The following is a 57,671-nucleotide window of genomic DNA, read 5'->3' on the forward strand; positions in this document are numbered from 1 at the left end:
AGATGTAACGGGGCTAAAATCATCCACCGAAGCTGCGGATGTGCGTAAGCACGTGGTAGGGGAGCGTTCTGTAAGCCGATGAAGGTTTGTTGAGAAGCAGGCTGGAGGTATCAGAAGTGCGAATGCTGACATGAGTAACGATAAAGCAGGTGAAAAACCTGCTCGCCGGAAGTCTAAGGTTTCCTGCACGACGTTAATCGGAGCAGGGTGAGTCGGCCCCTAAGGCGAGGCTGAAAAGCGTAGTCGATGGGAACCAGGTTAATAATCCTGGACTTTTTGTAAGTGGTGATGTGGGGACGAAGAAGGCTAGGTGAGCCGGGCGATGGTTGTCCCGGTCTGTGCAGGTAGGCGGTGTGTTTAGGCAAATCCGGACACACATTAACGCTAAGGTGCAACAGGGTTCTGACCCTACGGGGTGCAGAGAAGTCATTGACGCCACGCTTCCAGGAAAAGCTGCTAGCCATAACTTATAAAAAACCGTACCGTAAACCGACACAGGTGGACAAGTAGAGCATACTAAGGCGCATGAGAGAACTCGGGTGAAGGAACTAGGCAAAATGGTACCGTAACTTCGGGAGAAGGTACGCCCTTGACGGTGAGTCATCTTGCATGACAAAGCCGTTAGGGGCCGCAGAGACCAGGTGGCTGCGACTGTTTATTAAAAACACAGCACTCTGCAAATTCGTAAGAAGACGTATAGGGTGTGACGCCTGCCCGGTGCCGGAAGGTTAATTGATGGGGTTATCCCTTTGGGGAGAAGCTCTTGATCGAAGCCCCGGTAAACGGCGGCCGTAACTATAACGGTCCTAAGGTAGCGAAATTCCTTGTCGGGTAAGTTCCGACCTGCACGAATGGCGTAACGATGGCCACACTGTCTCCACCCGAGACTCAGTGAAATTGAAATCGCTGTGAAGATGCAGTGTACCCGCGGCTAGACGGAAAGACCCCGTGAACCTTTACTACAGTTTTGCACTGGACTTTGATGATGACTGTGTAGGATAGGTGGGAGGCTAAGAAGTGGCAACGCCAGTTGCCATGGAGCCGACCTTGAAATACCACCCTGTTATCATTGAGGTTCTAACTTAAGCCAGTCATCCTGGCTGAGGACCGTGTATGATGGGTAGTTTGACTGGGGCGGTCTCCTCCCAAAGAGTAACGGAGGAGCACAAAGGTACCCTCGGTACGGTCGGACATCGTACCAAGAGTGTAAAGGCAAAAGGGTGCTTGACTGCGAGACCGACGGGTCGAGCAGGTACGAAAGTAGGTCTTAGTGATCCGGTGGTTCTGTATGGAAGGGCCATCGCTCAACGGATAAAAGGTACTCCGGGGATAACAGGCTGATACCGCCCAAGAGTTCATATCGACGGCGGTGTTTGGCACCTCGATGTCGGCTCATCACATCCTGGGGCTGAAGCAGGTCCCAAGGGTATGGCTGTTCGCCATTTAAAGTGGTACGCGAGCTGGGTTTAGAACGTCGTGAGACAGTTCGGTCCCTATCTGCCGTGGGCGTAGGAAAATTGAGAGGAGCTGCTCCTAGTACGAGAGGACCGGAGTGGACGAACCTCTGGTGTACCGGTTGTGACGCCAGTTGCATCGCCGGGTAGCTAAGTTCGGACGGGATAACCGCTGAAAGCATCTAAGCGGGAAGCCTCCCTCAAGATGAGTTTTCCCATGAAGCCCGTTGAAGACGACGACGTTGATAGGCAAGGTGTGGAAGCACAGTAATGTGTGAAGCTAACTTGTACTAATTGGCTGATTGTCTTGACCATATAACCTGAAGTGCTGTAAGTGCTTAAGGTGAGCGCTTGTAACCATTTAATCTTTACCCACCGGCTAACTTACATGTAAGTTAACCGGTACCCAGTTTTCCTGGCGACCATAGCCGTTTGGAACCACCTGATCCATCTCGAACTCAGAAGTGAAACAGACGTACGCCGATGATAGTGTGGGGCTTCCCCATGTGAAAGTAGGTCATCGCCAGGGCTTTATTCCTAAAGCGGCTTTAAGCCGCTTTTTTTTTGGCATTAGTAAGTCAAATGTCATGCTATCTTCTAGCCTATACGGCCCTTATCCAGGGTAAATGCATCTCAAAGTTTAATAAGTTCAATGCGATATTTATCCACCTACATCTCTACCTCGCTTTATTAGTTGACGCTTCAATGGCAATCGCGTATATATTAGTTTTTGAAAAGCCAATATGTTTGTATTTTAGATTTATGATTATAGAAATAGAGGGTTTTCAAGTTGAATTGACACGAAAACCGGTTAAATATATTAATCTTCGTATTACTTCCCAGGGAAGTATTAAAGTTAGTGCGCCTAAGCGTTCTTCGCTGACAAATATTTCAAAATTTGTAAAAGATAAATCATCTTGGATTAAGAGCCATCAAGAGCGTTTAAAGGATCAAGAAATTCTTTTAAACATGCATGCCCGGGCCGATGAGAATCACTTTTTTCTTGGCGATCGCTACAAATTAATCATTAAAGAAAGTGACATCAAGAAAGGAATTACCCTCAATAAGTCCTTTATGCATTGTTTTGCTCCAGCTAATGCGTCGTTGCATGAAACACAGGCTATTTTACATCACTGGTATCGTAAGCAAATGGAAACCTTACTACCTGCTTTAATTAAAAAATGGGAACCTATTATTGGGGTGCGTGTTTTAGAATATGGTATAAAAACGATGAAAACCCGTTGGGGTTCTTGTAATACTGTAGCTAAACGAATTTGGATTAATTTACATCTAATTCAAAAACCCCTTATTTGTCTTGAATACGTTTTAGTGCATGAAATGGTTCATTTGCTTGAACCTAGCCACAATAAACGTTTTCATAGTTTAATGACTAAGTTTATGCCTAAGTGGCCTGAGTATCGACTATTACTTAATACAAAATTAGTTTAATAGTGAATTCGATATAAAAGCTGTGTTAAGCGTTTGTATCATTACTAAGCGTACCTTATAGACTGAGCCGCATTTATATGAAGGCAGGATTAAAAGATACGCTTAACTACCTCATCGTCCTTTAAGAAGGACTTAGATATGGATAATCATGAATATTTTGATTGCTGGTGCCTCAGGATTTATTGGCCGCCATTTAGTGACTGCTCTCCATGCTAAATATAACATTACAGTTTTAGGCCGTGATAAGTTTAAGCTAAAACAGGCTTTTCCAAAAACTTTGACCTATTTAACTTGGGATGAGTTATCACAAACCTCAGCGCAGCAATACGATATTATTATCAATTTATGTGGTCATAATATTGCTGCTTCTCGGTGGACTAATCAGGTCAAACAAAAAATTATAAGTTCAAGAGTACGTACAACTACAGCGTTAATAGATTGGATTTTAGCAACTAACGCTAAGCCACGCCTTTTTGTAGCCAATGCGGTAGGAATTTATGGTACACAAAATAATGATGATGCAACGGCTTTTGATGAAGATAGTTTCATTGATATGAAACATCCGCGTGATTTTCTAAGTGAGGTTGGTATAGCGTGGCAGCAAGCGCTACAAGCGGCAATTACACATGAACTTAAACCAGTTATCATGCGTTTTGGTGTTGTTTTGCAAAAAGGTGAAGGTATTTTAAAGAAACTAGATTTAAGTTTTAAGCTGGGTTTAGGAGGTATTATTGGTAGCGGACAACAAGTGATCTCATGGGTGCATATTGATGATGTTATCGCTGCTTTTTTATTTTTAATTGAGCATCCTACGTTACAAGGCGCTTTTAATATAACATCGCCCAACCCAGTTAAGCAAAAAGAATTTGCCAAAGCTTTGGCCAAATCAATGCATCGACCTTTATTATTGACAATGCCAGCATTTATGATTAAAGCACTCTTTGGTGAAATGGGAGAATACTTATTGCTACGTGGCCAACGGGTTTTACCGAAACGTTTATTAGCAGCGGGCTTTAACTTTAGTCACCCCTATATTGATGAGGCTTTGCAAGCTGATTAATCGCTTTACTGTTTAACAAATATTTATCTTTTAAACGAATATAATGAGCTGCTGAGTACTCCAGATGGGCTAATTCACTTTCAGTTAATTCTCTAATAGGCTTTGCAGGATTACCTAAATATAAATAGCCACTTCGTAAGTGTTTGCCTGGTGGCACAAGGGTGCCAGCGCCTATTATTACTCTTTCCTCAACATGTACATCGTCTAATAATAAGGCTCCCATGCCAATAAGACAATGATCGTCTATCGTACAAGCATGCAATACAGCTCGATGGCCAATCGTAATACCTTTTCCAAGAACTAAGGCGCGGCCGCCAGGAGTAAAAGGCCCATTATGGGTAACATGCAAAATTGCAGCATCCTGAATATTAGTACCTTCACCTACTGTAATTGTATTAACATCACCGCGAATAACCGCCATTGGCCAAACGGAAACATCATTGGCAAGATGCACATCACCAATGACTGTTGCACTAGGATCAATATAAACCCCCTTACCAATCAGCGGGGATTTATTTTCAAAAGAACGTATCATAATAGCCTCAAATTAAGGTAACCAGCTCTTCAGCGCTAGTAGGATGAATAGCGACGGTATTATCAAAGTCGCGCTTACAAGCTCCCATTTTGACGGCGACACCAAATCCTTGCAACATTTCATCCGCACCATAACCAATTACATGCAGACCAACAATTTTTTCATCTGGACCAACTGTAACTAATTTCATAGCAGTCGGTAATTTTTGTTCACTTAAAGCATCAAACATAGGTATAAAACGCGTTTTATAAATTTTAAGTTGTTCTGCGCCGAATTTTGCTGCTGCCTCTTCTTCGCTATACCCTACACTGCCAATAGGCGGATGAGTAAATACAACTGAGCAAATATTTTCATAATCCAAATGAGCATCCTTTTGCCCACCAAACAGACGATCACATAGTCTTCGGCCAGCGGCAATAGCGACAGGTGTTAGGGCAGGTGCATCTATAACGTCGCCAATAGCATAAATACCCGGAATATTAGTATTTTGATAATTATCCACCTTAATTAACCCGCGAGAATCTTTTGCAACACCTATGGCATCTAGATTTAAATTAAATGTTCTTGGCGAGCGGCCAACAGCTGCAATAACAACATCAATATCAGCTAAAATTGAACCACTTTGGCAATGAATAGATTTTTTACCATCGGGTTGTAAAGTAATGGCTTGCGCGCAGTGATTCAGATGAACATCTAAACCTTGGAGCTGCATAATTTCAAGAAGTGTATCTCCTAACATGGTATCAAAGCGAGAAAGAGGTCTACTGCCGCGAATTAGTAAATGTGTTTTTATATCTAGCCCATGAAGTACACAAGCTAATTCTACACCAATATAGCCGCTCCCGATAATAGCAACGCTCTTAGGCTTTTCAGTTAAATAAAAAAAGCCATCAGATGTAATGGCATGCTCAATACCATCTAAATCATCAGGAAGGGTAGGCTCGCCGCCAGTAGCTATAATAATATGAGGTGCTTTATAGTGTTTGCCATCAACAGAAACAGTTTGATTATCAATAAAAGAACCTTCCCCTTTTAGGTAAGTCATGTTGTATTGGTTAAATCGGCTTTCATAAATATCACGTAGTCTGGCAATATAAGCTTGCCGCTTGGTTATTAGCGTGTTCCAATCTAGATGAACATAAACAGGATCAAAGCCGTAATCAGGTGCTTTATGTAGGTGTTCTGCAATTAAAGAAGCATTAAACATGACTTTTTTAGGAACACAACCTAAATTAACACAAGTACCGCCTAAATACTGCTTTTCAACCACAGCAACTCTTGCACCATACTTTGCTGCACGAACTGCACTTGCAATTCCGCCGCTGCCACCACCTAAGACGATTAAATCAAAATCCATTGGGCACCTTTTTAGATTAAAAGCTAATTAATAAGTACTTTAACGAGCATGGCGAATTTATTCAATATACATTAAGATTTGCTCAAAACTTAAATTAGGGTCACTATAATGATGAATCGTCTATTTTTAAATTTTGATGAAACTTAAATTACTGACACTAATTTTACTTATATTAGCTTCGTTAAGCTGCAGGCACGAGGAAAAGGTTGCTTTTCAAGGTTATGTTGAAGGTGAGAATATTTATCTAGCATCTCCATACTCAGGCCTATTAGTAAAATTAGCTGTTCAACGTGGTCAGCTAGTTAAAAAAGGGCAATTTTTATTTGAATTAGATCCTAACCCGCAGGCATTATTTATTAAACAATATCAGGCGGATATTAAGCAAGCCGAGCATACGCTTAGAGATTTACAAAATCCACGTCGTACAGAAGAAATTGCCGCTATTGAGTCGCAAATTGAGCAAGTTAACGCACAGCTAAAGTTAGCTGAGCTGCGTGTCAAGCGCTATCGTGAGCTTTATGAAAAGCGAGTAGTGTCAAAAGATGTCTATGATTCTGTTATTGCTCGTTATGATGAATTAGTAAACCGTAGAGAACAATATAAATCGAATTTAAACTTATCAAAGCAAGGTAGTCGCAATGAGCAAATTAGTGCTCAACAAGCACAAGTAGAGGCATTACAAGCGAAACTTAAAGAAGCCACATGGCAGCTTGAACAAAAGAAAATTGTGGCGCCTGCGGCTGGAATTATATTTGATACTTATTATCGGCAAGGAGAGTTTGTTGGCAGTCAGCAAGCGGTGCTGTCTTTATTAACGCCTGAGAATGTGCATATTGAATTTTTTATTCCCGTAGAAAAATTAGCAATCATTAAAGTTGGGCAAAGAATACGATTTACATGCACTGGCTGCGCTCAAACCGGACAGGCAATTATTAATTATATTTCGCCTGAGGCTGAATATTTACCACCCTTAGTTTATAGTCGTGAAAACGATGATAAATTAGTATTCCGAATTAAAGCGACTCTGTTAACATTTAATCAATACAAACCAGGCCAACCTGTAACGGTTTATTTACCATGACAGCAGATACCATTATCGATGTGTATAATCTATGTAAAAGTTTTGACAATAAAGTTGTGGTCGATAATGTTGATCTGCATGTAAAAAAAGGTGAGGTTTTCGGGTTCCTAGGCCCAAATGGTAGCGGTAAGACCACGACTATCCGCATGTTATGTGGGCTTTTAACGCCTGATGCTGGCAGCGGTACTTGCTTAGGCTATGACATTATCCGCCAGTCAAAAGAAATTAAACAGCATGTAGGCTACATGACCCAAAAATTTAGTTTTTATACTGACTTAAGTGTTGAGGAAAATCTTTATTTTGTGGCACGTGTCTATGGTATGAAGAATCGTAAACAGCGTGTTGAACAGACGCTAGAAGAGCTTAACTTAAGTTCGCGACGCAAGCAGTTAACGGGGTTATTATCCGGCGGTTGGAAACAGCGAGTGGCACTTGCAGCTTGTCTTTTGCATAATCCTGACCTATTACTTCTAGATGAACCAACAGCAGGTGTTGATCCAATCGCTAGGCGAGAATTTTGGGATAAAATTCATTGGCTTAGTGAGCAAGGTATTACGACGTTAGTGTCTACGCATTATATGGACGAGGCTGAGCGTTGTACGCGGTTAGCTTATTTAGCTTATGGCGAGTTATTAATTACAGGCACGGTTGATGATGTGATTACTTCTACCGCCTTATTTACCTGGGAAATTACAGGTCATGTCACGACTGCTTTATTACAGAAAACCAAACAACTGCAAGGCGTTATGCAGGCAGCATTATTTGGCAATTTGATCCATATCAGTGGTTATGATAAACAAATTATTGAAGCAAGTTTAAGAGAATTAGCCCAAACGGAAGCCATTCAGTGGCAACCAATTCAATCAACGCTTGAAGATGCCTTTATTAGTTTGGTTAAAAAAACACAAGGAGAATAACGTGATCGGCGGGATTCAGCGACTAATGGCTATCATCGCTAAAGAATTTATTGAAATGCGTCGTGATAGAGCTACATTTGGCATGATTCTGATGATTCCGTTGATGCAGTTAATTTTATTTGGTTATGCTATTAATAATAATCCTCGTTACTTACCAACAGCTATTGTCAATGATGATGAAACTAATTTTACCAGACGTATTTTAGTTAGTATGGAGAATTCAACCTATTTTCAATTTATTAGTCCTGCTGTTAGTGAAGAACAAGCACATGAGTTGTTAAAAAAAGGCAAAGTGCAATTTGTGGTTAATTTTCCGCCTAATTTTACTGATGATTTAGTAAAAGGGTTAAGTCCAACGTTACTATTAGAGGCAGATGCCAGTGATCCAGCCGCAACCAGCCGTGCAGTAGCTATTTTTAACGAGTTGCCTTATTTAGCTTTGAAGGAGGAGTTAGTTGGGCCTCTTAAGCGGTTAAATGCGGAGTCCATACCCTATAAACCTACTATACATACACTTTATAACCCTTTGGCTATTTCTGCTTATAATATTGTTCCGGGTTTGTTAGGCGTTGTCCTGACTATGACCATGGTGATTGTAACTGCCTTAGTTATAACAAGAGAGTACGAGCGTGGGACAATGGAAAATCTCTTAGCCACGCCACTTAGACCCCTTGAAATTATGGTGGGTAAAGTTCTTCCTTATATTATTGTAGGTTACTTACAAGCACTTCTTATTTTGTCATTTGCAAGGTTCTTATTTGGCGTACCTATGCAAGGTAGTATTTTATTATTGCTATTTTTGTGCCTACCTTTTATTGCTGCTAACTTAGTTATGGGTTTGACCTTCTCAACATTAGCCAAAAACCAACTGCAGGCAGCGCAAAGTGCTATGTTTTTCTTTTTGCCCTCTATGATTTTATCAGGATTTATGTTTCCTTTTCGAGGTATGCCAGAGTGGGCTCAATGGATTGGTAGTTTCTTACCATTAACCCATTTTTTAGTGATTGTGCGGGGAATCTTATTAAAAGGAAATACGTTCACTGATGTATGGTTTGAAATAGTTCCTATTATGGCGTTTACGGCGGTGGTTATGTTAATTGGTTTTAAGCGCTTTAAACAAACACTAGATTAGGCAGTTTAGAAAAATATTTTGTATATTAAATAAGAAAATTAAGAACCATGCGCTCAACACGCTCATCAATTAATACATTAACGTGATCTAGCTTAGCCAGTAAGGCTAAGGATGCATAAGGGTAGTGTCGACAGAATTCAATGGATTCCCGTGGCGGAATAGAATTATCTTCTTTACCGTGTATACATAAAATGGGGGTGGTGCCACGGCTAATAAAATGACGGAAATTAAGATGGGCAATATTGGTTTTAGAATTTTGGCGAATAGCTTCTCGTAAAAGCAAATACCCTTTACCATTAAGCTTAAAGCGTCTTGCATGCCTACCTACGGGTGTACGCATGTTAGTAGGTGAGGCAATAAGCACAGTTCGTTCTGGTAATGCTTCCAGCTGCCATTCTGGTAGTTGGCAAGCTAAATTTAACGTGTTTAATAGCATGGAGCCACCAAAAGAATGGCCGATAGTCGCATAAAAGGGGCCTAAATTATTAATCACAGTTCTAAGCGTATTTACGGCATCAATCCAGGTAAGCTGTAAGCCTTTTGCTTCGCCGTGGGCTGGAAAATCTAAAGCATAAACGTCATATCCTTGTTGATGGAGTGCTTGAATTAGGCGTGCCATATAAGCGGCTCTTGACATCCACCCATGGGTAATCAGTACTTTTTTAGCGTGAGGGTTATTTTCTTGTGCAAAACGATGAATAACATGGTGACGTGGTGATTTAGCGGTGAGTAAATTTGTCCGATGATTGACTAAAAATTTACAGGCTTTGTGGGCAAAATCACGATACTCCTTTTCTACTGGCAGAGGAAGTGGCGTGATAAATAGTTGATAGCAAAGTTGCGCATGAAAGAAATTCTTTAGTTCGGTCAATGCATTAGCTAGCATAGCATTATCCTTACTGCGGTATTTTTATATTAAGAATAGTCAATAAATTAGATAAAAACCAAGCTAAAAAATAACTCTATCCTTTTTTGGCTAGCTCTTATTAACGAAATTTACAGGTGATAGCTAATCTTATGCTAAAGTTTTGTTGTTAGAAAAAATAATCAAGAGTATATTGGCATAGTTAATGTGACAGACTAAGCTCTAAGAATAGATATATAATTAAAATGGGTTTAGTTTTAAATTACGGTAAAAGGATTAATATGCACACTTCAAATTATCTTTATCACGATGGTGAGCAGGAATTATATGGTTTCCTTGCTTATAATGATCGTAATGAGCAACCAAGGCCTGCGGTATTAGTCGCTCATGATTGGAGTGGGCGTAATGAATTTAGCTGCCAAAAAGCACAAATGTTGGCCAAAATGGGATATATTGGATTTGCATTAGACATGTATGGCCATGCTCGCATTGGTGAAACTCAAGATGAAAAAATGGCACTTATGCAACCTTTGGCTGCAGATAGAGGCATGTTACGAGCCCGTATTCGTGCGGCATTTGACGCGTTAATTGCTATGCCTGAAGTCGATAGTACTAAGGTAGCAGCCATAGGCTTTTGTTTTGGCGGTTTATGCGTATTGGATTTAGCTCGCAGTGGTGCTGAGCTTAATGGTGTGGTTAGCTTTCATGGTTTATTAAATAAACCAAATGATTTAGAAAATCAAACCATCCATGCCAAAATTCTAGCTTTACATGGCTATGATGATCCTATGGTAAAACCAGAGCAAGTGAATCAATTTTGTCAAGAAATGACTGCCGCCAACGTCGATTGGCAAATTCATGTGTATGGCCATACGCAACACTCATTTACCAACCCTAATGCCAATGATGCCAAACTTGGCACGGTTTATAATCCTGTAGCAGAGCGTCGCGCCCTACAAGCAATGACAAATTTTTTAAAAGAAGTTTTTGCTTAATTACAATGCTATTTTGGGGCTAGTGCATCTGGAATAATAGCAGGCCCTGCTATGGGAAGAATGAGCTGTTTAGCTTGTGGCGACCAATCTATTTTCTTCATATCAATTTTTTGTAATGTTGGGTTCGTATAAGATTTAAAATAAAAAATCCCATGAGTTAAGTCTTTAAAGACTGTCCACTGCGTTTTATCAAGATTATCTTCGGTGTTAGGTGTTCCCTTAGTACCTCTGATTAAACCAAAAGGAACGTCGACATTATTAAGTATATGTTCACTTAAAATAAGCGCACTTAAGGCATCCGGCACAGGCATGGCAGTTTGCTGTAACATCGCCATTTTAATAAAGCGTGATGGTGGAGTTGGATCGCCTGGTAATCCCACTAAGCCTGAGCCTTGCCCAGTACCTGAGTAAACAATCCCATCATGTTTAAAAGCTGTAGGTGCATAGGGTGAAAGGTTAGCATAATTTTGCAGGTTAGTGATATGCCAGCCAAATGTTGGTGCATTAGTTAATATACCTAAACGATTATTATAGGTTTTGACTTGGCCATTAATAAACTCAATTACTAAGCTTTTACCTGTTTTCTCAGTGACAATTGCATGCGCAGGTAAAACCGCAGCATTACCCGAGACGGTAATAGGGGTTGCAAAAATATAAATGGTTGGTAGTGCCTTTTTTACCTCGTCAACTGAGCTAAAATTACCTAAAATCCAATCACCAAGAAATGTATAGGGAATTGCTCTATTGTTATGCTCTGCGTTAACTGTTGGGTACGTAGTATACCCAGGGAGATATAAATAACCAAAGGATAACCCTTGGTCATTCATCCCATCTAATGCTTGACCGGTTGCAAAGAAATCAGCAAATAAATAACCATATTTAGCTGTCCAGCTCATGGTTGGACTGCCATCTTCACGTGTTGTTTTAAAGAGTTTAGTCGGTGGTGAACTCATAATACGCGATTTTAGATCAGGGCCAAATTCTAAGGTGCGACCAACAATAAGTGAATTATCTTGCGCCTTAATTTGAATATTTGTGCAAGCTTCTACAGCTTGAGTAAGTATTAAGCCAGAGAATAAAAGAGTTAGATAGTGTTTCAATTGCTTCATGATTTTCTTTAATTAAATTCCGTTTTACTAAAGTGAAATTTATACCTTTGCCAAATTAGTTTTATAAGTATTATTAACCCAATGAAATAAGAAAAACCATAAAAAGCTACTGATTAAAATTAAAATGCCTGCCATAAATAAGGCATAATTTGCATGATTTTTAAAAATGAAGTTATAAATAAAGGGTAAGATAAATCCGCCTAAAATTTGCGGTAACGTAATACTTATATTGAAAATACCTAGATAAGTTCCATTCCTGTTAGAGGGCAAATATTTAAGCACAATAACGTAAGGCAAAACAACTAAGCTACCCCAAAAAATACCAATACAAATACAACTAAATAATAAGCTCAATGGCGTTGTTTTAAAACATATTAATGAAATGCCTAGCCCACCTAATAACAAAGCAATACCATGTAATTTTTCACTTTTAATGTACTTTGATAAGTTATAAACAATTAAAGTAAAAACAAGGCTTACATATTGATAAAGAGAAAAATAGAAAGAAACATCTAAACTGACTTGATGCATTATCGTTTTATAATGTTCAGAGTTATGAATTAAAACATTTTTAGGTAAATGATAAACTTGCTGTGCTAAGCACAAACTAAAATAAAGCCAAAATGTAAATATACCTATCCAAGCAATACTATTAATCGTTAAAACACGTAAAAATATAGGATTTGTATCGCTTATTTCTTTTTTAAGCGATTTACATTTAGCTAAAAGTTCTTTGATGAGAAAAATTAATAAACTTTTGGTCATTGGCTTGTCTGAGGCAGGCTTTTCTTTAGTTTTTTTAAAAAAATAAACTAAAGTTGCTAGTAGCATAATGCCTGTAAACAGATAACTACCGACTAAATTAGCGGGTATACCGTATGAATTAGATAAGTTAATATTGTTATTAATTAATAGCTTCTCAACAGCATTAGGTAAGTAAGCGCCACAAACACCACCTAATCCTGAGAAAAAAGCAAATACGGAGAAGGCACGTGTACGTGTAACACTTTCTTGGAAGAAATCAGCTGTTAACGCGCGTAGCCCTTCAGCGCTACCGTTAATACTGCAATCAATTAAAAAAGTAAACCAAACCACATAAATAATTGAACTTGAAAGCGGCAACAGTAAAAAGGAGAGGGCTGCACAGACTCCCCAGCCAATAATATAAGGTTTTCTTTTACCGTAAATAGTAGAACTATTATCACTTAAATAGCCCACAATAGGTTGAATAAGCATGCCTGTTAGTGGCGGGATTAGCCAGATAAGAGGGATTAACGCATCCGTTGCGCCCACAAATTTTAATAGTACGGTTAAATTAGAAAGTTGAAAAGTGAAACAAAAATTAACAGCAAATGCCATTAACGCTAAGCCCGCATATTTCAACCTAAAAATTTTTTCCATGCAGCAATCCCTTGACTGTTTCAAATTTTAAGATAGGGTAATAAATAAAATTATTCAACCATTTAAATGAGCTAAGCTAGGAAATCTAAAGAAAAATTTTTTTTATGTCCGCTATTTTGACATTGTGCCTAAGGATAGATTAAATGTTAAAAATAAAAACGAATCAAACAATCGATATTAAGCAAAATAATTTGGATGTTTTAGGATTAAAAAGAATCTGGATTTCACATGTTTATCCAGAAATAGATGGTGGGCAATTTCCTGCTAAACGCATCATTAAAGATACAGTTATTATTGAGGCTGACATTTTTTGTGATGGTATCGATGAAATTAATGCGGTATTACTTTATAAACATGAAGCCGATAACGATTGGCAGCAAACTTACTTTTCACCGGCAAATAATGATCGTATGCAAGCGATTTTTAAGGCAGCCAAACTTGGTTATTATACTTATACTATCAAGGCTTGGGTTGATGAATTTGGCACGTGGAAGAAACGATTTTTAAAAAAAGTAAAGTTAAAAGATGATATTAAAGTCGAAAAATTAATTGGGGCAGAATTACTTAAACGTTCATGTCATGAAAATACGTCACCTATTGTTGATTTAACTTTAGAAAAATTAGCCACATTAAATCAGCCAGCACAGTTAGAAAAATTACTGAATAATAAAAAATTAATAAGTTGGATTCAGAGCCAGTTAAAACCCACTTTTGTGACAGTTTATCCTAAAGAATTAACGATAATAGTTGAGCGCGAAAAAGCACGTTTTAGCACTTGGTATGAATTATTTCCACGCTCTGTTACCACAGATCCCACAAAGCATGGCACCTTTAAAAATGTAATTAATCACTTACCAATAGTAAAAAAAATGGGGTTTGATGTCATCTATATGCCCCCTATTCATCCCATTGGTGAAACCAATAGAAAAGGAAAAAATAATAGTTTAGTTGCCACAGAAAATGATCCAGGTAGTCCCTGGGGAATAGGTTCTTCTAAGGGCGGACATAAAAGTGTTCATCCTGAGTTAGGCACCTTAGAAGATTTTCGCCAAGTTGTAAAAAAGGCAAAAGAATTAGACATGGAAATTGCGCTTGATTTTGCTTTGCAATGCAGCCCAGATCACCCTTATTTGAAAAAAAACTCAAACTGGTTTAAGCATCGGCCAGATGGCACATTACAGTATGCAGAAAATCCACCTAAAAAATATCAAGATATTTATCCAATAGATTTTGCCTCATCTGACTGGCCGGCTATGTGGGATGAATTTAAATCAATTATATTATTTTGGATAAAGCAAGGCGTTAAAATCTTTCGGGTTGATAATCCGCATACCAAACCATTTATTTTCTGGCAATGGTTGATTAAGGAAGTTAAAGCGCTGCACCCAGATGTGCTCATGCTGTCTGAGGCATTTACGCGTCCTAAAATTATGTATCATTTAGCCAAATGTGGTTTTTCACAGTCGTATACTTATTTTGCTTGGCGAAATACGAAAGAGGAGCTAACGCAATACTTAAATGAGTTAAATTCGCCACCGGTTGTTGATTTTTTTCGCCCACATTTTTGGCCTAATACACCTGATATTTTAACTGAGCTTTTACAAAAAGGAGGAAGACCTGCGTTTATTATTCGTTTTATGTTAGCTGCAACGTTAAGCAGTAATTATGGCATCTATGGGCCTGCTTACGAAAATTGCATTAATGAACCTTTGCATAAGGGGTCGGAGGAATACGCAAACTCGGAGAAATATGCCATTTATCACTGGCAAAAAACAAAAGATAATATCAGCGATATTATCACTCAAGTAAATGCAATTCGTCATCAACATGAAGCACTACAAAATACTGATTCACTGCAGTTTTATTGGACCGATAACCCACAGCTAATTTGCTTTAGTAAACACAATGCGAGCCAAAGCAATATTATTCTAGTTATTGTTAACTTAGATTATCAATATAAACAATCAGGTTTTATTGACATTAAGTTCGAAAAATTTAGGATAGAACACGAGCCTTTTGAGATACATGATTTATTAACAGATGATGTGTATACCTGGCGTAATGGAAGGTGTTATGTCGAACTTAATCCAACTAAAGACCAATATGCGCATATTTTCCAGGTAAGGATGCAATAATAATATGACTGAAGTAAAACAAGCAGAATGGTATAAAGACGCCATCATTTATCAAATACATGTACGTAGTTTTTATGATAGTAATGATGATGGAATAGGTGATTTTAAAGGACTGATTCAAAAATTAGATTATATCGAATTTCTTGGCGTAAACACCATTTGGTTATTGCCTTTTTATCCTTCCCCTTTAAAAGATGAAGGCTATGATATCGCTGATTACATGAGTATTAATCCTATTTACGGCACCCTTAGAGACTTTAAGAAATTTTTAAAAGAAGCGCATGCTAGAAATATTCGCGTCATTACTGAATTAGTAATAAATCATACTTCAAGTCAACATGAATGGTTTATCAAATCACGCTCAGCTAAACCTGGGTCATATTGGCGTAACTTTTATGTTTGGAGCGATACAGCAGAAGAATATGCTGATGCGCGTATTATTTTTAGAGATTTTGAACCATCAAATTGGACATGGGATCATGTTGCTAATGCATATTATTGGCATCGATTTTACTCTCATCAGCCGGATTTAAATTATGATAATCCTGCGGTACAAAAAGAAATTTTTAAAATTGTCGATTTTTGGTTAGGGCTTGGTGTAGATGGATTGCGCTTAGATGCAATTCCGTATTTATTTCAACGCGAAGGAACAAATTGCGAAAATCTACCTGAAACCCATCAATTTTTAAAGAAACTAAGTCGCCACATTACATCAAAATTTGAAAATCGCTTTTTATTAGCCGAAGCCAATCAATGGCCAGAAGATGCGGTTAATTATTTTGGTAAAGGGGATGAATGTCAGATGGCTTTTCATTTTCCACTCATGCCTAGAATGTACATGGCTGTACAAATGGAAGATCGATTCCCAATTATTGATATCATTGAACAAACACCATCTATTCCTGACAATTGCCAATGGGCCATTTTTTTACGTAATCATGATGAATTGACTTTAGAAATGGTCACCGATGAAGAACGTGATTATATGTATCGTATGTATGGTCAAGATCAGCAAATGCGTATTAATTTGGGTATTCGCCGACGCTTAGCACCATTAATGGGAGGTGATAGAAGAAAAATAGAATTGCTAAATGCGTTATTATTTTCTATGCCAGGAACACCAGTGATGTACTACGGTGACGAAATAGGTATGGGTGATAATATTTATCTTGGTGATCGCAATGGTGTAAGAACACCTATGCAATGGTCTAATGATAACAATGCGGGGTTTTCTAATGCCACGCCGCAAAAATTATACTTACCCGTTATTATTGATCCTGAATACAATTACCAAGCTGTTAATGTCACGCTACAGCAACAAAATTCCCAATCGTTATTGTGGTGGATGAAACGGCTGATTGAAGTGCGCAATTCATATACTGCCTTTAGCCAAGGCCGTATCGAATTTTTATACCCTGATAATAATAAAATTATTGCCTTTTATCGCATGCATCAGGAGCAGCTGATCTTAGTTTTGATTAATTTATCGCGTTTTACTCAGAGCTTTAAATTAGATTTATCAAACTATGTGAACCATTCGATTACTGAAGTGTTTGGTAGAACGTCTTTTCCTATTATTACCGAAGCACCTTATTTCTTTGTGCTTTGCCCTTATGGTTTTTTATGGTTAGAGATCAATAAACCGGATATACAGCATAGTACAGCAACGGCACATAGGCATGAAACGCTGACCATAAAAGATAAATGGTGTGAACTGCTTGCCTCACCTGAGAAGAAAAAATTAGAAAAAATACTGGCGCATTACATTGTAGATTGTCGCTGGTTTCGCTCTAAGAATTATGCTATTTCCAAGATTGTTATTGCAGATTCTATTTTAATTAAAAATTCAGCAACGCCCGTTTATTTACTTTTAATCGCTGTGGAATTTAATGACAAGGAAACTGAGCAATACTTTATGTTTGTTACAGCTGAGACAGAAGAAGAAAATCTCTATGCGTCTGACCAGCCGGCTAAAATTATTTGCTCGCTTATTAGTAAAAATAAAAAACAATCCTATCTGATTGATGCCATGTATACTTCAAGTGCCTGGCAAGATGTTTTCCATATTTTTAGTGCGCATAAAATTTTATCTGGAACCCATGGTAAGCTTGAAGTTAATGTAAATAGTCTTTATAAAAAAATAGTTAACCATCATGATGAAACGGTAGAAATTAAAGCATTAGCAGTTGAGCAATCTAATACGTCTATTCTCTATGGTAAATCAGCTTTATTAAAAATCTATCGTCGCTGTGAATTTGAAGAAAACCCCGAAGTAGAGATAAGTGAATTCTTAACCGATAACAGTGAGTTTAAGTCACCAAGAATTGCTTGTAATTTAAAGTATCATTATAAAAACAAGAGTATGACAGTTGGTATTGTCCAAGAGTACATTCCTAACGCCGGTAATGCTTGGGAGCATACCGTTAATGCCATCTCTAATTTAATTGAGCAGATGGATCTCTCAGTGCCAGCTAAAGGCTCAAGCGCTTTAAATTACCCTTGGCAAAAACTTATTCACACCTTACCTAAAGACATTACTGAGTCATTAGGATTATACGCTCATTCAGTGATTATTCTGGCAGAACGTACGGCGCAAATGCACATTGCCTTAGCAGAGGAAACAACGAATAAATTTTTTGCTGCGGAACATTTCACCTTATTTGATCAACGTAGTTTATATCAATCGTTAAGGAATGCCTTTATTAAAACATCGGCTTTATTTAAATCTATGGCGGTTAAACTCGATGATCAACTACAAGAAAAAATCAATAAGCACCTAGCTGATAAAGATGGCTTATTGGATCATGTTAAGCCTATTTTGAATCAAAAAATAGGAGGTAAAAAAATCCGCTGTCATGGCGATTATCATTTAGGACAAATTTTATATACAGGTAATGATTTCATTATTATCGATTATGAGGGTGAGCCAAATCGGCCTTTATCAGAAAGGAAAATAAAGCGCCCACCTTTAAAAGATATAGCAGGAATTTTACGTTCATTTCACTATGCACTTTATACGGTGTTAAACAATAAAACAGTGTTCACTACAGCCCATCATTTTGACGCAGAAGAATGGTATTGCTGGATCTGTCATTTATTTATTAATACGTACTTAGAATACCCAGGAATAAAGAACTTAATGCCTAAGGACAACAATTGTTTTTCTCTACTGCTTAAAGCATTAATGTTTGAAAAAGTGTTACATGAAATTGAATATGAAATAAATAATCGACCTGATTGGCTGCATGTTCCATGCAAGGGATTAATTCAACTTCTGGAGTAAACAATTGAGCCAAGATAAGACACAGCAAGCATTATTAGAATTAGCACAAGATGCGGGTATTTTAATTTCTTATGAAAGTGCTTGGAAAGAGAAAGTAGTAGCAACTGAGCCGGTTATTTTATGCCTGTTAAATCGTTTAGGTATTCCTATAAAAAAGGTTGAACAAGCGCCTGATTTTTTAAAAAAATCATTAGAAAATAAAATCAGTGCTAAGATTGAAAAAAATATTGTTATATGGGATGGCCAGGCTAGAAAAATACCTGTTCTGCTTACAGAGCAAGAAAGTAAGGAAGCGGTAATTTACTCTATTAAGCTTGAAGATGGTTCAATCATCGATGGGGAAATTACTCTAAGCAAAATCAGAGCGAAACGCAAACAAGCTCATGGCATAGATTATATTGAGAAATTAATATCCTTGCCTAAATTGCCAATAGGTTATCATCAGTTACAAATTAAATTATTAAACCATGCTTACACAAGCCTATTAATTGTCGCGCCAACGAAATTTTACACAGCTAATATTGATAAAGATCCTTGCTATGGCATATTTGCACCCATTTATGCTTTGCATGATGAGCAAGTGACGCAATGCGGTGATTTAGCAACGTTTAGTCATTTTTCATCTTGGCTTGCTGAACAAGGTGCAAAAATTGTAGCGACAATGCCTTTTTTTGCTGGTTTTTCTGAAAGTCATTGTGAACCAAGTCCTTATTCACCAGTTAGTCGTTTATTTTGGAATGATTTATATCTTGATTTAAATCACTTAGATGATAAGGAAGATAAGCTTGCCCATGAACAAATAAACGTAAGTGGCTTAGTAGATTACCCTGCAGCTGCGAGAGCAAAAAGAGAGCGCTTTGAAAATCATATTGATCATTTTTTATCTGATGAAGAATTACAAAGCGAGTTAAAAACTTATATTGATACGCATCCTTTAGTAAAAAAATATGCGCTTTTTAGAGCTAAAAATGAAGTTGATAAACAAACTTGGCCTAATTGGGCTGATAGTGAAAAGAAAGGTAATCTTAAATTAGATAAAAATTTAGAGAATTATTATAACTATCATTTGCTCGCGCAATGGCAATTTGATAAGCAGTTAAAAGCGTTTAGAAAAGAGTTAAATAAACGCGGCCAGCTTCTCTATTTAGATTTACCGGTTGGTGTCCATAAAGATGGTTTTGATACGTGGCATTTTCAGGATAAGTTTTTAGAGGGCATGAGTATTGGCGCACCACCTGATCCGGTTTTTAAAGAGGGTCAAAATTGGGGCTCACCACCTTTAAGCCCTACAACTCTTAAAAATACACATTTTGATTATTTTATTTTAATGTTACGCCATATTTTTCAATATGTAGATATTTTGCGTATTGATCATGTGATGGGTTTAAATCGTCTCTTTTGGATTCCTGATAATTTTCCCATCTCAGAAGGAGTCTACGTACAATACCCTGCGGAAGAAATGTATGCCATTTTATCCCTCGAATCCAATCGCCATAAAGCAGCTATTATTGGTGAAAATTTAGGATGTGTTCCACCGATTACCAATAAAATGATGGCAGCGCATGACATGGTGCAAATGAATATTACCCAATATTTATTAGAATCAAAACTGCCGCTTGCGCCTGCTGCTGAATTAATGCTTACCAGTTTAAATACCCATGATATGCCAACTTTTTTTGCCTTTTGTCAAGGTTTAGATATTGAAAAGAGTAAGCAAGAAAAAAAATTAGCTACCAACGTTTTTCATGATGCCATTCAAAAGCGAAAAAAGCAGATTCAATTATTAAGAAAAACATTAGCAAAGCATCATTTAGATGAAGATAATTTATTAGAATCTAATTTAAAATTTTTAGCAGGCAGTAAAGCTAAAATTTTAATTTTAAATATTGAAGATTTATGGCAAGAAACAAAACCCCAAAATACCCCAGCCAGTGGAGTAGATGAACCAAATTGGCGCCGGAAATTTGCTTATTCGATTGAGCAAATTAAAACAATGTCTGTTGTTAATCACTTGTTACAAGTAGTTAGAAAGCTTAGGCCTGAAAAGCCTAATGTAGTTAAGCAGCCTAGTCACATATCACTTATTAACAACGAAGATCTTTATCTCTTTAACGAGGGCACTCATTATCAACTCTATAAGCATCTAGGCGCACATGATATAACTAGGAAAGGTGTCGAGGGTATTTATTTTGCTGTTTGGGCACCAAATGCTAGTTATGTTTCTGTGATAGGTGATTTTAATTGTTGGAATAGAAAAGAACATCCTATGACTACTGTTGATTCTTCTGGAATCTGGGAGGCATTTATTCCAACAGCAAAACCAGGTGATTTGTATAAATTTTATATTGAGTCCAGGCATCATCACCATAGTGTCGAGAAAGCAGATCCCTTTGCCTTTTTACAAGAGGTGCCACCGAATACTGCTTCTAAAGTATGGCGCTCAGCATACCAATGGCAGGATACAAAGTGGATGGCCAAACGTCGTCAGCATCAACAGTTAAATTCACCAATTTCAATTTATGAAGTTCACTTAGGCTCCTGGCGACGGGTGCCAGAAGAAGGTTGCCGTTTTCTAAGTTACCGTGAACTGGCGCCGTTATTAACTGAGTATGTTTTAAACATGAACTTTACTCATGTTGAGTTCTTACCCGTCATGGAACATCCCTTCTATGGCTCTTGGGGATATCAGACACTAGGTTATTTTGCACCCACAGCACGTTTCGGTAATCCAGATGATTTTAAATATTTAATTGATTATTTGCATCAGCACAATATTGGGGTCATTCTTGATTGGGTGCCTTCTCATTTCCCCAATGATGAGCATGGATTAGCTTATTTCGATGGCACACATCTATTCGAACATAGCGATCCGCGAAAAGGATTTCATCCCGATTGGAAAAGCGCTATTTTTAATTATAGCCGTCATGAAGTTAAATCTTTTTTAATTAGTAGTGCGTTGTATTGGTTAGATTACTACCACATTGATGGCTTACGAGTTGATGCTGTTGCTTCGATGTTGTATTTAAATTATTCGCGCTCTGAAGGAGAATGGATTCCCAATAGTCATGGTGGCAATGAGAACCTTGAAGCCATTGATTTCTTACAGTCCTTGAACAAAGCAATCTATCATTATTTTCCTGATGTGCAAACGTTTGCTGAAGAATCTACTGCCTGGCCAGGTGTGTCTAAGCCAACTTACATAGGCGGCCTAGGTTTTGGGTTTAAATGGGACATGGGGTGGATGCATGATACCTTATTCTACTTACACCTTGATCCTATTCATCGTCGTTATCATCAGCATCGATTGTCATTTCGAATGATTTATGCCTTTAATGAGAATTTTACGCTTTCTTTATCACATGATGAAGCTGTGCATGGCAAAGGTTCTTTATTGGCAAAAATGGCAGGTGATGAATGGCAGCAGTTTGCTAATTTGCGGCTACTGTATGGCTATATGTTTGGCTTACCGGGTAAAAAATTATTATTTATGGGTAATGAATTTGGCCAGAAGGGCGAATGGAATCATGAAACTAGTCTAGACTGGCATGTGCTTAAGTGGCCCTTGCATCGTGGGTTACAAGAGTGGGTCGCTACATTAAATAAGCTTTACAGACAAGAAAGCGCTTTACATGATTTTGATAATGAATCCGCAGGCTTTGAATGGGTTGATTGTGAAGACGCCTGTAACAGCGTTTATAGTTTTTTACGCAAATCAGCTAGCCATGAGCTAATATTAATAATATTAAATTGTACGCCCGTGACTCGGTTTTTTTACCGCGTGGGTGTACCAAAGCCGGGCCAATGGCAGCTTATTGCTTCAAGCGATGCAACACAATATGGCGGCGCAGGTAATCACGATACAAACTTAACTACTGAAAAACATCCGTTTCATTATCGTCATTACTCCGTTAATCTAACTTTACCGGGCTTAAGTGTGGGTTTTTATAAATGGATAGAAAAATAACTAGGACATTAGGTGCAAATTTAAACCCAGACGGCTCTTGTACCTTTCGCGTTTGGGCACCTTTTGCTGAACAGATGCAAATTAAGCTAGGCGTCATGCCAGAAGAAATGGCCTGCTTAAATATGCATAAAGGGAGCGATGATTACTATGAGCTTACTGTGCCTAATATCAAGGAAGGCACACGCTATTACTATTATTTTGCAAACAAATTATTACCAGATTTAGCGTCAGATTATCAACCTGAAGGCATTTTGGGGCCTACAGAAATTATTAGTAAAAGGAAGTTTGAGCCTTGGAAAGTCATTGCCTTAGCAGATTATATTATTTATGAGCTTCATGTTGGCACTTTTTCAGCAGAGGGCACTTTTGCGGGCATTATTCCTTACTTACCAGAGCTTAAAGCACTAGGTATAACAGCCATTGAGCTTATGCCTATAGCACAATTTCCAGGTGGTAGAAATTGGGGCTATGATGGTGTATTGCCGTTTGCTGTACAAAATACGTATGGTGGCCCGCAAGCTTTAAAACAGTTAGTAGACGCTTGTCATGAGCTTGAGTTGGCAGTCATTTTAGATGTCGTTTATAACCATCTGGGCCCTGAGGGTAATTTCTTTACCGAATTTGGTCCTTATCTCACTGATAAATACCTTACGCCTTGGGGAAAAACATTAAACTTTGATGATTACTATAGTCATCATGTGCGTCGTTATTTCATTGAAAATGCGCTGCATTGGTTTTCCGAATATGGTATTGATGCGCTGCGCCTAGATGCATTGCATGCTATTGTTGATACTTCTGCTTATCCTTTTTTAGAAGAACTTGCTGATAGAGTAAGCGAACTATCAGAAGCCTTAGGGCAGCAATTTTATTTAATTGCTGAGAGCAGTGCTAATGATCCAAGGCTTATTCGAACTAAAGACGACTATGGCTTTGGTTTACATGCACAATGGAATGATGATTTTCATCATGCCTTGCATACGCTACTAACTAAAGAGCAAGATACTTATTATCAAGATTATGGTGATATAAAGCACTTTTTAAAGGCTTATAAAGAAGGCTATGTTTATACTGGTGAGTATTCTCCCTTCCGTAAGCAGCCTCATGGTGTTAGCGCGCAGCTCATTCCTGCTGAGCGTTTTGTTGTATTTATGCAAAACCATGATCACATTGGTAATCGCCCTACAGGTGATCGATTAACACAGCTACTTTCGCCTGCTCAATTACGGTTTGGCGCAGCTTTACTATTTTTCGCACCCTACATCCCACTTATTTTTATGGGTGAAGAATATGGTGAAGTTGCGCCATTTCAATATTTTATTAGCCATACTGATGAGCAATTAATAGAGGCAGTGCGCCGGGGGCGACGTGACGAATTTTCGTTTCGAGAAGATGTTGTTGTTCCTGATCCTTATGATGAGCGCACTTACCAATCCAGTAAGCTAAATCACGCGCTTAAAAAGGAAAATGAACATCAATTAATGTGGCGTTATTACCAAAGCCTTATGCAAATACGGCGTAGTCATCCAGCACTTTGTGAATTGAATAAAAATAACTTGTCTTTTGACTTATTCAATAATGACAAGTTATGGCTAATTAAGCGTACTAACCGACAACATGAGCTATTACTGGTTGCGAATTTCTCGCCTGAAATGCTTGATTACAAGGAATATCTTAATACTCAGGATTTAACATTGTTATTAGATTCCTATGATTATGAGCCAGTGAAACAAGAAAATGAGCAGGTTCATGCCCATTTACAACCTTTTGGCGTTTTACTTTTTGAAAGGATAACCGAAAGTGACTAATAAATATCTTTGTATACATGGACATTTTTATCAACCACCTCGCGAAAATCCTTGGCTTGAGGCAGTGGAAAATCAAGAATCGGCAGCACCTTATCACGATTGGAATGAGCGAATTACAGAGGAATGTTACGCGCCCAATGCTGCCTCAAGAATTTTAAATCCTGAAGGCAAAATTACTGCTATTTCTAATAATTATGAAAAAATTAGCTTTAACTTTGGCCCAACATTGCTTGCCTGGATCAGTGAAAAAAATCCATTACTGCTGCAGTTATTGCGTGAAGCAGATAGTAAGAGCCAAGAAAGGTTAAATGGTCACGGTAATGCGCTTGCGCAATCTTATAACCACATCATTATGCCACTTGCGAATTCAGCTGATAAATATACCCAGCTTTATTGGGGTATTAAAGATTTTGAATACTATTTTGGCCGCGCTCCTGAGGGCTTATGGTTATCTGAAACAGCCGTTGATCTCGAAACCCTTGATATGATGAGTGACTTAGGTATTAAGTTTACGATTTTAGCGCCTAATCAATTAAAGCATGTTAGGCGTATTGGCAGTGAAGAATGGCATGAAGATGGAGACTTTACTATCGGCACACCCTATTTGCAACGCCTACCTTCAGGTCGAACAATAACACTTTTTTTCTATGATGGTGGTGTATCTAAAGCTGTGGCATTTGAAAAATTATTAACTCATGGTGAAGATTTTGCTAATCGCTTATTAGGCGCGTTCCCACAAGAATGGACTACCAATACGTTAATGCATATCGCAACAGATGGTGAAACCTATGGTCATCATCATCCGCATGGCGATATGGGTTTGGCTTACGCAATTCACCATATTGAACAAAACAGTGACGTTGAAATTGTTAACTATGGTTACTTTCTTGAAATCCAACCGCCTGAATTTGAAGTAGAAATTTGGGAACATTCCTCTTGGAGTTGCGCCCATGGTGTAGAACGTTGGAAGAGTAATTGTGGGTGTAATAATGGGCAAGGCTGGCACCAAGAATGGCGCGGCCCGCTACGATCAGCGCTTGATTGGTTACGCGATGCTTTAATTCCTGTATTTGAGGAAAAAGTAGGTGCTTTAGTTAATGATCCCTGGGCAGCTAGAAATGATTACATTGAAGTTATCCATGATAGGACCAAGCAAGATTCATTTTTAGAAAAGCATGCGCAAAAGAAACTTAAACAGCATGAAAAAGAAACTGTCTTAAAATGGATGGAGCTGCAACGAAGTGCTATGTTGATGTACACCAGCTGTGGTTGGTTCTTTGATGAGCTATCTGGCATTGAAACGGTGCAGGTTATGAAATATGCAGCGCGAGTTTTACAGCTATATAAAGAGTTAATGGATCATAGCCTAGAAGATGAATTTTTGGAAAAACTAGCTTTAGCACCCTCTAATTTCCCTCATTTCAAAGATGGGGCGCAGTTATATAATATGTTTGTTAAGCCCCTTTGTATTGATTTATTTAATGTATCCGCTCACTTAGCTGCTAGCTTACCGTTTACAACGTATGAAGATAAAGTAGAAATGTTTTGTTATCAATGTGAGTTAATTAATACCCGTAAAACGGTTGAAGGTAAATCACAATTAATTAGTGGTGAGCTATTAGTTACTTCTAACATAACCTCAGAATCATTACGTGCTTGGTATTGGCTATTTTACCAAGGTGATCATAATCTTATTTGTGCTATTAAACATCCCGATAAATCATTAGAAGGAATAGCTGATACACTACATGATACCTTTAGTACAGGCGATATTTTTCAGGTCATTAAATTATTTGAAAATTACTTTGGTGAAAATACCATTTCATTGCGTGACTTATTTTATGATACTAAATTAAGAATTACAGAAGAAATATTATCTTCCTCATTAGGTGATTTAGAATTGAATTATCGCCGCTTTTTTGATGACAATGCGCCGATGATTAATTTTATTTCTGATTTAAATATTGATTTACCTAGAACAATTAAGGGCGCCTTAAATTCATTAATTAATACCGATATTATTCACCTCTTTTTAGGCCCAAACCCAAGTATTGAGGATTTGCAATCTATATTTGATAAGGCTAAGCAATTACATGTGCGCTTGGATAACGAAACCATTGAGTTTCATGCAAATCATATGTTACATGATAATGCCATGCTTATTGAGCGTTATATCAATGATAAAGAGTTCTTAGACTATCTGATTAAATTAGTGAGTTTTGTTAAATCAATTCCTGTGAATATTACGTTATGGCATATGCAAAATGAGGTTTATAAATTATTAAAAGATAATGAGCAAAACCACCAAAATCAATTACTAACCGAGTTGGCTAGTCAACTTGATTTGGAGGTCTAATATGCATATTCCACTATCTACCTATCGAGTGCAGCTTAATAAAGAGTTGCCTTTTGCCAAAATTGAAGAAATTCTTGGTTATTTAAAAAAACTTGGCATCTCAGATGTTTATACCTCACCTATTATGCAAGCGCAGCCAGGGAGTAGTCATGGTTATGATGCGACAAATTATGAAAAAATTAATCCAGATTTAGGTGGCTATGATGGCTTTAAACGGTTTTGTTTAAAATTACAAGAAAATAGCTTAAATCTCTGTGTCGATATTGTACCTAATCACATGGCTTCTACCGAGCACAACCCCTATTGGCAAGACGTGGTTAAAAATAGAGAAAAATCAGAGCATGCCTTTCTTTTTGATATTAATTGGGCAGGTTCTACGGATGAAAAATTAAGTTATCGGCGTTTTTTTGATATTAATGAATTAGTGTGTATGCGAGTAGAAGACGACGAAGTCTTTAAAAAAACGCATCAATTATTATTTTCTTTAGTTAAAGAGAATTTAATTCAAGGGCTAAGGATCGATCACATTGATGGCTTGCGAAGCCCTGCGAAGTACTTAAAAAATTTAAAAGCACATACGCGCTCAGACTTTTATATCATTGTTGAAAAAATACTAGGTTTTGCTGAAACGCTTCCAGATGAGTGGCCCATTGATGGTACAACAGGCTATGATTTTTTGAATCGTTTAAACCAAGTGTTTGTAGAACCTGCTGGGTTAAAAAAAATTATTTCTCATTATCAAGAAGTAACGCATGCGCAAAAATCAGTTGAGCAAATTCGTCAAGACAGTATTATCTTAGTTATTGAAAAGTTATTCAGTGCTGAATTCACAAACTTAGTCAATCAACTCAAAGAATTTATAGACGAATACGATGATGAAGTAGGAATTATTCTATTACAAATGTCAGCTTTTATGCCTATCTATAGAATCTACGGTAATCAAGAACAGTTTTCTGACGATGAAAAAGACTTAATTAATAAGATTGCTGATAAAATTAACACCAAGCGACGCGATTTACTTGAGCGTATTAAACAAGTCATTTTATTGCAATTTCCTCCTGACTTAAGTGAACAACAAAAACAGCTTTGGGCTAGATGGTTAAGTAATTGGCAAGTATTAACCGGCCCGTTAATGGCTAAAGGATTTGAAGACACCACCTGTTATAACTTCAATGCGTTTTTATCTTTAAATGAAGTAGGCAGTGCGCCTGAGTATTACACGCGTGCAGGTCACCTTGATGATTTCCATGAGTATAATGAATTAAAGCAGCAAAAATGGCCCTATAGCTTAAATGCGACATCAACACATGATACAAAACGCAGTGAAGATGTACGGGCCAGATTAAATGTCTTAAGTGAATTAAAAGATGAGTGGGTATCGTTATCAACGCGCTGGATTAAGGAAAATCATTCTAAGAAAACATTACTAAATCAAGAGATGGCGCCTGATGTGATTGATGAGTTTATGATTTATCAAACACTACTAGGTATTTGGCCTATTCATGATGCTAACAGCGATTTACAGCAACGTATTCATAATTTTCTCACGAAGGCGTTGCGAGAGCGTAAATCCCATACTACTTGGTTTGCACCTAATGAGGCTTACGAAAAGGCAACGATGCAGTTTTTTGACACACTCATTGCCAGTCAAACCTTTTTAGAAAGCTTTACTGCCTTTCAAAAAAAAGTAGCCTTCTTTGGTATGTACAATTCATTAGCACAAATCGTTTTAAAAACCACAGCGCCTGGCGTACCTGATTTTTATCAAGGTTGTGAAAGCTGGTGTTTTAGTTTAGTTGATCCAGATAATAGGCATCCAATTGACTATCAATCCATTAAAGCTTTAGAAAGCCATGACTCTTTAGCACAGCTATTAAAGAATTGGGAAGATGGCCGCATTAAATTCAATACCACATGTAAGCTCTTAGAAATCAGAAACTCGTTTAAAGAAGTATTCCTGCATGGCAAATACATCCCTTTAAGTACACAAGGAGGGTTAGCAAAGCATGTCATTGCCTTTGCCAGAGAATTTGATAATTCTTATGTGATAGTTGTGGCCTTGCGCTTTGTAACGGACTTGCTTGCACCATTTGAGCATTGGTCCAATGCAGCTTTCAGTCAGGAAGATAAGATTATTTTACCCAAACTTTATAAGCGTGAATTTCATTCATTATTAACTGGTGAAAAGATTATCAGTACCGATGAGGCCATATTGGTAGCAGATGTGTTAAAAACGCTACCGTTTAATATTTTTTAATAAGCTTTAAATTAGATTACTTAAGCCTGTTAATTTAACTTTATGATAGCCTTATATAGCCTAAAATTAAATTAAGTGATAGGTAAAGATTGTCTTAACAGCTTATCCATCTTATGATCCTGCGATATTTTTATTGCAGCTGTTGTTTTAATTACTAAGGTTTTCATGAAAAAAATCATTTTAACAGGCGATCGTCCAACTGGAAAATTACATTTAGGTCACTACATTGGCTCTTTAGCTAATCGGGTTAAATTACAAGATGATTATAAGCAATTTGTAATGATTGCTGATATTCAAGCACTAACTGATAATTTTGAGACGCCTAATAAAATCATTGAAAATGTGTATGAAGTTGCCTTAGATTACCTGGCTGTTGGTATTGATCCTGCAAAAAGTACTATTTTTATTCAATCTCAAATCCCTGAACTTGCTGAACTGACTATTTATTATCTTAATTTAGTCACCCTGGGACGATTAGAAAGAAATCCTACCGTAAAGGCTGAAATCCAGCAAAAAAATTATGATTTATCAATTCCAGCTGGATTTTTTTGCTACCCTGTTAGCCAAGCTGCTGATATTACCGCGTTTAAAGCGGAAGCAGTTCCAGTAGGAGATGATCAAATACCTATGATTGAACAAACTAATGAAATTGTTAGAAAATTTAATCGTATTTACAATACTGATTGCCTTAAAGAAGCTAGGGCTATTTTAAGTACTACGCCACGGTTGGTGGGAATTGATGGCCAATCTAAAGCGAGTAAATCACTTGGTAATGCTATTTTTCTTGCTGACAGTGCGGAAGAGGTAAAGCGAAAAGTGTATATGATGTTTACCGATCCTAATCATTTACGTGTTAGCGATCCAGGGCAAGTCGAAGGAAATGTTGTTTTTGCTTACTTAGATGCTTTTCATACCGACAAAGAAGAAGTCGAAGCATTGAAAGCACATTATACGCGTGGTGGGCTAGGTGATTCAGTCATTAAAAAGCTATTAACCAATACCTTAGAGTCAATGCTTGAACCTATTCGCGAAAAAAGGGCGTCATTTAAGCGCAAAGAGCTAGAAGATATCTTAATTACCGGTACCCTCGCTGCCAGAGAAGTTGCTAAAGAAACCTTAAACGAAGTAAGGGATGCAATTGGAGTGCGCTATTTTAATTAATGATCGCTTGAACCCCTTAAATGCTTCACTATCTAGACCTGTACCTAGAAAATAAGTAGGCTGGGCTAAGACCCCCATGGCCGTCAGGCTAAGCGTCCAAGAGTCAAGATTGAGGCAGGCAGAGGTAAATTTGGCCCCTTTTTGGACGCGCCGAAACCATCTATGCGGCTCGATGTTGGGCATCCATGCACAACCACGTTCCAAAAAATGCCCAAACTTACCTCTGCTGCGAGACCGTAAATACTCTAAACATAGTATTTTCTATGGTGCTAAGAGAACTATTTGCTTAGCCTGACGGCCATGGGCTAAGACTTAGCGAATCGTTGTTGAATCAAAAACTTAAGTAAATTCACTATAGAACTAGCATGAACGATTGGGCTTGTTAATTCATTGCAAGAGATTATTTATTTAATGTATTTAATTTAATCATTAAGTAATTAAATTAACCAAAAAACTTGTTTTTTTTAGTCATTGTAGTTTATTATTGATCTCAAATTTAACTATTTGTGGAATATTAATGCATTCTAAAAGTGAGCCCCGGTCACTTCCTCGGGTTATGGAGCGTTTAGCAAATGACAATAATTTTACCAAATTAGCGTTAACTAGTATCACTGTAAACCCAGAACCAGATCCCCATAATACAGGAAGGTTTATCTATCATTACTACGATAATGATTTATTATTACTGGCAAAGGCCTTAGAAAGGAATAATTCATTAAAAGAGTTTGCGGTTATAGATCGTGGAAACTCTGCCCAGCTTGCATGGACAGCAGTTGGTGCTGTAGCAATTGGCAAGGCTTTAAAAAATATTCCTAGTTTAGAAACAGTTACGATTAATCTTAAATCTTCCTCCTTAAACGGGCCAGAGGTAATTGGCTTCCTAGAATGCTTAGCTGGAAACAGCAGAATCAAAAACCTCAATTTTTATTTTTATTGTGATGATATTGACTCGATGAATTATTTAGGCTCACTTTTAATGAGTAATAAAAGTCTAGAATCAATTTACCTACAAGGAAAAGGAGGTTCAGTAACTCTCGTACCTCCAGTTTTGATTGATGGATTAATGGAAGCTAAAACGCTTCAATCGCTTTCTATGCAAGACATCCACTTAGGTGATCAAGGTATTCAGCAACTTTCATCGTTATTAAATCAACATTCTTTAAAAACATTAACCCTTAACCAATGTGGGGTTACAGGAGAAGCGATGAAGTATTTATTGCCTTCCTTAGCTACGCATTGTGATGGCATTGAGGTATTAGATTTAAGCTACAATAATCTTAATCATGAAGGGATGCAGTGTTTAGTAAATGAACTACCCTTGTTAAAAAATCTAAAGGAACTTCTCCTTCGTTCAACAGGATTTAATCCACAAGCCTTAGCCTGCTTAGCTATCGGCTTGCGTAAAGCAAATTGTTGCATTAAAGAGTTAAACTTGGACAATAACCACTTTGAAGTAACAGATATGGCTTCTATTAAAACGATTATTAAAAATAACACAACACTCATGTTTTTAAGTATGAACTTTTGCAATTTAGGTGATAGGCATGTAGTTGCATTAAATGATTTATTATCCAATCCTGAGCAATGCTATCTGCACGGGTTTGAATTCACAGGTAATCTAACGCTTGCGCCGAAAACACAACAAATGATATTAGATTCTGTAAGAAGAAATCTCAATTTATGTTATTTTTCAACGCCGGGTGAATCGATACCTTTATTAAAAGAAGCAACAGAAATTAATCGACGTAAAAAAATTAGACAATCTCAAGCTCTCTTTATAAATGCCTGCATCGAACTTGCTAATATCTATTATCGGGCAGATTCTAATGAGCTTTCGGTCTTTTCTGCAGTTAACTTTTTCCCTATGGAATTAATTTTAAAAATTATACTGGAAGTTGGGAATGACACATTTGGTATGAATGAAACATCGCTGCAAGAATGTGCGAAATTGATTTTTGAAAACTTTAACTTGCGACGCCATTTAATAAATCAAGGGCAATATCGCCCGGAAATGCATGCCGATAATCCTTTTTATCCTATTTCTTCCTGGTGGAAAACAGCAACCACAATTCATGGTACGTCTAGAACGTTGTTTACTTCAGTAAAAAGCATTGAACATTCAAAAGAAAATATTGAAGAAGAGCAAGGTTTCTGCCGTGTCATGTAAGTTTTAGCAGCCCATAGGTAGTGAAGGAGGCTTTCAGTTATGCTGTTGACTGTATGTGGTGGCGACTAAATATTGAGGTCAAAGAAAAAGACGAATGACTGCGGCTTAACCGTGACCGCGGTACCCAAGTGCATAGCCGTCAGGCTAAGCGCCCAAGAGCCAAGATTGAGGCAGGCAGAAGTAAATGTGGTCCCTTTTTGGACGCGCTGAAACTATCCATGCGGCTCGATGTTGTGCACCCATGCACAACTTCGTTCCAAAAAGTGTCCAAACTTACCTCTGCTGCGAGAGCTTAAGTACTCTAAACATATTATTTTCTATGGTGCTAAGAGAACTATTTGCTTAGCCTGACGGCCATGGTATCCAAGTGCGGCACGTGGATATGGATACCGTGGTCAAGCCACGGTATTTCGGTGAAGTGAAAGAGATCAAAGAAAAAACAAATTACCGCAGCGTGACAGCGGCATCCAAGATCACGAGGATGGATACCATGGTCAAACTACATCCACCGAACTACCGCGGCGTGACCGCGGTATCCAAGGATGTGGCCACGAGGATGGTATTATGATCAAGCCACGGTATTGCAGTTATTTTGTAAGAATCAAGCTGTATACTCCGAATTACCGTGGCTTGACCGCGGTATCCAGAAAAGATAATTTATCTCTCTTTACAATACAGCAATTTTTTAGGAAAAGGATGTTCTTACGCTCAGTAATCTTTCTATCACTTTTAGGATTCGTCTCGTTAAATTGGGCTAGTTGTTCTTTTTTGGATTCTAACAAGGCAGAAGCGCCAGCTACTAATGATGCGTTGCGGTTAATTGTTTCTCAAAGTCCAGTTTGCCCGACCGATGTTTTTGCGTTTAGGGCCCTATTAAAAAATCATCATTTACTTTTAAAAACGTCGTTGGTTGCTAATCGTGGCTTTCATAATCCTAGCCAGGGTAGTTTTAGCCTATTTGAATGGGTTACAGGGCAAGCAAAAGGTTTTCCTACCATTGAGCCTGGGGAATTTTTCTTTGGGCATTTTACAGATGTTGATGAGCAAAATCGTTTAATTGCTAATCAATATCCTGAAAAAAATGCGCTTATGATTGAAGCATTTGCCTGGGATTATAAAAAGAACGTTTTTAATTTTTATGAATTGCGTGGCGATGGTGAGAAGGGACAGTGGTTTTATCGCGGCGACTCTTTAGATATTTTTGCCGACAATAGCATGTTGCATCGACAGCTTCATCCAACCTTTGGCGATCGATTGCGTTGTTCAGGATGCCATGGTCAAGGTGGGCCGATTATGAAAGAGCTTTTTTCACCTCATAATGATTGGTGGACAACTAAGCGGCCTTTAGATTTTGGGGGTAGAAAACCTGATGAAAGTTTAAGTTTGATTTTAACTGACTTAGTTTCGGCTGAAGAATTAGCTAGCGCGGTTCAGCATGGCCTTAAAAAACTAAATCAACATCAAGCTTATCAAAGCTCATCTCTACAAGAACAATTAAGGCCTTTATTTTGCCCTGTAGAAGTAAATTTTGTTGCAGATGAGTCAGCTAATGATGAATATCAAGCAAACATTTCAATACCCAGTGATTTTTTTATTGACTCAAGATTACTGCCGCATAAGCGCGTTATTACTATTTCTCGTACTGATTATCAAGCTGTATTAGTTTATGCTGAAAGTCGCTTTCCAGAAACAAGCTTATTGGATGCTGATCACGCTTGGCTTGCGCCAGTAAAGGCTTTATCTGATCAAATGGTAATTGACTCTTTAATAAAAAGGGGAGTGATTAGCGATAAATTTGTTGCTGATGTATTAGCAGTTGATATGGCCAATCCAGTTTTCTCTAGTAAGCGTTGTGAACTGTTAAGTTATCTTCCGTTGCAATCTTCTCCTCACTGGCTTGACACTTTTATATATAACCTTAAGCAATCCCCAAGCTTAGCTGCTAAAGACTTATTAGCTAACTTGACTGATCCTACTCATACTAAGGATTTTTATCAGCAAAAAGCAGAACAATTTTTACAACAGTGCCAGGAAAAATTAACTAAGCTAAGTCATGTCGAAAAAATGTATGCGTTACTAGCACAACGCCGACTTGAAATTCAGGCGTCTGAAATTTCAGCAAATCCGCGCGGGCAAATTTTAGAGCCAGGTTTTCGAGTGATTTTCCCAAGCAATAACTTAGCGTCAATACCCGGTTATTTAGAAATGAATGAGCAATGTGATGTGAAACCTAAAGCCCTAACCAACGGATAAATTGTTTGCTAGATTTAAGGCTAATAAATGAATTAGCATCAAAATAGATATGATAGCTTTTTGCATCTTCATTACTCCTTAACGCTGAGCTATCCAATCGTACATCTTTTGTTTTGCCTAAGACAATAATTTTCATTTCTGTTGCATAATAACCGCGGCGCATTTTGACTTCTGGAATAACAAAATAAACAGCATTTAAATCCTCTTTATTAGTATTAAAAAGAACACTATTGGTTGTAAGTAATGATTTAAACTCAGTTTCATTAAGAGCCACATACTCAGTATGATTAATTTGACGACGAAGCATGCGTGCTAAAGGTGCTTTCGTTTGAAATAGCCGTTCATAATTATCGGCACTAATGGCTAAAATGGGTTCATTTTCCTCACGTCTATTATTTTTATTTAAATCAGCAAAAATAATTTCTTCTTGCGGGATACTATCTTCATCGGGTTTGAATTCACTCATCAGCTTGGCGTTGTTGGTCGTTGTCGGCAGATGATTACAATTTAAAAATTTTGATGTTGCAAACCAGCTATCACTTGGGTAATAAATAACTAATAAAGACTTATCTTTGATTGTATTGATAATTGATTCACTTAAGTGTTTCGGAAGCGCAGGGCAGCCCCAGCTGCGTCCAGCTCTACCGTATTTTTTTATAAACTCTTCTTCAACATACCAGCCCGGATGCATTACAATTGCCCGATTAGCCGCATTATCATTAAAATGCTTATCCAAGCCATTTAACTGCAATGATAAACCTTCTCGGCCATAATAGGCTTTTTCTGTTTCATAGACCCCAATACTACTTGCCTTACTATTATATTTATTAGAAAAATAATTAGATAATAAGGTGCCTGAATTAATGCCATGCGAAACATACGTATTAAAAAGTAACTTTTTTTCTTTTAAATCAAAAATCCAAAGCCTTTTTTCACTTGATGGTAAGGAATAATCAATGATAGTTAAAATATTATTATGATCTACGTTGTATTCTGTTGCACACGTAAGCGTCGTTAATACCTTATTAATAACAGCATCGCTTAAAGCAGGGTTTTCTTTGTGCAGCATCTCTTTAATTGCATTTAACGTTGTTTCTTTATTGAGCTTATCTAGAAAAGGCGGACTTAAAAACGAAGATACTTTAACTAGGACATTAGGATAACTAGAATTTATCGTTTGCTGTAAATAATCTAAGGAAGGCATGGAAAAACAATTTGCTGAAACTGCTAAAAATAATAGCAGGCTGTTCCTCATGATATTTCCTTAATTAGTATAATAATTTTTATCCTTGTTATAAATTAATATAGCTTACCTTACAGACTTTAGTGTTGATTTAGGCTAATTTAGATAAAAATTTAGCAAAAATACAGTGGGCAACAGGAAATACCTATTAAGCAGGTCATTTTAAATTTTATTTTAAAAATCAAGGCAATAGGTGGATTATTTGTAATAAAGGTGCCACACCGCTGGATACCGCGGTCAAGCCGCGGTAATTCGCTCCTCTCTTTGGCTTCTTTCCATACTATCGAAATACCGTGGCTTGACCGCGGTATCCAGGCGATGGCCATATCTGATTATTGCGGTAAGTAGCTGTATATGGATACAGTAAATTTAAAATATTCTACCCATTTACAATAACACCGCCATTCGGATGCAATACCTGTCCTGTCATGTAAGATGAATCTTGCGACGCGAGGTAAACATAGGCTGGTGCCATTTCAGAGGGCTGACCTGCCCGCTGCATAGGAACTTGGCCACCAAATTCAGCGACTTCTTTTTCTGAAAACGTAGCAGGAATTAACGGTGTCCAAATTGGGCCTGGCGCAACCGCATTAACCCGAATTTCTTTTTTCACTAAATTTTGAGAAAGTGAACGAGTAAAGGCGATAATAGCACCCTTAGTAGAAGAGTAATCTATTAAATGATCACTGCCTTTATAGGCTGTAACTGAAGTTGTATTAATAATACAGCTTCCTTTTTTTAAATAAGGAAGGGCAGCTTTTACCATATAAAAATAAGAAAAAAAGTTAGTTTTAAATGTTTGTTCTAATTGCTCACAGCTAATATCTTCAAATGATTTTTGTGGGTGTTGCTCAGCACAATTATTTACTAAAATATCGAGTTTTTTATAATGGCTTATTGTCTCATTAACAACGTCTTCACAGACTTTATAGGTTTGTAAATTGCCTGCAATTAAATGACATTGGCCACCTAGCTCTTCAATAATTTTTTTTGTTTCTTTAGCATCCTTATCTTCATTAAGATAATGAACAACAACTTTTGCTCCTTCCAAAGCAAAGGCGCAAGCAACTGCTCTACCAATGCCACTGTCACCGCCGGTAATTAAGGCAACTTTATCTTTTAATTTATCACTGCCTTTGTAATTAGATGAGAGGTACTCAGGTTTTGGTGTCATTTCTGCTTCAATACCTGGTTGTTTGTCTTGATGTTGTGGTGGTTGTTTTTCTTCTGTCATACATCCCTCCGGTTTGCAAAAAAATACATAAGATGAAGTAGGTTACTTCATCTTATGAGTATGTACTATGATTTTTAAGTCTTTAGATTCGCTAATTTTTACTTACGGCGAAATAAAGAAGATAGCAAAAATCCTACTGCACTCGCCGCAATTAAATAAGGTAGGGGTCTATCTACTATTTTTTGTACCGCAGTATTAGAATAATTTTTAATAGCACTTTGCGTATCAGCAACTTTGTCGCGGCTGTCATGAAATAATTCTATAAACCTTTGCTTAGCTCGTTTAAACCAAGGTTTTTGGCTGTTATGAAAATCACCTGACTGATTGAAGTGGTTGTGATGATGGTGATTGTGATGATGTTCCTGATGTAAATCGTCTAGAGGTTGCTGATTGAAGTGATCTCGTTTTTGTTCTTGTTCTTGGTGTAAGTGCGCCATTGTTATCTCTCCCTAAATAATAGTTAACCTAATTATTAGCCATCTTATTAAGAATAGACACAAAATGAATTATAGCAAATTAACTAGCGATTTAAGAAAAAGACGTATTAGCGCCTACCTTCTATCGGGTCTCTAGGCAGCTAAATTATTTATTGACAAATCTCCATTAAGCAATTAAAATGTTTTTGCCTGCATTTTCCTTTAAAAATCAGGCACTTAAGTTTTTCGCAGTATTTAATCAATAGCAGTATTTAAATTAGTCAAGGAGAGATCTAATGAAATTACCGCCATACAATCGTATAGCTCCCATTTTTCTTTCAAGTTTATTAGCGTTAGCTACAGCAGATCCTATTTACGCATCCGATCAAGTTTTTACTGATGATGAAAACGTCAGTGGCTATGATATTAATGCTGTAGTAGGTTTAGGTCAAAGCTATGATTTTAAGCTGATGACTGAAGTAACCCTGCCAAATGGGGTTAATAAGCATAAATTTCTTCAATATTATCTTGGAGTGCCTGTCTGGGGTATGTCTTTATCAGCCACGAAGTTAGACAATGGTGAACTTAATCATATCACTGGTAAATACTTAGTTAATATAGAAGAAGATCTTGCTTCGGTTGTACCTACATTGAGTAAAGAACAAGCGTTTACTATTGCAGTAAATAGCAAAAATCTTTCTCCTAAAGCTAAGGCTTCGATTGTTAATCAAGAAAGTAATACCTATGTCATGCAAGACAATCAACAAAAAGCGCGTTTAATCTATGAAGTGTCATTCATGATTGAAGGTGATAAGCCTAGCAGACCTTTTTTTATAATTGATGCAAATTCAGGCGAAATTATTGATCAGTGGGAAGGTTTAACTACCTCCAAAAATGCAATTGGGCCAGGTGGAAATCAAAAAACAGGTCAATATAATTATGGAACAGATTATGGCTTTTTAATCGTTTCTGATACTTGCCAAATGTCTAGCCCAAATGTCGACACTTATGATATGAAAAATTTGACATCGGGTGGCGTACTTCATCAATTTAGCTGTACAGGTAATCCGCCAATCAATACTTATAAACTTACCAATGGCGCATTTTCACCTATTAATGATGCGCATTACTTTGGTAATGTTGTTTTTGATATGTATAAACAGTGGTTTAATAAATCGCCTTTAACGATGAAGTTAAAGTTACGAGTGCATTATGGCAATAATTATGAAAATGCATTCTGGGATGGCCAGCAAATGACTTTTGGTGATGGCTATACTCGTTTTTATCCACTCGTGTCTATGGATGTTGTCGCTCATGAAGTGAGCCATGGTTTTACTCAACAGAACTCTAACCTAGTTTATTCTGGCCAACCTGGTGGAATAAATGAAGCGTTTTCTGATATGGCTGGAGAAGCAACAGAATACTTTACCAATCCTAGTAAGCCTGAAGGGCAGCGTAATGATTGGTTAGTTGGCGGCACTATCATGAAAAATGGAGTAGCGCTACGCTATTTTGATGATCCTACCAAAGATGGTCGCTCTATTGGCCATGCTAAGGACTATCGTGATGGCTTAAACGTACACTACAGCTCTGGTGTATTTAACAAGGCTTACTATACAATCGCTAAAAAGCCTACTTGGAATACAGAAAAGGCATTTAGAATTTTTGTATTAGCAAACCAAATTTACTGGAACCGCAATTCTAATTTCGTCGATGCAGCGTGTGGTGTTAAGAAAGCAGGACAAGATCTTGGCTATAATACGCAAGACATTGTTGATGCATTTAATGTCGTTGGTGTTGATGCATCTTGTGATGGCACTAATCCCACTGAGACGGAATTAAAAAATGGCGTACCAGTCGCGAACTTATCTGGAACAAAAGGTGATGAGAAGCACTGGTATGTTAATGTTCCGGCTGGCAAGTCCGTCCTAACCGTAAAGATTTCAGGCGGTACGGGAGACGCGGATCTGTATGTTCAGTTTGGTGAAAAGCCTACTACAACTAAGTTTCAGTGCAGACCTTATAAAAGTGGTAATGCAGAAACCTGTACATTTAACTCTCCTCAAGCAGGAAAGTATTATGTCATGGTAAGAGCTTACGCCAATTATAGTGGTGTAACCTTAGCAACTACATACTAAACTTAGATGTTCTAACTACCGCATACCCCCTAATTTAATGAGTTAGGGGGTACTCCACAAGGCTCTTAAGTTGCGAGCCATAATTGCTCAAACCCAGAAAAAGATAAACTATGATGCTTTCTAATAGCAGGTAGGCATTTATCTAATTTTAGAGTTGGGTAGTTTTGCAATAATGTTTTAAAAATTAAATTCATTTCTATACGAGCCAGTTTTGCGCCTAGACAAAAGTGACCACCATAACCATAGCTAACATGCGCATTTGAGCGAGATGCAAGAGAGACTGTATCTGGATTAGGAAAGTAGGCTGGGTCACGATTAATAGCATGTGTAGAAATAAAAATAACGCTTCCTGCTTTAATAAACTGCTCCCCAAGATAAGTATCATTTTTTGTTACTCGAAAGATAAAGGTAACTGCAGGGTCAAGACGATTTGCTTCTTCTATGTAGCTGTCTAAATGCTCAGGTTGATTGGCTATCGTTTGCCAAAGGCCTGGTGTAGATAATAAAAGATAAAGATTATTGCATACTTGATCAGTTGTTGTAACCTGCCCTGCAACGAGCATCATGATTGCTTGTGAAATAATTTCATCGTCACTTAAATTAAAATGCGCTTGATGTTGTAGCAATATACTTAAAAAATCATCGCTAGGATTAGCACGTTTGCGATGAATCAAATCAGCAAAATAATTATACAAATTTTGTGCACTATTATTCACTTTAATGCCATCTTCATTAAAATAAGTGGTTGAACCACCAAAAAATTGCGTCATATTATTTGACCAATTATAAAAATCTAAGCGTTCTTGTTCAGGAATGGCAAAGAGTTCCGCGAGAGTTGTAGAGGGAATCACTTGCGCAACTTCTTTCACAAAGTCGAATGATTTATTTGGAGTAAATTTAGTTAAACAAGCTGACAATGTTTTTTGGATAAGGGGTTTAAGCTCAGTTAATTTTTGTACCGTAAAGCCATGATAACAAATACGACGCCTTGAGGTATGCTCAGGTGCATCACTCATGACCATCATTTTACTGACTACTTTAAAAAAATCTTGAATTAAAGATAAATCCATTTCTGGCATTCGAGAAATAAAAAAGGGACTGCGATCACAACTGAAGTCTTGGCTTAGCAAAACTTGTTTTGCTAAATCATATTGCGTGATAACCCAAAATTTGCCGGGCTCCCACCAAAACAAAGGCCCCATTTCACATAAGTGATGAGCAAATTCTTGTGGTGTGGTGGATTGTTTTAATTCCATTAACGTATAGGCTTTCATAAAATTTGAATCCTTCTTAAGTGACGCGGTGTAATTTGGCTAAATGCATTGCGGCCATGTAATAGAGAAAAATTATCGGCAATAAGGTAGTCGCCTGTTTGCCATTGATGTTGGTAACAGGCATGCGAATCATGCATTAACCGACTAATCTCTTTAATAATTGCTTTTGACTCGCTATCGCTTTTGTTGACAATATTAACTGTCACCGGATTTAAATAATCCTCACCTACAGGCTCTGCAAAACGCATAAGTGTTTGGCCTGTATCTGGGTGCTTAGCAATTAATTTTCGTTTAATCTGTCCGCCATAATGAGCAAGTTTCTCTGTTGAGAAAGACAGTTCATAATCTAACCATTGTCGTTGTTGTTCTGTTGTCGCTTGCTGCCAAACTTTTTCAGTATTAACAAACAAGGTTTCACCACCTGTATTTTCTGCAGGTGCTTGTAGGCAATGAAAGAATAAAAAACGTGGTTCTTGATGAAATGCACCATCCCAATGCAAAGGAACATCGCCATGCGTAAATAGATAATTTTTCGCATCTGGAGAAGGGCGCATTTCCATCACGGGACCAAAATCCCAATGCAAAAGCTTCGCTTGAGACGCGCAGTAATTTAGTAGCTCATCGCGGGTAAGTGCTGGAAAGCCACGTAATAGCACTATTTTATATTGCGTAGTTTGTGCTAAAAGAGAGCTTAAATTAATATCAAATAGCGTTTGCTTCTTACTTTCAATTAGGTAAGGTTGAAAATAGAATTCTGTTGCTGAGTTTATCATGCGTAATCCTCCAATACATAATGATCTTGTTTGAGCGTTGCGCCTAAACGCTCTGCTTCTATCCTTTTAACGAGCTGCCAACACTGTCTATTTTTAAGTAATACATTATGCCAGGGAGTAGCCCAGCAATTAGCTGCAGGTAGAAATTGAATTCCTAGTTTTTCTGAACCGCAGGGCTGTGGGTGAATAGATAAACGAATTGCTTGTGGAAAATTCATCGCTAGTAAATTAGACCATGCATTAGATCGCCTTAAAACGTCATAAGCAATTTGTTTAGCTTCTTTGCGGACTTGATTTTTTGACATGGAGGTACGTAAATACAATTGATCCTCCGTGATAAACCGATGGATGCCGTTAAACTGATACAATAGCATTTCATCTAGCTGGATACGTTTCTTTATCGATAAAACAGATTCGCCAAATTGGTTAATTAACTGCTCCCGCATACGTTCATAATCTTGGTGCGGATAAATATCATCTAAAGAGAATGTACTTAAATGCGTGAGTTGATTGTGCGTAATAATTGCTTGAATGCCTTGTTGATAAATATCCACATCCTCATCATCAACCAACACTAAATCATTAAACACCCGCCCATCTGAACAAATAATAAGCTTGACACCTAGCGGGTGCAATTGCTCTATTTCTTTGCATAATTCATTAAGATTACGTAATCCCATGATTTCTCCCAAATCAGGCTTCGCTGAAATAGTTTTCTGTCTATTAGCCGATTTGGCTGGAAAAGCAGGCAAAATCAAGATAAGCGGCTGTTGCACCTTTAACGCTTGTATCACTTTAAATAAATGAGGCTCTTGGCAATTCACACAATAATTTCCTTGGCAGTCCTTCGCATAAATTTTTACTTGCCGCTTATGGTTTAATAATAAGGCGATGATATGTTTTGCAATCTCATGCATAGGTAAGCTCCATTTATAAATAGGCTTCTTCCAGAGCCCTGGTGATGATAATTTTCGCCAAAAAAGTGCTGTAAATTGCTAAAGTGCTACTTTTTTAACTAACTTTGCCTCACTACTAATTGAATAAAAGAAGTGTAATGAGAACTATTCTCATCCTAGCTTGATATTTGATAACTTGATAATATTATTATTTTATTAATTTAATAAATATAATTAATCATGATTGATTTTGACGCTCTGCGAGTCTTTGTAGCAGTTATCGAAAAAGGTGGATTTCATGCGGCCGCACAAGCTATGTTTAAAACCCAGCCCGCTATTACAAGTACGATTAAAAAATTAGAAGAGCAGCTAAATTTAATCTTATTTGATCGCAGCTATTATCGTCCACGTTTAACCAGTGCGGGCGAGCGTTTATATCAGCGGGCTAAAACCTTAATTACTCACTGGCAACACATCAATGAGTTTGCAGAATTGTTGCAAGAAGAAATGGAGACTGATATTACGATTGCTATTGATGTATTTTATCCATTAACAAAATTAAAAGATCTCTTTCACCAATGGATAACGCGTTTTCCGCAAACCCACTTTCATTTCTTATCTGAATCTATCGGTGGAGCGTGCGAGCGATTATTACAGGGCCAAGCTGATTTAATCATTAGTGAGAATTTAATTGCCAAGCAACCCGTGGAGGTTATACCGTTAACCACCGTATTAATGCCAGCTGTCGCAACACCGCAGTTTATACAACAATATAAACAGCAACTATGCGATTTAGATACGGTTAAGGATTGCATGCAAGTCATTTTAAAAGACTCATCCAAAGCAAATTTTAATTTTGGTGTTATTGAGCATTGTAAACATTGGACAGTCAGTGATGTGATGGCTAAAAAAGAAATTATTTTAGCTGGTTTAGGTTGGGGGCGTTTACCAAGACATCTTATTAGTGCTGAATTAACTAATGGGAGTTTACATATTTTATCAGGCAATCACTTTGATGAACGAGTCGTTCTTCTTGAGGCGATACGCTTACAAAAGCCTGTCCATGGTTTAATTGCCAGCCAATTATGGTTTGATCTTGGGTATTTAAGAAATAATTAATGCTCCCTGTGGCGAGTCATGCTATAACATAGATGTTTTACAGTACGCTTGCTAATTTAAAGATAGTTTTACATTTTTATATTAAACAAAAATTTGAATAAGGATTTCGTATAAATGCTGTGCCTTTTACGGGATAACGTTCGTTTATATTAAACTCACGTTAATAAGGAGCTTAAATCAATGTCAACTAAGTTTAATGATATAACTAAGGGAATTAATACGCAGTTAGCTAAAATGCGTAAAGAGATGCCAGAAGTAATGACTGCTTTCTCAGCATTAGGACAAGCTGCGAGTAAAGATGGTGCCTTAAATAAAAAAACAAAAGAACTCATTGCTATGGCGTTAGCAGTTGCTAATCACTGTCCAGGTTGTATCGGTTTTCATTCACAGTCCTTAGCTAAATTACAAACAAGCCGAGAAGAATTAATAGAAGCATTATCCATGGCAGTTTACATGGGTGGCGGCCCTTCATTAATGTATGCCGCAGAAGCACTAGAAGCATTCGAAGAATTTAACCAGTAAGTATTATAAAAAGGGCGTGGCCCGGCGATGGATACCGTGGTCAAGCCACGGTATTTCGAGGGAATGGAAATAAGTAAACGTAGCCTGAGTGCAGGCCCAAAGGGCCGGAACCCGGGTTTCACTTCGTTGCACCCAGGCTACATGTTCACGCCTAAGTAAATTAGGTTGAAGAAATAAACGAAATATTGTGGTGTGATTCCTGTATCCATAGATGACGAATTAGGTAGAACGTGCTTCACTCCAGAGGCAATTAAGCGCCTCCTTCTATATGTTGCATGGTTTGGTTTTGCTTATTAAAACCTAGACCTGGTGGTGCTTGCGTGCTGTGACATGGGTAGGCTTGTACGACACCAAGCCAGGCAATTTGTGATACAGTCATCTTGTCTTTATCACTTTGCTGGCTTGAAATACCATTGTAAGTGCGCAAAATAATATCGTGCAAAGTTTTTGCATTTAGATTAATGCCTCCTGGTAGACAAAAGAGGGGCTTACCTTGGCCTTTCGCCAATTCATTTCCTTGTACTAACGTCTCAGCAATACTTTCATCAGTGAGGGTTAAAATATTTCTTGCTGAACGTGCCCAAGCTTGTGCTTGCGGGTCTGCTTTCATTTCCATTTTGGGGATATTATTAAAAATATTAATATAATGATTAATGGTATCCGCAGTAGTATAAAAGGGTACTCCAAGTATAAGTAAACTAATTAAAAAGCGCATAAGTTGTCCTATTAATTGGAAGAAAGCAATTCTATTCTAATAGATTAACAGGTTATTAGGGTTATAGCTCGTATTATGGCAATTTTAGCGGGCTTTCTACACGATTTGATAGATTGAAGCATAATTAGGTTCTTGTAGTGGCTATGGCTTGTGTCTTTTTATAGTTGTCAATGTGAATTGTCAAGAGGCCCCAAATACTTTTATTAAATGGTTCTATAATAAATAGATGGCGCGCTTTAAAGTGATTTAACATGAAGTCTCTTATCATAGATTGGGATTTCCCTCCAAAAGACATTGATAAAGTCTTTCCAGCTCTTTTATCATCCGATTATAAAATTATTTTAACCTCCGCATTTAAAGATTCTGAGACAATTAAAGCAGAACTAGAAGAAAAAAATTTATATCCAAAAGGAGATTTAATTAAAAAGCTTGCAATTCAATCATTAGAGCCGCTGCAGCAAAAAACAGATCAGCGAAAAGAAGCGGCAAACGGGCAGGAAAAATTAGTCAAATCATACCTTAAGGAGCCTGCAAATAAACAAGATAAAATTACCTTTATTTCCTCAAATATTCAAGCACGTTTAAAAGTGAAATCATTGGATATTCCTGTTTCAGCTGCCCCCCCTGTCCTTTCTGCCTCCGCTACAAACCCCGAGCCCTCTAATCTAAGGCCTTACCAAACAACGCCAAATCGGTTTCTCATGAGAGACGCGCAAAGAATATTGCCCTCAACTGGAAATACCTTTGCCTCCAATTCAAGTCAAGGTGTCTATAAATTGGCAGAGGCAGGTGATCGTAGTGCAGTATGGTATGCCAAAGAACGTGATACTTCCAAGTTAACGCGGGTCCAGTTGGAAGTCTTTGTTAGCGAAACCCTGCGACTATTTCTTGGCCCACATTTACCTCAATCTAGCTACATGTTTAGCGATGATAAACAGTCAGTTTATGCCTTATCTAAGGAAAGTGAAGGATTTCAGAATTTAAATCAAGCCGAATCACGTGCTTTATTAGAACAACAGGGCTTTAAAGGTGTCTTACCAACCTTATTTTTATGCATGTTCCTGGAGGAAGCTGACCTTAGAACTGATAATCTCGGCGTTGACACTCAGGGACATTTTATCAAAATTGACAATGATGGGGCACTTGCAAGCTTAGTCTTTGCCCTTACAGGCCAAGCAGCTAATAACTATTCTTTTACCGCAGACGATCTCAATAATCCTCATAGACCTAAACATTTTGATGCAGCCTCTTGGCAGACAACTATTTTTAATCACGACAGTTTGACCACAGCCGAAAATAAATTAGAGCTATATGCCTTATGGCAACAAATGCTTCAAAATCAAGACAAATTCTTTAAACTGATAGAAGATACTATTGAAGATGTACCCACTAAACAAAAATTAATAGAGAAGATGACTAATAAATTCCAAGCTCTTGCACAGATGCTACAGACCCACCCAGAATATAATCAATTTCTAACCAGCCAAACGCAACAAACATACCCTTCCGTCACCATAAAGAGCGCGCTAAATTCTATAAAACAAGAGCCCGATAATGTAACACCTTCGCAAAATATCAGTGGGATGTAAAAGATACCTTACTCATGATTTGTTTTTATACTAAAAATAGTTTCTAGCCAAGTTTCTAGCTGCTCCATATTAAACGGTGATTCAATGAAGCCTATGTATTTATCAGGACGAATAACTAGGGTCGCCGACTGCTTGATATTAAATCGCTCTTGTAAAATATAATTTTCATCTATCCATACTGAAGAAAGTTCTGAGGCGCTGGTTAATGCATCGGTTATGACTAAATGTACCTGTAATACATCCTGATAATCTTTTGCTAAAGCCATTAATTTTTTATCAATACTTTCGTTCCACTCTTTTGCCTTTAAAAAAACAAACACATGGTGGAGCGTATCCTGACAGATTTTCTCAAGGGGCAATGCCTTACGGTGCCTTAAAGACTTTAAAGTAAGTAAAGGAATAAACTCACCAAGCTTAAAGCGTGTTTTTTGTCCATGTGCTTTAACAATAGAACTTTTAGCATAGGAAATATCAAGCTGTGCCAAGTCCTGGAGAATAGGGGAGGTTATGACATCATAAGACGTAAGTTTACTCGCTATTTTATTACGAAGCGTAATTAATGTTTTATTTTTAATCGTGAACAATTTCGTCATGATGTCTGTCTTTTTTAAGACTGCTTTAGCAATGGGATGACGTTCCTCATGGTAAGTGTCTAATAGTGATTCATTAGCATAGCCTTTAACTACTAAATTTAATTTCCATGCTAAGTTATAGGTGTCTTGGATACCTGTATTGAGGCCTTGACCGCCCATAGGGCTATGAATATGGGCCGCATCACCACAGAAGAAAACATGGCCGTAACGGTATTTATCAATTTGACGATGATGAATGGAGAAAGCAGATATCCAGGCAGGATCAAAAAGCTTACCTGGATCGGAACTTCGTTCATTAAAAACATCAACGATATCTTCAAAAGTAGGTTGATCTGATTTGTTAAGAGGCGCGGTCATCACAAAGCGGTAACGCTGATTGCCCATAGGAAAGCAAGCTAGCGGTCCATTGGGGCTTACGTAAATGATTATTTTATTTTCTGGTATCGTCCAATTCATATGGACATCGGCCAGCCACCAGCGCTCTTTATATTCTGCACCTTGGAACTGTGCGTGACACAAATCACGCAGGGTGCTGTGTGAGCCATCACAAGCGATAAGCCATTTGGCAGCAATTTCTTCGGTTTGACCATCAGCCTTTTTAACAAAAGCTAGAAGGGGTTCGCCTTCTTTAAAGGAAATTAATTCAGATTGCCATTCAACATTGATATTTTTTTCGACCAGTCCTTGATAAAAAATCTGTTCAGTCTCACTTTGTGGTAAATCGATTAAGAAATCATAACTAGTACCTAATTTTTCAAAATTTGCTTCAGAAAGTACTGTGTCATTTGACTTAATTAAAACGCCATGAACTTTATATCCTTTTTCAAGAAAATCATTGATAAAATAACAATCTTCTAGTACTTCTAATGTACGGATATGAATAGCTAGCGCTTTTGATTTATCACTTAATGCTGATTTTTTATCAATAATACGGCAGCGTATGCCTTGTCGATGTAATTCATTAGCGCAGAATAAACCAACGGGGCCTGCCCCAACAATAAGTACATCAATTGTTTGTGTCATGCTAAGTCCTTTATCAATCGCTTTTCGAAAATTATTGAACCTCGTTATTAGGCTCAATAGGTAGATAATTAAATCGCTCTTCTGCAGGCAGTGAGCCACATTCATCATACGTGTTATCTAAACAAAGAAAAAAACAAGTTGCTCCAGATTCACGCGCATTGCGAACTGCTTCATCAACCGTAGAAAAACTGGCAAGATTCTCACCTTCATGAAGATAATCAGCTCGCTTAAACGTTATTAATTCAACTAAATATTGATTTAAATCGGCTCTAGAGTAAATAAGTCCAATTGGCTGTTCGGTAGATAATTCAAGAATCTTAGAGCGGGATATGTGGTCCATATTAATTGCCTTAAAGCCAAGCTATCTTAAGTATAGTCGTATTTCGGCAAGTCTAATGGCAGACGTATTTAACTTTGTTAAGAATAGAAAATACCTCATTGTCACCAATCACTAAGTGGTCAAGTAATTGTACATCAATTAAATTTAAAGCACTGCGTAGTCGTTTAGTCATTGCTACATCAGGCTGACTTGCTTCAGATACGCCTGAAGGGTGGTTATGAGCAAGGATAAGTGCTTGTGCATTTAACGTTAAAATACGCTCAATTAAGGGCCTAATATAAATATTAGCGGCATTAATCGTGCCCTGAAACAGCTCTTCATAATGAATGATTTGGTGTTGGCTATCTAGAAAAAGCGCAGAAAACGTTTCATTACGTTTATCGCGTAATTGGCGTTTGAGGAAGGTATACGTTTCATGACTATTGGTCAACGTTATCTTTTCTTTAAGTGAAATAAAGTCACTGCGGCGGCAGATTTCTTTACTAGCCTGCAATTGTAAGTACCTTACTAAGCCTAAGCCTGCTACCTGATTAAATTGTCTGAAGTCTGCATTGAGTAGCGTACGCAGATCACCAAATTGTTTCATGACATCATAGGCTAATTGTAAGCAGGATTTTTTACTATTTCCGGAGCTAATAAAGATAGCGAGTAATTCTGTATCGGACAAATAATGAGCACCTTGTATTAATAATTTTTCACGCAGGCGCAAAGGCGCTGTTGACAAATTCATTCTAGTTATTCCTTTATAGCGAGGTTTGTGGTTTGATCAAGGCTATTCTCATTTAAAAACAGTCGATGATGCAAGATTTTATTAACAAAAAAATTCTTTTAGGGATTTGTGGTGGCATTGCCGCGTTTAAATCGGCTTATTTAATCAGAGAGTTAACGCGTCTTGGTGCCGAAGTTCGCGTTGTAATGACCGATTCAGCGCAGCAATTTATGACACCGCTCACGCTACAAGCGTTAAGTGGGCATGAAGTGCGTACGGAATTATTTGACTCACAGGCAGAGCGGGCGATGGGTCATATTGAATTAGCTCGTTGGGCTGATTACCTAATCATTGCGCCAGCTTCAGCCAATTGCTTAGCTAAATTAGCTCATGGTCTCGCCGATGATTTATTATCAACCCTTTATTTAGTCATTGAAGCTCCGGTTTTTATTTGCCCGGCTATGAATCAAAGCATGTGGAAACATCAAGCGACACAAGAGAATTTTAAAATTTTAAAAGACCGGGGTCATCTGTTTATTGGCCCAGATGAAGGAATACAAGCGTGTGGTGAACATGGCTTTGGGCGCTTAAGTGAAGTTGAGCAGATTATCAATACCATAAGATTACATACAGTTTACGGATTATTACGAGACTATGACGTTTTAATTACAGCCGGCCCTACACGGGAGGCACTTGACCCGGTACGCTACCTGTCTAATTATAGTTCAGGAAAAATGGGCTATGCCTTAGCGCAAGCAGCAGCGGTAGCAGGTGCTAAAGTCACTTTAATAAGTGGCCCAACGGTGCTTCCTATTCCGCCTGGGGTGAAATTTTATAGCGTTAATTCAGCGACTGAAATGCATGCGGCGGTCATGAAGCATTTATCCGAAAAAAGCATTTTTATTGGCTGTGCTGCAGTAGCAGATTATAGGCCGGTAACACAAGAGGATAAAAAAATAAAAAAACAGACCAATGAATCATTAAATCTTAAACTAATTCTTAATCCTGATATTGTGTTTGAGGTCGCTCAAAGTAAAAAAGCGCGTTACGTGGTTGGCTTTGCGGCAGAAACCAATCAGGTCATTGAGCATGCGAAACAGAAATTATCTAAAAAACAATTAAATATGATTATTGCTAATCAAGTAGGTCCGGGTCTTGGCTTTGATAGTGATGATAATGAAGTAACCATACTAACAGCAGAGTCAGAAATTGCATTAACACCAGCAAATAAAATTCGCTTAGCTGGTCAAATTATTGAAATTCTAGCTGCAACTATTCAAAATGACAATTTTTAACGAAAAGGTATAAAACTTATGAATCAAGCTGTTCAATTAAAAATTCTTGACTCACGCCTTAAAGAAACATTATCTATGCCAACGTATGCAACGGAAGGCTCAGCGGGCCTTGATTTGCGAGTTTGTATTGATAAGTCATTACAAATTGCACCAAATGAGACAGTTTTATTGCCAACGGGGATAGCAATTTATATTGCTGATCCTAATTTAGCTGCAGTGATTTTACCTCGTTCTGGCTTAGGTCATAAGCATGGCATTGTGTTAGGTAATTTAGTTGGCTTAATTGATTCTGATTACCAAGGCGAATTAAAAATTTCCTGCTGGAATCGCAGCGAAGAGCATTTCACGGTTCATCCAGGTGATCGCATTGCTCAATTGGTTTTTCTACCTATTGTAAGAGCTGAATTTAAAGTAGTAGACACATTTACTGAAACAGATCGGGGCGAAAGTGGCTTTGGTAGTTCAGGGAGAGCATGATGAAATATCAAGCTAAAAAAGTAAATCGCGCTGTATTTCGTGCTTATGATATTCGCGGCGTTATTGATGATAGTTTCGACGAGAATGCTTTCTACAGTATTGGCCGTGCTATTGGCTGCCGTATGCATGCCTTAGCGCGTCAAAAAATAGTGATTGCTCGCGATGGACGCTTAACGAGTCTAAGCTTAGCATTAGCTTTAAAACAAGGTTTACTTGATAGCGGTATAGATGTCACCGACTTAGGTCAGACCCCAACCCCGGTTATGTATTTTGCGACTCATCAGTATGGCATTGATTGTGGCGTCATGATAACAGGCAGCCATAATCCTGCTGACTACAACGGTACTAAGATTGTTTTGGCGGGCAGAACATTAGTTCAAGCAGATATTGATATCCTTTATAATCTAATTGCAAATAATGAATTTGTTGACGGCCCAGGACTTGCTGATTCGCTAGACGTCTTACCTGATTACATGGCGCGCATTACGAGCGATATCACATTAAAGCGTCGCTTAAAGGTAGTTGTTGATTGTGGCAATGGTATCGCGGGCGCTATTATCCCAGAAGTGATTCAAAGGCTTGGTTGTGAGGTTATTCCTTTGTATTGTGAAGTTGATGGCCGCTTTCCTAATCATCATCCAGACCCCGCTGTTGAAGAAAATTTAACTGATTTAAAACATGTTGTTGCTACACAGCAGGCAGACATTGGCCTTGCTTTTGATGGCGACGCTGATAGGCTAGGCGTGGTAACAAACACGGGTAAAGTGATTTGGCCTGACCGCTTAATGATGCTTTATGCACGTCACCTTTTAAAATCTAATCCAGGTGCAACCATTGTTTATGATGTGAAATGCTCCTCGCATTTAGCAGATGTGATTGAAGCTGCTGGCGGGCATGCCCAAATGTGCCCTACTGGGCATTCCATTGTTAAAGATGTCATGAAGCGTACGCAAGCAGCTTTGGCTGGCGAGATGAGTGGTCATCTTTTTTTTAAAGATAGGTGGTATGGCTTTGATGATGCGCTTTACAGTGCTTGTCGTTTATTAGAAATAATTAGTGAAAGCCCTTTATCGGTTGACGAACAATTCTTAACTGTACCCGACAGTGTTAATACGCCAGAAATTAAAATTACGATTAGTGAGGAAGATAAATTTAATTTTATGCAGCGGTTTAGTGAACTAGCCGAATTTAATATGGCGAAAATTATAAAAATTGATGGTATTCGAGTTGAGTTTGAACACGGCTGGGGACTTGTGCGTGCTTCTAACACCACGCCTTGTTTGGTCGCTCGTTTTGAAGCCCAAGATCACACAAGTTTAAATCTTATTCAGCAGTTGTTTAAGCAAGAGTTGCTTAGGATTGAAAAAACGCTGCCTATCCCTTTTTAAGGATTTACTAGGATTGTAGGTTTGCTAGCCTGCAATCCTAGGTAAAGCTAAATATTGGCGTAGTGCTTTCAGTTTTTTCTAAACAGTGAATATCTTTAATAGGGCTCGTTTTATACCGCTCTTCTTTCTCCCAGCGGTCTTCGTCCCAATGGCAATAGTCTAAGACCTCAAAACCATGTTTTTTTAGTAGTGGAATCGCGCGCGCTTGTAATTTTTCTTTACGCTCGCTAAATACTTCGCTGCAGCGTAGTAAGTAAAATGGATTATTAGGTACAGTTTCCATCGCTTTTTCAAAATAGCTAGGCGAAAAAGAGGGTAGATTAAAGAAATAAGAAATATCCCCTAATAAGAAATAAGCCTTACCTAGTATTTTCTTCTGTGCCTTATCACAATGATGAGCTAGTAATTGAATAATACAATTAAGTTTGCTGATGGCAAGATTGAAGTTATCTTTATGTAAGGCTTGGTGTTGGTTGCGCGTGTCGCGATCGTGGGCATAAGTGACAGGTACTGAAAAGAGATTGGTTAAATAATCAACCTGGCGCATTAAGCCGGTAACTAATAATTGGCAGTGGCGCTTTTGTTCTTCTTGGCTAGTTAAGTCTTTGGAGGCGCATTGATTTAATAAGTTAATTGCTTCCTCAAGTTGATTAAAGTCACAGTGTTTTATCTCGTGCTGCTGGATATCAGCATCAATAATAACCTGCGCATAAAGGCGCATATGAACATAATATTGTTCTTGCCTCTCTTTAGTAGGTTGCAGTTTAAATGCTTTCTCTTTGGCTTCTAAACTCTGGCCGTACGATAAAACGGCCTCTGGCCAATTGCTTGCTTTTCGCTGTTTTAGTCCTTCTTCGTAAGTGCTCTCACCGGTTGCATCAAAATAATTCGCCAATACTTTTAAGTCAGAAGTGCTAAATGTATAGCGATTTTGATGGGTTAAAAACAAATTATAGGCGTTATTGTAGTCTTTGCTATCAATCAATAACTTAATCATGTTTACGGGGTCATGTTGTGCTAAATTAGTATCAAATTGGGCGGCGAGTTTTAAATTTTCAGGGGTAGGCTTTTGTAAGTAATATTGGGCTAGTGCTTGGGCTAATACTGTGTCCGGTTCAATGAATTGTAATTGCTCTACTGCTGTAAAATGGGCAGTGAAGTAATGAACAGCTTGGGGTATATTAGATAACCGCTTAATTAAATCGGCTGCTTGGCTAAATTTTTTTAGCTCTACAAAATAGTCAATAAATAGAGGTAAGTCTTGATGAGTTATCTCTTTATTAAAATAAATAGCGCGTTGCAAATACCATTGGGTTAGGGGCTTAGCGTTACTAAACCAAGACCAATTATATAAATAGCTTGCCTTCTCTTTTCTCGCTTTACCAAAATAGATTTCTGCTGCGGTTTGTGCGTATTGGCTTTGGTCAATAAATTGGTACTGCCTTGGATTTACATCAAACTCTAATTGATTAATAGTATCAGCAATTAATTGCAAGCTTTGCGGATCTAATTTGGGAATCTCTGCCCATGCATCAATATATTTAAAGCATTCACCAAAAGCATATTTAGAATGCATAGGGGGAATCTCTAGGGCTTGAGGAATCGTGTCAGCGCTGGTTAAATAATAATTAATTAGCAAATCTTGTAGCGCTTTTGATATGGTATTTTCGCGCGGTTTTTGCACAAGGGTTAGATAATCAGAAGGTAGTTTATAATGAGCTAATTGCTGTAAGTGTTGAGAGAATCCTTGTAAGTAACCATAATAAGCAAATTTACCTAAAGACAGTTGCACGTGACGGGGCTCACAGTGATTTGTAAATCCTAGCCAACCTTTAATCACTTCAAACAGGTAAGAAACAGGGCCTATGGGCTTTAAATCATAGCCATCGGTATAAATGTATTTTGCCTTGGCTAATTTTTGCCAGTGTTCTCTATATTCACTGTTATTATGCTGATACACAATCATATCAGGGTAGTAGCCAAAAGCCTTTTTAGCGTGAGTTGGTATAGCATTTATTAAACGATGATTTAAATAGCTCATGAAGCTTCCTGACTAAGAAATAAAAAATAATAGGCAAACTTAAAATGCAACTCTCACCAATTCTCATGATGGAGAAAAATACGTCTTGGCGAGCGTTAGCGAAGTAATCTAGAGGCATTTGTAGTTAAAGATCTAGACTAGATTGCTTCACATTGTTCGCAATGACGGATGATTGAGCTAGATAATAAAATTAATCCTGAGCTAATTCAAAACTTTGTGAGGGTTTTTTTGCATTGCAACTAATAAAACTGGCAAAGGATGATCATCTTGTTGGCGTGCTATGATTTGTTTTTTAGCTATAATTTGTAACGAATTGGTCTCTGCTAATTGTTCAAGATAGTGTTCATGGTGGCTAAAGCGAGCGCTTGTTTGCAGCTGCCAAGGCATGATAGAGCTAATTTCTGTGGTAAAAATAAAATAGCCTTCGGCTGTTAAATGCTGGCTAATTTGCTGAAATAAAGGTGTGAGCTCACCAAAATAGGGTAAGACATCAGCGGCAACAATCAAGTCATAAGAGTCTTTGGTATTGCTTAAGTAAGCAAGCGCTTCAGCTTCAACAAGCTCATCATAAATACCCTTAGGGCGTGCCCAATCAAGCATTTTTTTGGCAATATCAACGCCAGTAAGCGTTTGGGTCATATCACGTAATACTTGGCCAGTTAATCCTGTTCCACACCCTAAATCAAGGGTGCGCTGTCGAGGCGAAATAGCTAAATCACCAAGCAAATTTAAGATTTGGTTAGGTATGGTGTATTTTAAATATTTTTGTACATGCTGATCATAATACAAGGCATAATTATTAAATAAATTAGTAGCATACTCAGGCGCTGTTTCAGTATTTTTATTTAAGCCTGCGATGGCATTTAACATGTGTTGGCTGGCTTTGTCGTTAGGATTAACAGCTAAAGCTTGCGATAATAAATTTTGTGCTTTTTCTTTGTCATTTAAGCGAATATAAATCGCAGCTAAGTTGTTTAATGCTGCAAAATGATCACTTTGTTGATTGAGTAAATGCTCAAAATGACTGATGGCTTCATTGAGATGCCCTAGAGCCATTTGCGCAACGCCACTATTGTATAAATATTCAATATTATTAGGATCTTTTTGTAAGAGATAGTCATAATGCATCAGTGCATTCTCGAAGCGATCATGATGCATAAAGGTTGCAGCTAAGTTATTACGTGCTTCAACATGCTCATTATCTAATGCAAGCGCTTTACTAAAATAATCAATTCCTAATTGCCCTTGCTCACGTTTAACTGCAATCACGCCAAGATTAGTCAGCGCATCAACGTGATTACTATTTTCCAATAATACCTGGTGGAAAGCTTGCTCGGCTTGCGTTAAATCATTAGCGCTTAGTGCAAGTACGCCGAGATAAAATTGGGCTTCAATGGATTTAGGATTTAAAGATAGAACATTCTGAAATTGAATACGAGCAGCATCTAAATTCTGTTGGCTTAAGAAAAGTAAGCCTAAATTAAAATGCGCTGCCGCAAAATCAGGTGCAGCTTGTAAGGCAAGATGATAATGGTGTAGAGCTTGCTGATTTAAGCCTTGCATCGCATAAATACTGGCCAGATTATTATGTGCTTGGGCATAATCAGGCGCTAAATCGATGGCTTTTTGATAATAAAAGATAGCTTGGTCAAGTTGATATAATTTTTTGTAAGTGTTTGCTAAATTATTATATATAATAGGACTATTAGGTTCTAAATCCAATGCGCGTGTAAAACATTCAATAGCTTGTGCTGTGTCTCCAAGCTGTGCTTGCGCTAAGCCTAGGAAGTGTAAACTTTGTAAGTGCTTTGGGTTTTGTTTAAGAATTTGTTCATATAAACCAATGGCTTGTGGCAATTGGTTATCATGGTGAAACTGATTTGCCTGTTTAAATAATTCATTTTCTGCAGTCATAATGATAAAAGTTGCTGTTGAAGTTGCGCTAAAGCTTGAGCACGGTGACTATCCTTATTCTTTATATTAGCAGGCAATTGGGCTGCTGTGCATTGATAGTCAGGTATATAGAAAATTGGGTCATACCCAAAGCCTTGTTTGCCCGCTTTAGCATGTGCAATCAGCCCGTGCCAATATCCCCAAGCAATTAACGGGGTTGGATCGTTAGGATGTTGTACTAAAACAATGGCACAGTAAAAAAATGCTTGCCGCTGCTCTGTTGGAATATCTTTTAATTTTTCTAGTAGTAAATTTATATTTTCTTGATCAGAGGCCTTTTCCCCGGCATAACGTGCAGAGTAAATACCAGGCTCACCTTTAAGTATTGGAACCACTAAACCTGAGTCATCAGCTAATGCTGGTTTATTAGCGACAAGGCTAACATGACGTGCTTTTATTAAGGCATTTTCAATAAAGCTCTGGCCAGTTTCCGCAACACTTTCTATGCCTAAACTCAGTTGGCTAATACAATGAACAGGTGAAAGTAACGCTTGTAATTCCGCAATTTTTCCTTGATTAGTCGTAGCTAGGATAATTTCTTTCATCGTCAACACCAACGCTATTAATCACCAAAATACAACATGGTATCATGAAGAGAGATTGATAATTAAATTAAATTGCAAAAATGAGGCAAGTCATTCGCTTCTTTTTTGGTTTTATAATGGAATTTAAAAGATAGTTGTGACGACATTTCTTTAAGCTTTTCAGTGTGGGCTACTAGCTCTTCAATTTGTTCGCCTCTAGCTAAGATTTTTTCAATATTTTGCTTCATAATCTCTTTTGTCTTTTCTAGCTCCGCTTTAATGTGCATGATTTTTTGATCTTGAGTGTGCATGGAAAGATCGCTTGCTATTAAGTCAGGTTCGATATGCAACGAAAACAAATAAAAAGAAAGATAGGTAAGTTGTTTTTCATTTAATTTAGTATCACAAGCAAGGCCATAGAAGCCAGAGGATATTCTTTGCCCGTATAAGTAGTAGCCTTCTTTTTGAAAACCTTGACATGTATCCAGAGGTAAGTGATATAACAATGCAGAAATATCTTCCTTAATTCGTCCCAAAAATCGTCTTATAAAAAAACCATTAGAATTCGTTGAGCTATCAGGAATTGACCACGTAACTTTAGGTGAATTAATACAAGTGGCTAAGGCATAGCATTTCATTCCTTCTCTCCTTGAATAGCTGCTAGCACTTAAAA

At 37.7% G+C, this 57,671-nt stretch carries 41 protein-coding genes and 2 rRNA genes (1 of these 43 running past the window's edge); 24 read left to right on the forward strand and 19 right to left on the reverse strand.

Annotated elements, in window-relative coordinates; genetic code table 11:
- The 4 genes from DYE47_RS01825 to DYE47_RS01840 form a co-directional block, all read left to right on the forward strand.
- Window positions 1-1,769, forward strand: a 23S ribosomal RNA gene (locus DYE47_RS01825) (it extends 1,129 nt beyond the left edge of the window).
- A gap of 99 nt (window positions 1,770-1,868) precedes the next feature.
- Window positions 1,869-1,983: ribosomal RNA gene (rrf, locus tag DYE47_RS01830) — 5S ribosomal RNA — on the forward strand.
- Between the two features lie 233 nt (window positions 1,984-2,216).
- The gene (locus DYE47_RS01835; RefSeq protein ID WP_115301633.1) at window positions 2,217-2,903 is read left to right on the forward strand and encodes a M48 family metallopeptidase; all 687 of its coding nucleotides are present in this window, start codon (window positions 2,217-2,219) and stop codon (window positions 2,901-2,903) included.
- Between the two features lie 148 nt (window positions 2,904-3,051).
- Window positions 3,052-3,963: a TIGR01777 family oxidoreductase gene (locus tag DYE47_RS01840; protein ID WP_115301634.1), complete on the forward strand. Its 912-nt coding sequence runs from the start codon at window positions 3,052-3,054 to the stop codon at window positions 3,961-3,963.
- On the opposite strand, the gene DYE47_RS01845 is transcribed toward DYE47_RS01840, so the two are convergent.
- Both DYE47_RS01845 and gorA read right to left on the reverse strand, forming a co-directional pair.
- Window positions 3,923-4,498: a gamma carbonic anhydrase family protein gene (locus DYE47_RS01845; protein ID WP_115301635.1), complete on the reverse strand. Its 576-nt coding sequence runs from the start codon at window positions 4,496-4,498 to the stop codon at window positions 3,923-3,925. The two genes, DYE47_RS01840 and DYE47_RS01845, sit on opposite strands and share 41 nt — an antisense overlap.
- A 7-nt stretch (window positions 4,499-4,505) precedes the next feature.
- Window positions 4,506-5,855, reverse strand: coding sequence for a glutathione-disulfide reductase (gene gorA, locus DYE47_RS01850; protein WP_115301636.1), 1,350 nt, complete (start codon window positions 5,853-5,855; stop codon window positions 4,506-4,508).
- Between the two features lie 136 nt (window positions 5,856-5,991).
- Here gorA and DYE47_RS01855 point away from each other — a divergent pair, with 136 nt between their 5' ends.
- The 3 genes from DYE47_RS01855 to DYE47_RS01865 are packed head-to-tail and all read left to right on the forward strand — an operon-like array spanning window position 5,992 to window position 8,985.
- Window positions 5,992-6,936, forward strand: coding sequence for an HlyD family secretion protein (locus DYE47_RS01855; protein ID WP_115301637.1), 945 nt, complete (start codon window positions 5,992-5,994; stop codon window positions 6,934-6,936).
- Window positions 6,933-7,853 (forward strand): ABC transporter ATP-binding protein, encoded by a 921-nt coding sequence (locus DYE47_RS01860; RefSeq protein WP_115301638.1) that lies wholly within the window; start codon window positions 6,933-6,935, stop codon window positions 7,851-7,853. Before DYE47_RS01855 ends, DYE47_RS01860 begins: the two co-directional genes overlap by 4 nt.
- A gap of 1 nt (window position 7,854) precedes the next feature.
- The gene (locus DYE47_RS01865; RefSeq protein ID WP_242604244.1) at window positions 7,855-8,985 is read left to right on the forward strand and encodes an ABC transporter permease; all 1,131 of its coding nucleotides are present in this window, start codon (window positions 7,855-7,857) and stop codon (window positions 8,983-8,985) included.
- Window positions 8,986-9,010: 25 nt separating this feature from the next.
- Here the strand turns inward: DYE47_RS01865 and DYE47_RS01870 are convergent, their stop codons facing one another.
- A complete protein-coding gene (locus DYE47_RS01870) occupies window positions 9,011-9,871 on the reverse strand; it encodes an alpha/beta hydrolase (protein ID WP_115301639.1) in 861 nt (286 codons plus the stop codon).
- Window positions 9,872-10,131: 260 nt separating this feature from the next.
- Between DYE47_RS01870 and DYE47_RS01875 the strand changes: the two genes are divergently transcribed.
- Window positions 10,132-10,845 (forward strand): dienelactone hydrolase family protein, encoded by a 714-nt coding sequence (locus DYE47_RS01875; protein WP_115301640.1) that lies wholly within the window; start codon window positions 10,132-10,134, stop codon window positions 10,843-10,845.
- An 8-nt stretch (window positions 10,846-10,853) separates the two neighbouring features.
- On the opposite strand, the gene DYE47_RS01880 is transcribed toward DYE47_RS01875, so the two are convergent.
- The gene (locus tag DYE47_RS01880; protein ID WP_115301641.1) at window positions 10,854-11,954 is read right to left on the reverse strand and encodes a linear amide C-N hydrolase; all 1,101 of its coding nucleotides are present in this window, start codon (window positions 11,952-11,954) and stop codon (window positions 10,854-10,856) included.
- 39 nt (window positions 11,955-11,993) lie between these two features.
- On the reverse strand, window positions 11,994-13,355 hold the full coding sequence (locus DYE47_RS01885) for an MFS transporter (RefSeq protein ID WP_115301642.1): 1,362 nt from the start codon (window positions 13,353-13,355) through the stop codon (window positions 11,994-11,996).
- A gap of 143 nt (window positions 13,356-13,498) precedes the next feature.
- Here DYE47_RS01885 and DYE47_RS01890 point away from each other — a divergent pair, with 143 nt between their 5' ends.
- The 9 genes from DYE47_RS01890 (at window position 13,499) to DYE47_RS01930 (ending at window position 34,736) form a co-directional block, all read left to right on the forward strand.
- The gene (locus DYE47_RS01890; protein WP_115301643.1) at window positions 13,499-15,490 is read left to right on the forward strand and encodes an alpha-1,4-glucan--maltose-1-phosphate maltosyltransferase; all 1,992 of its coding nucleotides are present in this window, start codon (window positions 13,499-13,501) and stop codon (window positions 15,488-15,490) included.
- Between the two features lie 4 nt (window positions 15,491-15,494).
- Window positions 15,495-18,773: a maltose alpha-D-glucosyltransferase gene (treS, locus tag DYE47_RS01895; protein WP_115301644.1), complete on the forward strand. Its 3,279-nt coding sequence runs from the start codon at window positions 15,495-15,497 to the stop codon at window positions 18,771-18,773.
- Between the two features lie 4 nt (window positions 18,774-18,777).
- Window positions 18,778-22,737, forward strand: coding sequence for a 1,4-alpha-glucan branching protein GlgB (gene glgB / locus DYE47_RS01900; protein WP_115301645.1), 3,960 nt, complete (start codon window positions 18,778-18,780; stop codon window positions 22,735-22,737).
- Window positions 22,722-24,542, forward strand: a complete 1,821-nt coding sequence (gene treZ, locus DYE47_RS01905) for a malto-oligosyltrehalose trehalohydrolase (RefSeq protein ID WP_115301646.1) — start codon at window positions 22,722-22,724, stop codon at window positions 24,540-24,542. The genes glgB and treZ overlap by 16 nt, the downstream gene beginning before the upstream one ends.
- Window positions 24,535-26,898, forward strand: coding sequence for a DUF3536 domain-containing protein (locus DYE47_RS01910; RefSeq protein ID WP_115301647.1), 2,364 nt, complete (start codon window positions 24,535-24,537; stop codon window positions 26,896-26,898). The genes treZ and DYE47_RS01910 overlap by 8 nt, the downstream gene beginning before the upstream one ends.
- A 1-nt stretch (window position 26,899) precedes the next feature.
- Complete coding sequence (gene treY / locus DYE47_RS01915; RefSeq protein ID WP_115301648.1) at window positions 26,900-29,155, forward strand: malto-oligosyltrehalose synthase; 2,256 nt, start codon at window positions 26,900-26,902, stop codon at window positions 29,153-29,155.
- Window positions 29,156-29,320: 165 nt separating this feature from the next.
- Window positions 29,321-30,316 carry a tryptophan--tRNA ligase gene (gene trpS / locus DYE47_RS01920; protein ID WP_115301649.1) on the forward strand — a complete coding sequence of 332 codons (996 nt, stop codon included), beginning with the start codon at window positions 29,321-29,323 and terminating at the stop codon, window positions 30,314-30,316.
- Between the two features lie 517 nt (window positions 30,317-30,833).
- Window positions 30,834-32,483 carry a leucine-rich repeat domain-containing protein gene (locus DYE47_RS01925; protein ID WP_115301650.1) on the forward strand — a complete coding sequence of 550 codons (1,650 nt, stop codon included), beginning with the start codon at window positions 30,834-30,836 and terminating at the stop codon, window positions 32,481-32,483.
- A 768-nt stretch (window positions 32,484-33,251) separates the two neighbouring features.
- On the forward strand, window positions 33,252-34,736 hold the full coding sequence (locus tag DYE47_RS01930) for a hypothetical protein (RefSeq protein ID WP_165482063.1): 1,485 nt from the start codon (window positions 33,252-33,254) through the stop codon (window positions 34,734-34,736).
- On the opposite strand, the gene DYE47_RS01935 is transcribed toward DYE47_RS01930, so the two are convergent.
- The 3 genes from DYE47_RS01935 to DYE47_RS01945 all read right to left on the reverse strand — a co-directional run bounded on the left by DYE47_RS01935 (window position 34,714) and on the right by DYE47_RS01945 (window position 37,650).
- Entirely contained in the window at window positions 34,714-35,991 is a 1,278-nt protein-coding gene (locus DYE47_RS01935; protein WP_115301652.1) for a murein L,D-transpeptidase catalytic domain family protein, read from the reverse strand. The genes DYE47_RS01930 and DYE47_RS01935 overlap by 23 nt on opposite strands.
- A gap of 367 nt (window positions 35,992-36,358) precedes the next feature.
- On the reverse strand, window positions 36,359-37,213 hold the full coding sequence (locus tag DYE47_RS01940; RefSeq protein WP_115301653.1) for an SDR family oxidoreductase: 855 nt from the start codon (window positions 37,211-37,213) through the stop codon (window positions 36,359-36,361).
- 98 nt (window positions 37,214-37,311) lie between these two features.
- A complete protein-coding gene (locus tag DYE47_RS01945; protein ID WP_115301654.1) occupies window positions 37,312-37,650 on the reverse strand; it encodes a hypothetical protein in 339 nt (112 codons plus the stop codon).
- A gap of 275 nt (window positions 37,651-37,925) precedes the next feature.
- On the opposite strand from DYE47_RS01945, the gene DYE47_RS01950 reads away from it, so the two are divergent.
- Window positions 37,926-39,767 carry a M4 family metallopeptidase gene (locus DYE47_RS01950; protein ID WP_115301655.1) on the forward strand — a complete coding sequence of 614 codons (1,842 nt, stop codon included), beginning with the start codon at window positions 37,926-37,928 and terminating at the stop codon, window positions 39,765-39,767.
- A 65-nt stretch (window positions 39,768-39,832) separates the two neighbouring features.
- Here the strand turns inward: DYE47_RS01950 and DYE47_RS01955 are convergent, their stop codons facing one another.
- From DYE47_RS01955 to DYE47_RS01965, 3 genes are read right to left on the reverse strand one after another with little or no spacing between them, the layout of a single operon-like run.
- Window positions 39,833-41,041 carry a cytochrome P450 gene (locus DYE47_RS01955; RefSeq protein WP_115301656.1) on the reverse strand — a complete coding sequence of 403 codons (1,209 nt, stop codon included), beginning with the start codon at window positions 41,039-41,041 and terminating at the stop codon, window positions 39,833-39,835.
- Window positions 41,038-41,814 (reverse strand): TauD/TfdA family dioxygenase, encoded by a 777-nt coding sequence (locus tag DYE47_RS01960; protein WP_242604243.1) that lies wholly within the window; start codon window positions 41,812-41,814, stop codon window positions 41,038-41,040. Before DYE47_RS01960 ends, DYE47_RS01955 begins: the two co-directional genes overlap by 4 nt.
- The gene (locus DYE47_RS01965) at window positions 41,811-42,731 is read right to left on the reverse strand and encodes an isocyanide synthase family protein (protein WP_115301657.1); all 921 of its coding nucleotides are present in this window, start codon (window positions 42,729-42,731) and stop codon (window positions 41,811-41,813) included. The genes DYE47_RS01960 and DYE47_RS01965 overlap by 4 nt, the downstream gene beginning before the upstream one ends.
- Window positions 42,732-42,950: 219 nt before the next feature.
- Here DYE47_RS01965 and DYE47_RS01970 point away from each other — a divergent pair, with 219 nt between their 5' ends.
- Window positions 42,951-43,829, forward strand: a complete 879-nt coding sequence (locus DYE47_RS01970) for a LysR family transcriptional regulator (RefSeq protein WP_242604242.1) — start codon at window positions 42,951-42,953, stop codon at window positions 43,827-43,829.
- Window positions 43,830-44,009: 180 nt separating this feature from the next.
- Window positions 44,010-44,351 carry a carboxymuconolactone decarboxylase family protein gene (locus DYE47_RS01975; RefSeq protein ID WP_115301659.1) on the forward strand — a complete coding sequence of 114 codons (342 nt, stop codon included), beginning with the start codon at window positions 44,010-44,012 and terminating at the stop codon, window positions 44,349-44,351.
- Between the two features lie 250 nt (window positions 44,352-44,601).
- Here DYE47_RS01975 and DYE47_RS01980 read toward each other — a convergent pair whose 3' ends face one another.
- Window positions 44,602-45,066 (reverse strand): phosphatase, encoded by a 465-nt coding sequence (locus DYE47_RS01980; protein ID WP_115301660.1) that lies wholly within the window; start codon window positions 45,064-45,066, stop codon window positions 44,602-44,604.
- Window positions 45,067-45,317: 251 nt separating this feature from the next.
- Here DYE47_RS01980 and DYE47_RS01985 point away from each other — a divergent pair, with 251 nt between their 5' ends.
- Window positions 45,318-46,655, forward strand: coding sequence for a hypothetical protein (locus DYE47_RS01985; protein ID WP_115301661.1), 1,338 nt, complete (start codon window positions 45,318-45,320; stop codon window positions 46,653-46,655).
- An 8-nt stretch (window positions 46,656-46,663) separates the two neighbouring features.
- Here the strand turns inward: DYE47_RS01985 and DYE47_RS01990 are convergent, their stop codons facing one another.
- From DYE47_RS01990 to radC, 3 genes are read right to left on the reverse strand one after another with little or no spacing between them, the layout of a single operon-like run.
- Window positions 46,664-48,271 carry an FAD-dependent monooxygenase gene (locus DYE47_RS01990; RefSeq protein ID WP_115301662.1) on the reverse strand — a complete coding sequence of 536 codons (1,608 nt, stop codon included), beginning with the start codon at window positions 48,269-48,271 and terminating at the stop codon, window positions 46,664-46,666.
- A gap of 31 nt (window positions 48,272-48,302) precedes the next feature.
- A complete protein-coding gene (locus tag DYE47_RS01995; RefSeq protein WP_115301663.1) occupies window positions 48,303-48,611 on the reverse strand; it encodes a hypothetical protein in 309 nt (102 codons plus the stop codon).
- A gap of 52 nt (window positions 48,612-48,663) precedes the next feature.
- Window positions 48,664-49,341, reverse strand: a complete 678-nt coding sequence (gene radC, locus DYE47_RS02000) for a RadC family protein (protein ID WP_115301664.1) — start codon at window positions 49,339-49,341, stop codon at window positions 48,664-48,666.
- Window positions 49,342-49,409: 68 nt separating this feature from the next.
- Between radC and coaBC the strand changes: the two genes are divergently transcribed.
- Genes coaBC through DYE47_RS02015 form a run of 3 tightly spaced genes read left to right on the forward strand, consistent with a single transcriptional unit; the run spans window position 49,410 to window position 52,480 of the window.
- A complete protein-coding gene (gene coaBC / locus DYE47_RS02005) occupies window positions 49,410-50,615 on the forward strand; it encodes a bifunctional phosphopantothenoylcysteine decarboxylase/phosphopantothenate--cysteine ligase CoaBC (RefSeq protein WP_115303983.1) in 1,206 nt (401 codons plus the stop codon).
- Window positions 50,616-50,633: 18 nt separating this feature from the next.
- Window positions 50,634-51,092 carry a dUTP diphosphatase gene (gene dut / locus DYE47_RS02010; RefSeq protein ID WP_115301665.1) on the forward strand — a complete coding sequence of 153 codons (459 nt, stop codon included), beginning with the start codon at window positions 50,634-50,636 and terminating at the stop codon, window positions 51,090-51,092.
- Window positions 51,092-52,480, forward strand: a complete 1,389-nt coding sequence (locus DYE47_RS02015; protein ID WP_115301666.1) for a phosphomannomutase/phosphoglucomutase — start codon at window positions 51,092-51,094, stop codon at window positions 52,478-52,480. Before dut ends, DYE47_RS02015 begins: the two co-directional genes overlap by 1 nt.
- 37 nt (window positions 52,481-52,517) lie before the next feature.
- On the opposite strand, the gene DYE47_RS02020 is transcribed toward DYE47_RS02015, so the two are convergent.
- The 4 genes from DYE47_RS02020 to DYE47_RS02035 form a co-directional block, all read right to left on the reverse strand.
- On the reverse strand, window positions 52,518-54,521 hold the full coding sequence (locus DYE47_RS02020) for a hypothetical protein (RefSeq protein ID WP_115301667.1): 2,004 nt from the start codon (window positions 54,519-54,521) through the stop codon (window positions 52,518-52,520).
- 201 nt (window positions 54,522-54,722) lie between these two features.
- Window positions 54,723-56,435: a tetratricopeptide repeat protein gene (locus DYE47_RS02025; protein WP_115301668.1), complete on the reverse strand. Its 1,713-nt coding sequence runs from the start codon at window positions 56,433-56,435 to the stop codon at window positions 54,723-54,725.
- Entirely contained in the window at window positions 56,432-57,019 is a 588-nt protein-coding gene (rdgB, locus tag DYE47_RS02030) for an RdgB/HAM1 family non-canonical purine NTP pyrophosphatase (RefSeq protein WP_115301669.1), read from the reverse strand. The genes DYE47_RS02025 and rdgB overlap by 4 nt, the downstream gene beginning before the upstream one ends.
- Before the next feature lie 62 nt (window positions 57,020-57,081).
- Complete coding sequence (locus DYE47_RS02035) at window positions 57,082-57,636, reverse strand: R-SNARE family protein (protein ID WP_115301670.1); 555 nt, start codon at window positions 57,634-57,636, stop codon at window positions 57,082-57,084.
- Between the last annotated feature and the right edge of the window lie 35 nt (window positions 57,637-57,671).

Source organism: Legionella beliardensis (assembly GCF_900452395.1).
Lineage (GTDB): Bacteria > Pseudomonadota > Gammaproteobacteria > Legionellales > Legionellaceae > Legionella_C > Legionella_C beliardensis.

Coding starts and splice junctions, on each gene's coding strand:
- DYE47_RS01835 (WP_115301633.1), top strand. CDS start 2,217: ATGATTATAGAAATAGAGGGTTTTCAAGTTGAATTGACACGAAAACCG.
- DYE47_RS01840 (WP_115301634.1), top strand. CDS start 3,052: ATGAATATTTTGATTGCTGGTGCCTCAGGATTTATTGGCCGCCATTTA.
- DYE47_RS01845 (WP_115301635.1), bottom strand. CDS start 4,498: ATGATACGTTCTTTTGAAAATAAATCCCCGCTGATTGGTAAGGGGGTT.
- gorA (WP_115301636.1), bottom strand. CDS start 5,855: ATGGATTTTGATTTAATCGTCTTAGGTGGTGGCAGCGGCGGAATTGCA.
- DYE47_RS01855 (WP_115301637.1), top strand. CDS start 5,992: ATGAAACTTAAATTACTGACACTAATTTTACTTATATTAGCTTCGTTA.
- DYE47_RS01860 (WP_115301638.1), top strand. CDS start 6,933: ATGACAGCAGATACCATTATCGATGTGTATAATCTATGTAAAAGTTTT.
- DYE47_RS01870 (WP_115301639.1), bottom strand. CDS start 9,871: ATGCTAGCTAATGCATTGACCGAACTAAAGAATTTCTTTCATGCGCAA.
- DYE47_RS01875 (WP_115301640.1), top strand. CDS start 10,132: ATGCACACTTCAAATTATCTTTATCACGATGGTGAGCAGGAATTATAT.
- DYE47_RS01880 (WP_115301641.1), bottom strand. CDS start 11,954: ATGAAGCAATTGAAACACTATCTAACTCTTTTATTCTCTGGCTTAATA.
- DYE47_RS01885 (WP_115301642.1), bottom strand. CDS start 13,355: ATGGAAAAAATTTTTAGGTTGAAATATGCGGGCTTAGCGTTAATGGCA.
- DYE47_RS01890 (WP_115301643.1), top strand. CDS start 13,499: ATGTTAAAAATAAAAACGAATCAAACAATCGATATTAAGCAAAATAAT.
- treS (WP_115301644.1), top strand. CDS start 15,495: ATGACTGAAGTAAAACAAGCAGAATGGTATAAAGACGCCATCATTTAT.
- treZ (WP_115301646.1), top strand. CDS start 22,722: ATGGATAGAAAAATAACTAGGACATTAGGTGCAAATTTAAACCCAGAC.
- treY (WP_115301648.1), top strand. CDS start 26,900: ATGCATATTCCACTATCTACCTATCGAGTGCAGCTTAATAAAGAGTTG.
- trpS (WP_115301649.1), top strand. CDS start 29,321: ATGAAAAAAATCATTTTAACAGGCGATCGTCCAACTGGAAAATTACAT.
- DYE47_RS01925 (WP_115301650.1), top strand. CDS start 30,834: ATGCATTCTAAAAGTGAGCCCCGGTCACTTCCTCGGGTTATGGAGCGT.
- DYE47_RS01935 (WP_115301652.1), bottom strand. CDS start 35,991: ATGAGGAACAGCCTGCTATTATTTTTAGCAGTTTCAGCAAATTGTTTT.
- DYE47_RS01940 (WP_115301653.1), bottom strand. CDS start 37,213: ATGACAGAAGAAAAACAACCACCACAACATCAAGACAAACAACCAGGT.
- DYE47_RS01945 (WP_115301654.1), bottom strand. CDS start 37,650: ATGGCGCACTTACACCAAGAACAAGAACAAAAACGAGATCACTTCAAT.
- DYE47_RS01950 (WP_115301655.1), top strand. CDS start 37,926: ATGAAATTACCGCCATACAATCGTATAGCTCCCATTTTTCTTTCAAGT.
- DYE47_RS01955 (WP_115301656.1), bottom strand. CDS start 41,041: ATGAAAGCCTATACGTTAATGGAATTAAAACAATCCACCACACCACAA.
- DYE47_RS01960 (WP_242604243.1), bottom strand. CDS start 41,814: ATGATAAACTCAGCAACAGAATTCTATTTTCAACCTTACCTAATTGAA.
- DYE47_RS01965 (WP_115301657.1), bottom strand. CDS start 42,731: ATGCATGAGATTGCAAAACATATCATCGCCTTATTATTAAACCATAAG.
- DYE47_RS01970 (WP_242604242.1), top strand. CDS start 42,951: ATGATTGATTTTGACGCTCTGCGAGTCTTTGTAGCAGTTATCGAAAAA.
- DYE47_RS01975 (WP_115301659.1), top strand. CDS start 44,010: ATGTCAACTAAGTTTAATGATATAACTAAGGGAATTAATACGCAGTTA.
- DYE47_RS01980 (WP_115301660.1), bottom strand. CDS start 45,066: ATGCGCTTTTTAATTAGTTTACTTATACTTGGAGTACCCTTTTATACT.
- DYE47_RS01985 (WP_115301661.1), top strand. CDS start 45,318: ATGAAGTCTCTTATCATAGATTGGGATTTCCCTCCAAAAGACATTGAT.
- DYE47_RS01990 (WP_115301662.1), bottom strand. CDS start 48,271: ATGACACAAACAATTGATGTACTTATTGTTGGGGCAGGCCCCGTTGGT.
- DYE47_RS01995 (WP_115301663.1), bottom strand. CDS start 48,611: ATGGACCACATATCCCGCTCTAAGATTCTTGAATTATCTACCGAACAG.
- radC (WP_115301664.1), bottom strand. CDS start 49,341: ATGAATTTGTCAACAGCGCCTTTGCGCCTGCGTGAAAAATTATTAATA.
- coaBC (WP_115303983.1), top strand. CDS start 49,410: ATGCAAGATTTTATTAACAAAAAAATTCTTTTAGGGATTTGTGGTGGC.
- dut (WP_115301665.1), top strand. CDS start 50,634: ATGAATCAAGCTGTTCAATTAAAAATTCTTGACTCACGCCTTAAAGAA.
- DYE47_RS02015 (WP_115301666.1), top strand. CDS start 51,092: ATGAAATATCAAGCTAAAAAAGTAAATCGCGCTGTATTTCGTGCTTAT.
- DYE47_RS02020 (WP_115301667.1), bottom strand. CDS start 54,521: ATGAGCTATTTAAATCATCGTTTAATAAATGCTATACCAACTCACGCT.
- DYE47_RS02025 (WP_115301668.1), bottom strand. CDS start 56,435: ATGACTGCAGAAAATGAATTATTTAAACAGGCAAATCAGTTTCACCAT.
- rdgB (WP_115301669.1), bottom strand. CDS start 57,019: ATGAAAGAAATTATCCTAGCTACGACTAATCAAGGAAAAATTGCGGAA.
- DYE47_RS02035 (WP_115301670.1), bottom strand. CDS start 57,636: ATGAAATGCTATGCCTTAGCCACTTGTATTAATTCACCTAAAGTTACG.